The sequence below is a fragment of the Paenibacillus dakarensis genome, from assembly GCF_001373415.1.
In the GTDB taxonomy this organism is placed as follows: domain Bacteria; phylum Bacillota; class Bacilli; order Paenibacillales; family Paenibacillaceae; genus Paenibacillus_AQ; species Paenibacillus_AQ dakarensis.
Genome location: NZ_CDSE01000052.1, coordinates 1 through 56,139 on the forward strand (window position 1 = coordinate 1; position 56,139 = coordinate 56,139).

The 56,139-nt window shown below is 40.8% G+C and carries 69 protein-coding genes and 3 pseudogenes (1 of these 72 only partly in view); 59 read left to right on the plus strand and 13 right to left on the minus strand.

What is annotated here, in order from left to right:
• Positions 1-27 precede the first annotated feature (27 nt).
• Together BN1234_RS13915 and BN1234_RS13920 are read right to left on the minus strand one after the other, a co-directional pair.
• Positions 28-367 (minus strand): annotated as a pseudogene (locus BN1234_RS13915) (arsenate reductase/protein-tyrosine-phosphatase family protein).
• Positions 368-388: 21 nt separating this feature from the next.
• A complete protein-coding gene (locus BN1234_RS13920) occupies positions 389-1,684 on the minus strand; it encodes an arsenic transporter (protein WP_054957273.1) in 1,296 nt (431 codons plus the stop codon).
• 227 nt (positions 1,685-1,911) lie between these two features.
• Here BN1234_RS13920 and BN1234_RS13925 point away from each other — a divergent pair, with 227 nt between their 5' ends.
• Positions 1,912-2,598: a response regulator transcription factor gene (locus BN1234_RS13925; protein WP_054957274.1), complete on the plus strand. Its 687-nt coding sequence runs from the start codon at positions 1,912-1,914 to the stop codon at positions 2,596-2,598.
• Positions 2,599-2,659: 61 nt separating this feature from the next.
• Here the strand turns inward: BN1234_RS13925 and BN1234_RS13930 are convergent, their stop codons facing one another.
• Positions 2,660-4,099 (minus strand): bifunctional metallophosphatase/5'-nucleotidase, encoded by a 1,440-nt coding sequence (locus BN1234_RS13930; RefSeq protein ID WP_082423208.1) that lies wholly within the window; start codon positions 4,097-4,099, stop codon positions 2,660-2,662.
• A 186-nt stretch (positions 4,100-4,285) separates the two neighbouring features.
• Here BN1234_RS13930 and BN1234_RS13935 point away from each other — a divergent pair, with 186 nt between their 5' ends.
• The 4 genes from BN1234_RS13935 (at position 4,286) to trxA (ending at position 6,683) form a co-directional block, all read left to right on the plus strand.
• Complete coding sequence (locus tag BN1234_RS13935) at positions 4,286-5,011, plus strand: cytochrome c biogenesis CcdA family protein (RefSeq protein WP_082423209.1); 726 nt, start codon at positions 4,286-4,288, stop codon at positions 5,009-5,011.
• 14 nt (positions 5,012-5,025) lie between these two features.
• Positions 5,026-5,598 (plus strand): peroxiredoxin family protein, encoded by a 573-nt coding sequence (locus tag BN1234_RS13940; protein ID WP_054957275.1) that lies wholly within the window; start codon positions 5,026-5,028, stop codon positions 5,596-5,598.
• Positions 5,599-5,614: 16 nt separating this feature from the next.
• Entirely contained in the window at positions 5,615-6,265 is a 651-nt protein-coding gene (locus BN1234_RS13945) for a thioredoxin family protein (RefSeq protein WP_054957276.1), read from the plus strand.
• Positions 6,266-6,359: 94 nt separating this feature from the next.
• Positions 6,360-6,683 carry a thioredoxin gene (gene trxA / locus BN1234_RS13950; RefSeq protein ID WP_054957277.1) on the plus strand — a complete coding sequence of 108 codons (324 nt, stop codon included), beginning with the start codon at positions 6,360-6,362 and terminating at the stop codon, positions 6,681-6,683.
• Positions 6,684-6,768: 85 nt separating this feature from the next.
• Here the strand turns inward: trxA and BN1234_RS13955 are convergent, their stop codons facing one another.
• Both BN1234_RS13955 and BN1234_RS13960 read right to left on the minus strand, forming a co-directional pair.
• Positions 6,769-7,092, minus strand: coding sequence for a DUF2642 domain-containing protein (locus BN1234_RS13955; RefSeq protein WP_054957278.1), 324 nt, complete (start codon positions 7,090-7,092; stop codon positions 6,769-6,771).
• Positions 7,093-7,212: 120 nt separating this feature from the next.
• Positions 7,213-8,439: a chromate transporter gene (locus tag BN1234_RS13960; RefSeq protein ID WP_054957279.1), complete on the minus strand. Its 1,227-nt coding sequence runs from the start codon at positions 8,437-8,439 to the stop codon at positions 7,213-7,215.
• A gap of 189 nt (positions 8,440-8,628) precedes the next feature.
• On the opposite strand from BN1234_RS13960, the gene BN1234_RS13965 reads away from it, so the two are divergent.
• From BN1234_RS13965 to BN1234_RS13995, 7 genes are all read left to right on the plus strand, one after another.
• Positions 8,629-9,189 carry a hypothetical protein gene (locus tag BN1234_RS13965; RefSeq protein WP_054957280.1) on the plus strand — a complete coding sequence of 187 codons (561 nt, stop codon included), beginning with the start codon at positions 8,629-8,631 and terminating at the stop codon, positions 9,187-9,189.
• A gap of 124 nt (positions 9,190-9,313) precedes the next feature.
• Positions 9,314-10,750, plus strand: coding sequence for an erythromycin esterase family protein (locus BN1234_RS13970; protein WP_054957281.1), 1,437 nt, complete (start codon positions 9,314-9,316; stop codon positions 10,748-10,750).
• Positions 10,751-10,855: 105 nt separating this feature from the next.
• Entirely contained in the window at positions 10,856-12,103 is a 1,248-nt protein-coding gene (locus tag BN1234_RS13975) for a UTP--glucose-1-phosphate uridylyltransferase (protein WP_054957282.1), read from the plus strand.
• Positions 12,104-12,187: 84 nt separating this feature from the next.
• A complete protein-coding gene (locus BN1234_RS13980; RefSeq protein ID WP_245640176.1) occupies positions 12,188-12,391 on the plus strand; it encodes an NUDIX domain-containing protein in 204 nt (67 codons plus the stop codon).
• A 257-nt stretch (positions 12,392-12,648) separates the two neighbouring features.
• Positions 12,649-13,116, plus strand: coding sequence for an SRPBCC family protein (locus BN1234_RS13985; protein ID WP_054957283.1), 468 nt, complete (start codon positions 12,649-12,651; stop codon positions 13,114-13,116).
• Positions 13,117-13,416: 300 nt separating this feature from the next.
• Positions 13,417-14,172, plus strand: coding sequence for a gluzincin family metallopeptidase (locus tag BN1234_RS13990; protein ID WP_054957284.1), 756 nt, complete (start codon positions 13,417-13,419; stop codon positions 14,170-14,172).
• Positions 14,173-14,379: 207 nt separating this feature from the next.
• Complete coding sequence (locus tag BN1234_RS13995) at positions 14,380-14,835, plus strand: GNAT family N-acetyltransferase (RefSeq protein WP_054957285.1); 456 nt, start codon at positions 14,380-14,382, stop codon at positions 14,833-14,835.
• A 200-nt stretch (positions 14,836-15,035) separates the two neighbouring features.
• Here BN1234_RS13995 and BN1234_RS14000 read toward each other — a convergent pair whose 3' ends face one another.
• Positions 15,036-15,404: a hypothetical protein gene (locus BN1234_RS14000; protein ID WP_054957286.1), complete on the minus strand. Its 369-nt coding sequence runs from the start codon at positions 15,402-15,404 to the stop codon at positions 15,036-15,038.
• Between the two features lie 132 nt (positions 15,405-15,536).
• On the opposite strand from BN1234_RS14000, the gene BN1234_RS14005 reads away from it, so the two are divergent.
• The 5 genes from BN1234_RS14005 (at position 15,537) to BN1234_RS14010 (ending at position 17,149) form a co-directional block, all read left to right on the plus strand.
• Positions 15,537-16,316, plus strand: a complete 780-nt coding sequence (locus BN1234_RS14005) for a phosphotransferase (RefSeq protein WP_054957287.1) — start codon at positions 15,537-15,539, stop codon at positions 16,314-16,316.
• 76 nt (positions 16,317-16,392) lie between these two features.
• The gene (locus tag BN1234_RS22985) at positions 16,393-16,545 is read left to right on the plus strand and encodes a hypothetical protein (RefSeq protein ID WP_306455065.1); all 153 of its coding nucleotides are present in this window, start codon (positions 16,393-16,395) and stop codon (positions 16,543-16,545) included.
• The gene (locus BN1234_RS22990) at positions 16,503-16,775 is read left to right on the plus strand and encodes a class I SAM-dependent methyltransferase (protein WP_306455062.1); all 273 of its coding nucleotides are present in this window, start codon (positions 16,503-16,505) and stop codon (positions 16,773-16,775) included. Before BN1234_RS22985 ends, BN1234_RS22990 begins: the two co-directional genes overlap by 43 nt.
• Positions 16,739-16,891 (plus strand): hypothetical protein, encoded by a 153-nt coding sequence (locus BN1234_RS22525; protein WP_170308049.1) that lies wholly within the window; start codon positions 16,739-16,741, stop codon positions 16,889-16,891. The genes BN1234_RS22990 and BN1234_RS22525 overlap by 37 nt, the downstream gene beginning before the upstream one ends.
• A 75-nt stretch (positions 16,892-16,966) precedes the next feature.
• The gene (locus BN1234_RS14010; RefSeq protein WP_054957288.1) at positions 16,967-17,149 is read left to right on the plus strand and encodes a hypothetical protein; all 183 of its coding nucleotides are present in this window, start codon (positions 16,967-16,969) and stop codon (positions 17,147-17,149) included.
• A 107-nt stretch (positions 17,150-17,256) separates the two neighbouring features.
• On the opposite strand, the gene BN1234_RS14015 is transcribed toward BN1234_RS14010, so the two are convergent.
• The 3 genes from BN1234_RS14015 to BN1234_RS22915 form a co-directional block, all read right to left on the minus strand.
• On the minus strand, positions 17,257-18,273 hold the full coding sequence (locus BN1234_RS14015) for an aminoglycoside phosphotransferase family protein (RefSeq protein ID WP_054957289.1): 1,017 nt from the start codon (positions 18,271-18,273) through the stop codon (positions 17,257-17,259).
• Positions 18,270-18,440, minus strand: a complete 171-nt coding sequence (locus tag BN1234_RS22265; RefSeq protein ID WP_245640177.1) for a hypothetical protein — start codon at positions 18,438-18,440, stop codon at positions 18,270-18,272. The genes BN1234_RS14015 and BN1234_RS22265 overlap by 4 nt, the downstream gene beginning before the upstream one ends.
• Positions 18,441-19,303: 863 nt before the next feature.
• Positions 19,304-19,393: a putative holin-like toxin gene (locus tag BN1234_RS22915; RefSeq protein WP_370734011.1), complete on the minus strand. Its 90-nt coding sequence runs from the start codon at positions 19,391-19,393 to the stop codon at positions 19,304-19,306.
• Between the two features lie 357 nt (positions 19,394-19,750).
• On the opposite strand from BN1234_RS22915, the gene BN1234_RS14020 reads away from it, so the two are divergent.
• The 3 genes from BN1234_RS14020 to BN1234_RS14030 all read left to right on the plus strand — a co-directional run bounded on the left by BN1234_RS14020 (position 19,751) and on the right by BN1234_RS14030 (position 21,833).
• Positions 19,751-20,473: an HAD family hydrolase gene (locus BN1234_RS14020; protein WP_054957290.1), complete on the plus strand. Its 723-nt coding sequence runs from the start codon at positions 19,751-19,753 to the stop codon at positions 20,471-20,473.
• Positions 20,474-20,689: 216 nt separating this feature from the next.
• Positions 20,690-21,001 (plus strand): NUDIX hydrolase, encoded by a 312-nt coding sequence (locus BN1234_RS14025; RefSeq protein ID WP_054957291.1) that lies wholly within the window; start codon positions 20,690-20,692, stop codon positions 20,999-21,001.
• A gap of 370 nt (positions 21,002-21,371) precedes the next feature.
• Positions 21,372-21,833, plus strand: coding sequence for an arsenate reductase/protein-tyrosine-phosphatase family protein (locus tag BN1234_RS14030; protein WP_054957292.1), 462 nt, complete (start codon positions 21,372-21,374; stop codon positions 21,831-21,833).
• A gap of 143 nt (positions 21,834-21,976) precedes the next feature.
• Here BN1234_RS14030 and BN1234_RS14035 read toward each other — a convergent pair.
• Positions 21,977-22,969 (minus strand): annotated as a pseudogene (locus BN1234_RS14035) (IS110 family RNA-guided transposase); the annotation flags it as partial.
• A 15-nt stretch (positions 22,970-22,984) separates the two neighbouring features.
• Positions 22,985-23,191, minus strand: a complete 207-nt coding sequence (locus tag BN1234_RS22790) for a hypothetical protein (RefSeq protein WP_245640178.1) — start codon at positions 23,189-23,191, stop codon at positions 22,985-22,987.
• A 384-nt stretch (positions 23,192-23,575) separates the two neighbouring features.
• Between BN1234_RS22790 and BN1234_RS14040 the strand changes: the two genes are divergently transcribed.
• From BN1234_RS14040 to BN1234_RS14055, 4 genes are all read left to right on the plus strand, one after another.
• On the plus strand, positions 23,576-24,112 hold the full coding sequence (locus BN1234_RS14040; protein WP_245640179.1) for a GNAT family N-acetyltransferase: 537 nt from the start codon (positions 23,576-23,578) through the stop codon (positions 24,110-24,112).
• Positions 24,113-24,124: 12 nt separating this feature from the next.
• Entirely contained in the window at positions 24,125-24,763 is a 639-nt protein-coding gene (locus BN1234_RS22795) for a VOC family protein (protein WP_245640180.1), read from the plus strand.
• A gap of 306 nt (positions 24,764-25,069) precedes the next feature.
• Positions 25,070-25,321 carry a hypothetical protein gene (locus tag BN1234_RS14050; protein WP_245640181.1) on the plus strand — a complete coding sequence of 84 codons (252 nt, stop codon included), beginning with the start codon at positions 25,070-25,072 and terminating at the stop codon, positions 25,319-25,321.
• Complete coding sequence (locus BN1234_RS14055) at positions 25,305-25,574, plus strand: type II toxin-antitoxin system RelE family toxin (protein WP_054957294.1); 270 nt, start codon at positions 25,305-25,307, stop codon at positions 25,572-25,574. Before BN1234_RS14050 ends, BN1234_RS14055 begins: the two co-directional genes overlap by 17 nt.
• A gap of 432 nt (positions 25,575-26,006) precedes the next feature.
• Here BN1234_RS14055 and BN1234_RS22920 read toward each other — a convergent pair whose 3' ends face one another.
• Positions 26,007-26,090 (minus strand): putative holin-like toxin, encoded by an 84-nt coding sequence (locus BN1234_RS22920; RefSeq protein ID WP_220687457.1) that lies wholly within the window; start codon positions 26,088-26,090, stop codon positions 26,007-26,009.
• Between the two features lie 383 nt (positions 26,091-26,473).
• Here BN1234_RS22920 and BN1234_RS14060 point away from each other — a divergent pair, with 383 nt between their 5' ends.
• Together BN1234_RS14060 and comI are read left to right on the plus strand one after the other, a co-directional pair.
• Positions 26,474-26,932, plus strand: coding sequence for an NUDIX domain-containing protein (locus tag BN1234_RS14060; RefSeq protein WP_054957295.1), 459 nt, complete (start codon positions 26,474-26,476; stop codon positions 26,930-26,932).
• Between the two features lie 345 nt (positions 26,933-27,277).
• Positions 27,278-27,373: a competence inhibitor ComI gene (gene comI / locus BN1234_RS22805; protein WP_227011709.1), complete on the plus strand. Its 96-nt coding sequence runs from the start codon at positions 27,278-27,280 to the stop codon at positions 27,371-27,373.
• Between the two features lie 599 nt (positions 27,374-27,972).
• Here the strand turns inward: comI and BN1234_RS22925 are convergent.
• On the minus strand, positions 27,973-28,056 hold the full coding sequence (locus BN1234_RS22925) for a putative holin-like toxin (protein WP_220687457.1): 84 nt from the start codon (positions 28,054-28,056) through the stop codon (positions 27,973-27,975).
• A gap of 764 nt (positions 28,057-28,820) precedes the next feature.
• Here BN1234_RS22925 and BN1234_RS14065 point away from each other — a divergent pair.
• The 33 genes and pseudogenes from BN1234_RS14065 to BN1234_RS14220 all read left to right on the plus strand — a co-directional run.
• Positions 28,821-29,303 carry a hypothetical protein gene (locus tag BN1234_RS14065; protein ID WP_054957296.1) on the plus strand — a complete coding sequence of 161 codons (483 nt, stop codon included), beginning with the start codon at positions 28,821-28,823 and terminating at the stop codon, positions 29,301-29,303.
• Positions 29,304-29,563: 260 nt separating this feature from the next.
• On the plus strand, positions 29,564-29,665 hold the full coding sequence (locus tag BN1234_RS23090; RefSeq protein ID WP_370734026.1) for a hypothetical protein: 102 nt from the start codon (positions 29,564-29,566) through the stop codon (positions 29,663-29,665).
• 409 nt (positions 29,666-30,074) lie between these two features.
• The gene (locus tag BN1234_RS14070) at positions 30,075-30,734 is read left to right on the plus strand and encodes a 3'-5' exonuclease (RefSeq protein WP_054957297.1); all 660 of its coding nucleotides are present in this window, start codon (positions 30,075-30,077) and stop codon (positions 30,732-30,734) included.
• Positions 30,735-30,950: 216 nt separating this feature from the next.
• Positions 30,951-32,009 (plus strand): alpha/beta hydrolase, encoded by a 1,059-nt coding sequence (locus tag BN1234_RS14075; RefSeq protein ID WP_054957298.1) that lies wholly within the window; start codon positions 30,951-30,953, stop codon positions 32,007-32,009.
• Between the two features lie 426 nt (positions 32,010-32,435).
• A complete protein-coding gene (locus tag BN1234_RS14080) occupies positions 32,436-32,720 on the plus strand; it encodes a hypothetical protein (RefSeq protein WP_170308050.1) in 285 nt (94 codons plus the stop codon).
• 258 nt (positions 32,721-32,978) lie between these two features.
• Positions 32,979-33,281 (plus strand): hypothetical protein, encoded by a 303-nt coding sequence (locus BN1234_RS14085; RefSeq protein ID WP_054957300.1) that lies wholly within the window; start codon positions 32,979-32,981, stop codon positions 33,279-33,281.
• Positions 33,282-33,772: 491 nt separating this feature from the next.
• Positions 33,773-34,156 (plus strand): hypothetical protein, encoded by a 384-nt coding sequence (locus tag BN1234_RS14090; RefSeq protein WP_054957301.1) that lies wholly within the window; start codon positions 33,773-33,775, stop codon positions 34,154-34,156.
• 237 nt (positions 34,157-34,393) lie between these two features.
• Complete coding sequence (locus tag BN1234_RS14095) at positions 34,394-34,978, plus strand: HD domain-containing protein (RefSeq protein ID WP_054957302.1); 585 nt, start codon at positions 34,394-34,396, stop codon at positions 34,976-34,978.
• Between the two features lie 266 nt (positions 34,979-35,244).
• Positions 35,245-35,727 carry a DinB family protein gene (locus BN1234_RS14100; RefSeq protein WP_054957303.1) on the plus strand — a complete coding sequence of 161 codons (483 nt, stop codon included), beginning with the start codon at positions 35,245-35,247 and terminating at the stop codon, positions 35,725-35,727.
• Positions 35,728-36,059: 332 nt separating this feature from the next.
• The gene (locus tag BN1234_RS14105; protein ID WP_054957304.1) at positions 36,060-36,656 is read left to right on the plus strand and encodes a class I SAM-dependent DNA methyltransferase; all 597 of its coding nucleotides are present in this window, start codon (positions 36,060-36,062) and stop codon (positions 36,654-36,656) included.
• A 104-nt stretch (positions 36,657-36,760) separates the two neighbouring features.
• A complete protein-coding gene (locus BN1234_RS14110; RefSeq protein WP_054957305.1) occupies positions 36,761-37,186 on the plus strand; it encodes an NUDIX domain-containing protein in 426 nt (141 codons plus the stop codon).
• Between the two features lie 119 nt (positions 37,187-37,305).
• Positions 37,306-38,100: a class I SAM-dependent methyltransferase gene (locus tag BN1234_RS14115; RefSeq protein WP_054957306.1), complete on the plus strand. Its 795-nt coding sequence runs from the start codon at positions 37,306-37,308 to the stop codon at positions 38,098-38,100.
• Between the two features lie 175 nt (positions 38,101-38,275).
• Positions 38,276-38,839, plus strand: a complete 564-nt coding sequence (locus BN1234_RS14120) for a YdcF family protein (protein ID WP_054957362.1) — start codon at positions 38,276-38,278, stop codon at positions 38,837-38,839.
• A 91-nt stretch (positions 38,840-38,930) separates the two neighbouring features.
• Positions 38,931-39,533 carry a GNAT family N-acetyltransferase gene (locus BN1234_RS14125; RefSeq protein ID WP_054957307.1) on the plus strand — a complete coding sequence of 201 codons (603 nt, stop codon included), beginning with the start codon at positions 38,931-38,933 and terminating at the stop codon, positions 39,531-39,533.
• A gap of 97 nt (positions 39,534-39,630) precedes the next feature.
• Positions 39,631-40,155 (plus strand): 2'-5' RNA ligase family protein, encoded by a 525-nt coding sequence (locus BN1234_RS14130; protein WP_054957308.1) that lies wholly within the window; start codon positions 39,631-39,633, stop codon positions 40,153-40,155.
• A gap of 285 nt (positions 40,156-40,440) precedes the next feature.
• The gene (locus tag BN1234_RS14135) at positions 40,441-42,333 is read left to right on the plus strand and encodes a ligand-binding sensor domain-containing protein (protein WP_054957309.1); all 1,893 of its coding nucleotides are present in this window, start codon (positions 40,441-40,443) and stop codon (positions 42,331-42,333) included.
• Positions 42,334-42,363: 30 nt separating this feature from the next.
• Positions 42,364-44,274, plus strand: coding sequence for a hypothetical protein (locus BN1234_RS14140; RefSeq protein ID WP_054957310.1), 1,911 nt, complete (start codon positions 42,364-42,366; stop codon positions 44,272-44,274).
• A 72-nt stretch (positions 44,275-44,346) separates the two neighbouring features.
• A complete protein-coding gene (locus tag BN1234_RS14145; protein WP_054957311.1) occupies positions 44,347-45,291 on the plus strand; it encodes an ABC transporter permease in 945 nt (314 codons plus the stop codon).
• A gap of 1 nt (position 45,292) precedes the next feature.
• The gene (locus BN1234_RS14150) at positions 45,293-46,171 is read left to right on the plus strand and encodes a carbohydrate ABC transporter permease (RefSeq protein ID WP_054957312.1); all 879 of its coding nucleotides are present in this window, start codon (positions 45,293-45,295) and stop codon (positions 46,169-46,171) included.
• Between the two features lie 133 nt (positions 46,172-46,304).
• Positions 46,305-47,810 (plus strand): extracellular solute-binding protein, encoded by a 1,506-nt coding sequence (locus BN1234_RS14155; protein WP_054957313.1) that lies wholly within the window; start codon positions 46,305-46,307, stop codon positions 47,808-47,810.
• A gap of 100 nt (positions 47,811-47,910) precedes the next feature.
• Positions 47,911-50,253 (plus strand): helix-turn-helix domain-containing protein, encoded by a 2,343-nt coding sequence (locus BN1234_RS14160; protein WP_054957314.1) that lies wholly within the window; start codon positions 47,911-47,913, stop codon positions 50,251-50,253.
• A 190-nt stretch (positions 50,254-50,443) separates the two neighbouring features.
• Positions 50,444-50,839, plus strand: a complete 396-nt coding sequence (locus BN1234_RS14165; protein WP_054957315.1) for a VOC family protein — start codon at positions 50,444-50,446, stop codon at positions 50,837-50,839.
• A gap of 69 nt (positions 50,840-50,908) precedes the next feature.
• Entirely contained in the window at positions 50,909-51,481 is a 573-nt protein-coding gene (locus BN1234_RS14170; RefSeq protein WP_054957316.1) for a hypothetical protein, read from the plus strand.
• Positions 51,482-51,496: 15 nt separating this feature from the next.
• On the plus strand, positions 51,497-51,994 hold the full coding sequence (locus BN1234_RS22815; protein WP_245640182.1) for a DUF5662 family protein: 498 nt from the start codon (positions 51,497-51,499) through the stop codon (positions 51,992-51,994).
• 105 nt (positions 51,995-52,099) lie between these two features.
• Positions 52,100-52,537 (plus strand): NUDIX domain-containing protein, encoded by a 438-nt coding sequence (locus BN1234_RS14180; protein WP_054957317.1) that lies wholly within the window; start codon positions 52,100-52,102, stop codon positions 52,535-52,537.
• A 48-nt stretch (positions 52,538-52,585) separates the two neighbouring features.
• Positions 52,586-52,920: pseudogene (locus tag BN1234_RS14185) on the plus strand (NIPSNAP family protein).
• Between the two features lie 254 nt (positions 52,921-53,174).
• Positions 53,175-53,480: a hypothetical protein gene (locus BN1234_RS14190; RefSeq protein ID WP_054957318.1), complete on the plus strand. Its 306-nt coding sequence runs from the start codon at positions 53,175-53,177 to the stop codon at positions 53,478-53,480.
• A gap of 100 nt (positions 53,481-53,580) precedes the next feature.
• Complete coding sequence (locus BN1234_RS14195; RefSeq protein WP_054957319.1) at positions 53,581-53,937, plus strand: YciI family protein; 357 nt, start codon at positions 53,581-53,583, stop codon at positions 53,935-53,937.
• A gap of 225 nt (positions 53,938-54,162) precedes the next feature.
• Complete coding sequence (locus BN1234_RS23095) at positions 54,163-54,276, plus strand: NUDIX domain-containing protein (protein ID WP_156337220.1); 114 nt, start codon at positions 54,163-54,165, stop codon at positions 54,274-54,276.
• A 72-nt stretch (positions 54,277-54,348) separates the two neighbouring features.
• Positions 54,349-55,059, plus strand: a complete 711-nt coding sequence (gene thyX / locus BN1234_RS14205; protein ID WP_054957321.1) for an FAD-dependent thymidylate synthase — start codon at positions 54,349-54,351, stop codon at positions 55,057-55,059.
• Between the two features lie 121 nt (positions 55,060-55,180).
• Positions 55,181-55,726, plus strand: a complete 546-nt coding sequence (locus BN1234_RS14210) for a GNAT family N-acetyltransferase (RefSeq protein WP_054957322.1) — start codon at positions 55,181-55,183, stop codon at positions 55,724-55,726.
• Complete coding sequence (locus tag BN1234_RS14215; protein ID WP_054957323.1) at positions 55,716-56,000, plus strand: GNAT family N-acetyltransferase; 285 nt, start codon at positions 55,716-55,718, stop codon at positions 55,998-56,000. The genes BN1234_RS14210 and BN1234_RS14215 overlap by 11 nt, the downstream gene beginning before the upstream one ends.
• A protein-coding gene (locus tag BN1234_RS14220) for a hypothetical protein (protein WP_054957324.1) crosses the window boundary here: on the plus strand, positions 55,985-56,139 show its beginning. 475 nt of this gene lie beyond the right edge of the window; the window shows 155 of its 630 coding nt (coding positions 1-155); its start codon is at positions 55,985-55,987; its stop codon lies beyond the right edge, outside the window. Before BN1234_RS14215 ends, BN1234_RS14220 begins: the two co-directional genes overlap by 16 nt.

Consider the following 56,139-nt stretch of genomic DNA (forward strand, 5'->3'; position numbering starts at 1 on the left):
TGGACGGGTGGTTCTGATTTCTCTAGTTTATTCACCTGTTTCGGCAAACTTAACAATTCTATCCCTAATCTCATCCCGGACTCTCTGGAATACAGACCACTTTTCTTCATCCGATCCTTGAGCTTTGGCAGGATCATCAAATCCCCAGTGAACTCTCTTTACTGTCGGTGGAGTGATAGGGCATTTATCAGCAGCATCACTGCATAGTGTTACAACCAAAGCCGCGTTGTTAAGGATTTCAGGAGCAATAATGTTAGACACTGAATACATTCCAGCTGCTGCCAAAATACTTTTTGGCCCAGCCTTCAGCCATCTGACTGCGACATGAGTTGCCGGTGCATAGAAAGTAAATGATTTTCTTTTCCATGATGTATTGTCTCCTTTTATTCTATATAACGGTTAACCACAAGTAGAGCCCCAGCAAGGTAATAAACAGTGTTGGGATCGTGAGGATTATTCCTGTTTTAAAGTATGTTCCCCACGAAATCTTGACCCCTTTGGTGGAAAGCACATGAAGCCAGAGTAAGGTTGCCAGTGAGCCGATCGGTGTAATCTTGGGACCCAAATCGGAACCAATAACGTTAGCATAGATCAATGCTTCCCTGATCGATCCAGACGCCTGCACAGCATCGATGGCAAGAGCATCAATCATAACCGTAGGCAAATTATTCATGATCGATGAGAGCAGAGCCGCAATAAACCCCATTCCCATTGTCGCCGCAAATAACCCTTGGTCAGCAACAGCTTGTATAACTTGAGCGAGCAAATCTGTAAGTCCCGCATTTCTAAGACCATACACCACGACATACATGCCAATGGAGAAGAACACGATGGCCCATGGAGCTTCTTTGAGGACTACTTTGGTTGGAACAACATGACTGCGCTTTGCAAGTAATAGGAATATAAGAGCCGTAACACCCGCTATAAAGGATACAGGGATATGAAGAAACTCGCTGATAAAATATCCGATTAACAAAACAATTAAAACATACCAAGAGATACGGAACATAAGGGGATCCTTGATGGCATCAGCAGGCTCTTTCAAGCGAGCGGCTTCGAATCTCCGCGGAATACTTTTACGGAAAAATAGATAAAGCACCAAGATACTCGCGATAAGTGAAAATAAATTTGGTACCATCATCCGGCTGGCGTATTCCGCGAACCCGATTCCAAAGAAATCAGCGGATACGATATTAACCAGATTGCTTACGATAAGTGGAAGTGAGGTTGTATCTGCGATAAATCCACTTGCGATAATGAAAGGGAACACCTTTTTCTCGTCAAAATTAAGGGCCCTTACCATGGCCAATACAATCGGTGTCAATATGAGTGCTGCCCCGTCATTTGCAAAAACGGCAGCAACAACAGCACCCAAAACGCTGACGTATACAAACATGCGGATGCCGTTTTCACGTGAAGCCCGTGCCATATGTAAAGCAGCCCACTCAAAGAATCCGATCCGATCCAAGATTAGTGATATAATGATGATTGCAACGAAAGCTAATGTGGCATTCCAGACAATTTGGGTAACATCCCAAACGTCTTGCAAATTAACGACTCCGACTAGTAAAGCCAGAATAGCACCGCCACAGGCTGACCATCCGATGGATAAGTTTCTGGGCTGCCAGATGACCAGGGTTAAAGTAATCAAAAATATAATGCTTGCTAAAACAACAGTTAACATCTTGTCCTCCGTTTATTATAGAGTCTGTGTCATAGATGAATATCTTGAATCGCCATATAATTATATACTTATATAAACGAGATAGAAATAACTTACTTTCATTAACGTAATGGAAATTTCAATGTAGCGGGGCGGAGATGTACAATCCATTTGTTTTTTTTCTTTATAAGATCTTAATATTATTACGGTAATATATAGATTTAAGTCTGGCTCTAAGGGAGGAACAAGTGAAAGGAAAAACGGTGCTGGTCGTTGACAATGATACGGAAATACGAAAGTTAATAAAGCTTTATCTTGAGAAAGAGGGTTACGAGGTTTTTGAGGCAAAGGATGGAAGAGAGGGCATGGAGGTTTTTGAAAAGCTTGATCCTTGCTTTGTTATTACAGAATTACTCCTTCCTCAACTGAGCGGCGAAGAGTTTTGCGAGTGGATTCGATCCGATCAGAACAGCGATGTGCCGTTGATGATCATCACTGTAAAGGGCGGAGAGTCGGAACGTATTAACGGACTGCTGCTGGGAGCGGACGATTATGTCACGAAACCATTCAATCCCCAAGAAGTTGTTGTCCGGGTTGAAACGATTCTGAGAAGAACCGCCAACCGGTGCAGTAAAATCAGTTATAGAGGACTTACCTTGAAGCCAATTCGGGGAGAAGTCAAATATGACGGACAGATTATTCCGCTTACAAATCACGAATATAAGCTGCTGAACTTTTTCATGCGCCATCCGAATCAAATTTTGAACCGAAATCAAATTCTTCAAGAGCTTTATCCCCACGAAGAGAAACACGTGATTGACCGAACGGTAGACGTCCATGTCAGCAAGCTGCGTGAGAAGCTAAATGCTGTGGGAGCTGCATCCGATATGATTGAGACCATACGCGGAATGGGATATCGGTTCAATGGATTTTAACGATATGAATAAACACCAAAAAGGCAGGGGTGCTTAGACTCCCTGTCTATTTAGCATTGAATTATATAGATATGATGGAGGGTTTATCACTAACAATAATTTCACCTTTACTGGCAAAATACGATTTCAGAACCTCATGTGCATGGACACCCTGCATCTTTCTCCCGTTCGCGTGTTTCATAAATAACTGTTCACCTGCCCCGGCAACACGGTATATTCGATCATCTTGAAGAGCCTTTCCTTTTATCTCAATATGCTGAATGCGATGACCTGCCGGATTATAAGGCTTATAAGCCATCATGAGGTTCGAGGAACGCAGAATATAACCCCCCTTTTGTTGATAGGGGTCGGATGCGAATACTTGCTCGAGATTTCGTTCCAATACCGAGAGAAGAGTGGCTCCATCCATCTCCAGGATAAAAAGTTCAGGATTCGTCGGGATGATATTGTATAAATCGTTCATTGTGACGCCCCCTGGAAGTACGGGTGCTCCGTACCTCCATCCGTGGGAGAAGGAAACATCGGCATCCGTCTGGGCTAAATATGCGTCGGTAATGAGGCGGTCCATCGGCGCTTCCTGAAGTGTCATCCGATGCAGCGGAGTCCGGATGGTTCCAATCGACTCCGATAACGGATCTCGAAAAGGAAGTAGTGCTTCATCAATCATTGACTTTATTTCAGCATCTTCTTCGTATTGATCCGCATAAATAGGGATTAATTCATGAGTAAAATTGGTTATTTTTCCTTCCTCAACGGTTACGTCGAGCTTTCCGAGGAAAGAAGCGCTAGCGCCGGACTGTATGATAACACAGCCATTCTGGACAATCGGACGGTTAAGCCGATCATGGCTATGACCGCTCAGAATAATATCGATTCCTTCAATTTGAGAGGCCAGCTTCACATCCAGGGGTAATCCCATATGGCTAACGAGGATAATCAGATCCGCTCGTTCTTCTGCTTTTAACTTTTGAATCACCGCGGGCAGCTCCTCTACTCCTAAAGAAAACGATAAATGATCGGAAAACGATGGAGGCATGGTCTCTTGTACGTGAGGAGATGTTAGGCCGATAATGCCAACACGTAAGGAATCAATCTCTTTTATGATATAAGGATTGAATACATATTTGTTATTATCTTTGTTTTTCAGATTCAGAGCTAAGATCGGAAAGGTGAAGTGTTCTTGAAGCTGTAAGACAAGATCAGATCCATAGGCAAAATCCCAGTTTCCGGGTACGGCTGCATCTAACTCCATTGCATTCATAAGAGGAATGATGCTGCTGCCTTGTGTGAGTACAGCAGGGCCTGTTCCATGCAAAAAATCTCCTCCATCAAAGAACAACACATTGCGGTTGTTCTTTTTTATCTCCTTTACAACATGGGCGATACGAGCATAACCTCCGGCTTGACGATATTCAGGTTTCCCCGCTTTCCAAAAGAACTCCGCATGGGACTCGATGTATCCGTGCGTATCATTTTGCTGAACAATAGTTAATTGGGTCATCTCATCGCAACTCCTATCTATAACAATGTTCTTGGATGTACTAAATCGCAGGTAGGAAGACAAAGCTTATACCTTATATACCTCACTGGGTATATTATGACACGAAAAAAGCTAGCTTTATCAATTCTTAATAATTGATCGATAAGATGGATTAATCCTTCCTTTATTAAGAAAGAGGTGAAGTAAGTGGATTGGTTGTCTGTATTTATTGCTCTTGCCGCAGGTGCGTTATCGTTTCTCTCTCCCTGCGTGTTTCCGCTCATCCCGGCTTATGTATCCCATATAACAGGGTCCTCGATTCAAAACAACAAAATGGAAGTCGATCGAAGGCTTTTGTTAAAACGCTCTATCAGTTTTATAATCGGATTCAGTGTCGTTTTTATCGCGATGGGGGCTTCAGCCAGCATGGTCGGCCGGATTTTTGCAGAACACAGAGAGCTGGTTCAAAAGGTAAGCGGCTTTCTTATTATTCTTTTCGGAATGCAGATGATCGGATGGCTGCAGCTTCGTTGGTTTATGACGAGTAAGTCCTGGGATGCGGGAAAAGTTCGGCCAACGGGAGGTACAGTGCGTTCATTTTTAACGGGTATAGCCTTTGGTTCCGGATGGACACCCTGCGTTGGACTAGCTTTATCTTCGATCCTTCTAATGGCCGGTTCCTCAGAAACACTCGGGATAGGCATATTGATGTTGGCTATGTATTCCTTAGGTTTAGGCATCCCGTTCCTGTTCATATCGGTGTTGCTGACTTATTCAACCGGTATTATAAAGAGAATGAACAAGTATGTTCCTGTGCTTTCGAAAATCAACGGCTTTATATTCCTTGGACTAGGCTTGCTGCTGTTCACGGGACAACTTCAGAAGATCAGCGCATGGCTCGCCAAATACACACTATTTGATATCACATTATAAGAGGGGATAAGCAAATGAAGAAAAATATGTGGGCAATCCTCATTTTGATAGGGCTTGTTGCTTATGGGGTATATGATTACATAACCGCTTCTGCAAAAGAAACGAAAAAGGAACAAGCATCAGTCGCTTCAGTAACGGAGCCACCAAACGAAAATATACCGATCGGAGTCAAGAAAGGGCAGCGCGCACCGGATTTTACGTTGAACGACTTGAACGGGAACCCGATTCAATTATCGGATTATCGCGGAAAAATGGTCCTGCTTAACTTCTGGGCTTCATGGTGTCCGCCTTGCCGTGCGGAAATGCCGCATATGCAGGAGTTTTACGAAGATTACAAGAAGGATACGGTCGTTTTAGGAGTAAATATGACGTCAATCGAACATCGTGCTGAAGATATTAAGCCGTTTACCGAGGAATTCGGTTTAACTTTTCCCAATGTATTGGACATAGAGGGTGACGTCATGGAAGAGTATGTTGTAATCGCCTATCCGACCACCTATGTCATCGATGAACAAGGCGTTATACGGGAGATATATCCTGGAGCAATCAACTACGACATCATGAAAAAGACCAGAGAAGCATTTTAGAAAGAAGGAAATGTTAATGAAACGAACAATTCGTAAATTACTCCTGTTCACCGTGACGGCTTGCCCAACGGGAAGGTCCATGAACACCGTTCTTCATGAGGTCAATAGTCAGTTGAATAGAGTTGAATATGACCTGGTGTACATTGATGTACAGCATGAGATCGCGAATCAATATGGAATCACTCAAAATCCAACGACTCTATTCCTGGATGAGCGGGATTCTGAAGTATATCGCGTAGAGGGTTTTAAGGATACCCGGGATATAATCGATATCATTCACGGCGTTGAGTTGGGAGATTTAACAGGAACCAAAAACCTAACGAATACAAATACAACACAGGAGAAATATACGGTTTATCTGTTTAAGAGCGAAGAATCAGAACCTGTTCCGGTGGAAACCGAATATAACAATAAAACGGCAGTGGTCACACCGAGAATTACGGCGATTCGACTTCAGCTGGCAGCTGCTGAGGAGAGACTTAGCAATCCTTTTCCTCCAAAATCAGAGTTACTGGAAATTGATTTTGTTAACCATGCGGCAATGGTGAAAATTAGAATCCAACGTCCTGATGCAGTGATGGAAACCGGAAAAATGGAGCTTGCTTTGTTATATACACTGAGGCATTTCGGGATCCAGAGCGTTGATCTTCAGCTTATCTTCGATTGATGATGTTAAAATTGTCCATTGACAACAGCTTGAAATCTTCTATACTATATACCCATAGGGGTATATTAGAATGATAATTATAGGAGGAGAAATCATGACAACAATGAAAGTAACTGACAGTTCAATGGAACAGGTAGTTAAAAACAACAAGCTAGTTTTAGTCGACTTTTGGGCACCATGGTGTGGACCGTGCCGGATGATTGCACCGATTTTGGACAAATTATCGGAGAAGGTTGGAAATAAAGCGATTATTGCAAAGCTTAACGTTGATGAAAATCCGGTTAGTGCAACGAAATATCGAATCCAAGGTATCCCGACGTTAAAGCTGTTTCACAACGGAGTCGTAGTCGAGACCTTTGTCGGAGTTCAACCATCAGAACGGTTTGAAGCAGCCATTAATAAATATGCCGGCAACTGAGCTTAATCCATAATAAGGATCGCCTATTACAGGCTGTCTTTAATCAAAAGGCCAATCCGTTTTTGCGGATTGGCCTTTTTTATGTTTATTTTTCGTCTGCTGCTTCAAAATAAACGATTTCAGCTAAACGAATGTGATGCTTTTTTCCATGAACTGAAAGAGCTACGTGATCAATAAAGACATCATCCAGCGTGCCTACTAATTTGCCTACCGTTGTCGTAATCACAATCTCTAAGCCAATGTGTTGGGTCAAATGCTCAATGAATTTCGGTTCCACGGCTGTCGTATACATAATATTTTTGGGCAATACCAGAGGTTCTTTGCGCTGTTCGTAATTAAGCTGATAATAAGGCGGGACTGGGAATGAAGGATTTTGTTGTGGATAGCCGTGGTATACAAATCGATTCATGCACGGTACTCCTTTGTCATAAAATGAAAAACGTTTCTATAATATATGACAAATGCCTAAGTGGGTGTTTCAATATCAGCCATTTTTAATGTATTGTTGATTTGAATTCGTTATTTATTCTCAGGAAAGCACTGAGATCAACGCACCTCCGGCTGCCGATAATAACACGATCACCCAAGGGGGAAGCTTCCATAACATAAGCAAACCGAACGCAGCGATAGCAAGACTAAAGTCGTAAGGCGTATGGATTGCCTTTATCCATATCGGATTAAATAGGGAGGCGAGCAAAATACCAACAACGGCGGCGTTAATCCCTTTCAAGGCCGATTGAAAATTCGGACGTCGACGAATTGCATCCCAAAATGGTAAAGCACCTATAACCAACAGAAAAGACGGTAGAAACATCGCGATTAATGCGATCCATGCTCCGGTCCATCCGTTCATCACGGTTCCTATGTAAGCAGAGAAGGTAAACAAAGGTCCCGGCACTGCTTGAGCTGCACCGTATCCGGCAAGAAATTGGGAATCTGTTAACCAACCGGAAGGCACCACTTCAGCTTGAAGCATAGGAAGAACAACATGACCTCCGCCAAAGACAAGTGAACCAACGCGATAAAAGCTATCAAATACAGCCAGCCAGTGGGAAGCTGTCATCGTTCGCAATAGCGGTAATCCGATCAACAATCCGAAAAATATAACCCAGGCAACAACCGCTGTACGGCGGCTAATCGATATACCTATATGTGGAGTTTCCGGAATTTCAGATTTGGTTAAGAAAAATCGGCCAAATAGTCCAGCAGCAGCAATAAGTATCCATTGACTGTAAGCAAAAGGCCATAACAAGGTAATAATAGCAGTCAAAATGGCAATCGTTCCCCGAGTACGATCTGGTGCAAGACTTCGAGCCATCCCCCAAACCGCTTGTGCTACCACAGCGACAGCAACGATCATCAGCCCATGAAGCCATCCGGCATTGGTTACATCATAGTTATTCAATGCAAATGCGAAGACCATTAAAGCCAGAGCGGATGGCAATGTAAATCCGATCCAGGAAGCGATCCCGCCAAGAAGTCCGCCGCGCATGATACCAATAGAGATTCCAACTTGGCTGCTGGCAGGCCCCGGAAGGAACTGACACAAGGCGACCAGATCGGCATAGCTTTTTTCATCGAGCCATTTTCTGCGTTTAACATATTCATCACGAAAATAACCTAAATGTGCGATTGGGCCGCCAAATGATGTCAAACCAAGCTTTGTTGAGGCTGAAAGAATTTCGAGTATAGAGCCTTTTTGTTGTTGTTTGGTGTGTGATTGAGGAGGCGAATTGGCATCCCGTTGTTTCTCCATCTTTGATTCTCAACCTTTCTTCATGAATGTTTTGTACCGGGGTGAATTTTGCTTTTCATTATATCATTCTATTATCACGACGTATAATATCGGTGCTTTATCAAAATATATACCTCCATAGATTGCCATCATCGTCATTTTTAATTATACTCTAGCCACTATACAAATGAATTTGGGGTGGGTGTGGTAATGAAACAAACAATAATGCTCTTTGTTATTTCGTCATTTATTTTCAGTGCTCTAATCATTTTAGGAGCGTGGGGACCTTTTAATAATTTTATAGTCATTAATTTAGGTATATTATTTGGAACTTTTATAGGTCTCCTATTAACTTTGACAATTTTATTGATCCAGTCGACTTACTTGAAAAAAGCTGGATTAAATAAAGCGGGAATAAGTGTAGTTAACTCGATTGAATTTGAAGCAGCGGGAAATAAAGAAGAAGTATTTGCGTTCTGTTTAGAATCCATTCGTAGTATAAAAAAGAGTGAAATTGGGCTGATAAATAAGGATAAAGGTATTCTAACCGTAAATGTAGGAGCAAATTGGCGTACTTGGGGAGACCTAATACAATTTGATATCAAGGAAATAAGTGATCAAAAATGTAACGTTATCATTACAAGCAGACCTGCGATGAGTACAGCATTAATAGATTTTGGGAAGAACTTAGATAATATCATTAAGTTAATTAACGATCTCAAATTAAAAACAAAAATTAATGTAATACATAATCGCTGTAACATTACTTGATGACCAATTCAATCCATTAAACGATGACGGCGGATAATGAAGCCCGCAATGAAGCAAAGTCCTCTATGACCGCCTGAATAAAGTAGAAGCTTATTCACTAAGGAGAAGAGGGGGCGTTTTAGCTATGAAGCGATTTGTTTTCGTATGGATGACCGTTATATCGATAATACTTACTGCCTGTTCCAGTCAACCAAGTGATCTTAGTGATAAACTAGAGAAATATGCTGTACCCATTAATCAGTTGACGATACCCGATGGTGTTCAAATTATTGGTTTAGGCGAAGCCAGCCATAATAATTCTGAGTTTCAGTCTGTACGCCTTGATGTATTAAAGGTGCTTGTTGAAAAATATGGAGTTCGCACATTGGTATTGGAAGAGGAATTTGCTAATTCTGAATTAATGAATCGTTATCTTTCTGGAGAGGACATAGAACTGCAGGATGTGTGGCAGAGCTGGTTTCCTTTTTACCGTACAGAAGAGATGGCTGCGTTATTCAATTGGATGCGCGAATATAATCGTTCTGTATCTAGTGAAGAACAGCTGCAATATTGGGGTATGGATGTTCAGCAACCAAGCATGATATTATACTTTCTTGATAAGTACTTGCAAGAAACGGATCGTGATCTATACAAAGAGCTCAACAACCTAAGAATTACTCATAACCAGAGGATTCAACTAAACAAACAATTAATGGGCATTTCTACTCCAGGTAGATATCAAGCAATGAATGAAAAGGATTATATGAAATTTCAAAAAAAATGGAGTCTGAAGTTACAAAACGATATTCGAAAAATTGAAACATTGATGGACAAAATGAATTCTGATGCTGATCACCTTATTTCCATGTCCAGCAAACAATCGTATGAGATTGCTATTCAGAATGCCCGGTCTATATATTCCATTTATTCGTCGATAAATGATTCGTTGCAACAAGATTATAGTGAAGGTCATGGTTTCCTATTCAGTAGTTCAAACTCGAATAATCGCGATGCAGCAATGAAGGAAAAAGTAGATTGGATATTAAATCAAGCAAACGGACCAATCCTGGTGGTAGGGCATAATGGTCATATCTCTAAAAAAATGAAACAAGGGGACTATATTGCCCAATCTGCATTAAGCAGTGGGATTAGTATAGATGGTGATAAGTTGGAGACGGTATATTTAGGAGAACTTTTGAAAGAAAACTACGGTGATGCTTATTATACAATTGGAACATCCTTTAATGAGGGTGCACTAGCATCATTTTCAATGATATTAATGGATGAAAATCCGCCTACCTTTATAGGACGTAGCGATAATATATTACTGAATTCATTCATGAAGTTGCCAGAGGATGCTTATTTTCTGGATTTTGATCGTTCGAAGCAAGATAAGAAATTAAAGCAGCTGCTCACAAAAGAGGAATTGAAGATGCCTTATTTTGGAAGTCTTGATGGTATTGATTTAAATGATCCAAAAAATCGAAACATGGATGATTATCAATTAGCGATCACATTAGATGATACCTATGATGCTTTGATTAATTTTCGGAAAGCCAACTTATTTACACCTTATAGGTGATTATTTAAGGATTATTGAGATTTAGTTCATTGGAAGAAAAGTTTCAATCATCCTACAGACGTAGAAAAAATAATAATAAAACATGAAGGGAGTGAACTACAATCAATGAATGGTTACTTTGCAAAGGTTGAACAATTACTTGAAAAATACAATCAAAAGCATGTTTTAGACTTTTTTATTGGACTCAATCATGTTGAAAAAAACCGTTTAGCTGAACAAATACTTAGCATTGATTTTGAGGAGCTAGCTTCAGTTTTTAATAAAGCAAAGGAGCATCAATTTAATCATTCATCTGTCGAACCTTTGGAATATCAGAGACTAAATGACTTAACTAATGAACAGAGAGAAATGTACATAACCGAGGGCTGGAGATTACTTCGAAATGGTGAAGTGGGTGTTATTGTTGTTGCTGGGGGACATGGAACCAGATTAGGGCATGACGGACCAAAAGGCACAATGGATATCGGATTGCCATCGGGCAAATCGTTATTTCACTTACAAGCAGAGCGGCTGCTAAAACTCTCTAACAGGGCTGGAAAGTATATACCCTGGTATATCATGACAAGCCCGGAGAATCATGATGCTACAATCAAATTCTTTCAAACACACCATTTTTTCGGTTATCCAGAAGAAAGCTGCATATTCTTTCAACAAAAAACGATGCCTGCGATCAATTTAGAGGGAAAGTTACTCTTTTCTTCTCATTCGGAAATTCATTTTGTACCCAGTGGAAATGGTGAATGTTTCTCTTCTCTTTATCAGTCAGGAGCGCTTGAAGATATGAAACGCAGGGGGATTTCCTGGCTTTTTTATTACAATGTTGATAATGCGATTATTAAAATAGCAGACCCATTATTCGTTGGTTATTCTGCTTGCTGCAACCATCCAATAGCTACAAAAGTCGTTGAAAAACGTGATCCGGATGAAAAGGTTGGGGCTCTGTACTTAAGCAATGGGCGTCCAACCGTTATCGAGTACAATGAAATTCCAAAGTCTTTATTAGAAAAAAGAGATCGCCACGGCAAATTGTTTTTTAATCTCGCTTATATTTCCATCAATATGTTTAGATATGATTTCATTGAAAGCTGTGTCCATAACAAGATTCCATACCACCTTGCCCTGAAAAAGATTAGTCATGTTGATTCTAATGGGAATACGATAAGCCCAAGCGAACCCAATGCATTCAAGTTGGAGAAATTCATTTTTGACTATTTCCCTTTTGCAGAGCAAATGTCTGTTTTAATGGTCGAGCGGGAAGATGAATTTGCTCCAGTGAAGAATAGGGAGGGACAGGACAGTCCTCTTACTGCTAGAAACCAGATTTTAAAGCTCCATGAAAATGGGGGCGTATGAAATGATATAGTTCAAAAACTAATAAAAAGCTTCAAGGTAAGTTTTTAGCAATAAATCACTACACTGATATAATTCATTAAGCTTATGAAACGAATTGACGTCGCATATTCTTTGATTACAGATAAGGATAAAACAAAAATCCTTATGGTGAAGAATCATAAAAACGGAACTTGGTCATTATCAGGCGGAGGCGTAGAAGAAAACGAGACTTTAGATGCGGCAGCAATCCGCGAAGGAAAAGAAGAAACAGGATTTGATATCAAAGTCCACGGTGTAGTGGCTATTTAACATGGAACAGTTTTGATTACGCAAGTTTATAGATTAAAAACAAGATAGATAGAAGAAAAAAATATCAGAAAAACCAAAGCTAAATCTATTTTAGTTTTTCTTTGCAGGCATTGACTTCACCTAACAACAAAATAACGCTTATCGATATTCGCTCCTCGATCCGGCTGGAGTTAGAAGTGCGTTCGAAGAGGTATTTATAGGAAATCTCAGCAAAACCCATGTAAAAAATCAATTAACTTCACGAAAGGAAGTATAACATGACATTCTTAAACCAAGAACCGATTGTAAGATCTGAAATGCTTATTAGAAAACCTGTTGAAGAAGTATTTGAAGCCTTTATAAACCCAGAGATCACCACAAAATTTTGGTTCACTAAAAGTAGTGATAGGTTAGAAACTGGAAAGCATATTCTTTGGGAATGGGAGATGTATGGAGTTTCAGATAAAATCTATGTGAAAGATATTGAGAAAAATAAACGGATTCTTGTTGAATCGTCGGATGGAACTAATATTGAATGGTTCTTCACCCCAAGAAATAATAATGAGACATTTGTTTCTATTGAAAACTACGGATTTGTAGGAAATACCGATGAGATCCTATACCAATGTATTGACTCAATGGGAGGATATACAATAGTTCTGTGTGGACTAAAAGCTTTTTTAGAACATAAAATCGTACTTAATCTAATCATGGATAAAGCTCCTGATGCCCAAGTTAATAAATAGTATGAAGTATAGCTTTAACGGTTTTTACTTCCCATAACAATGTGTTCAAACATCATCAGGCAAGCCGCCTCGATCATTAGGAGATAAATCGGGAAGTTGCATCAGGCGACACATCCCCACCACTTACTGGCCAGATTTCACTAAGGAGTTACTATTATTAGCCATTGAAGAGTATCAAAAAAGAAAGATGAATCAGTAATGGAATTTGAGCAATACGGTGCCTCTCGGGTTCGTGAATGCCTGAACGTTATAGGAATTCAGTGCAAAACTAAATGCATTAATCTATGAGGGAGATAAAGTATGAAAAAGAGCATCGTAATTATACTAGTGGTTATGCTCATAAGTTCCTGTACATTTCAAACAAATACTAACCTAATGGATCTAGTTCTTGTTAAAGAAACAAAGCTCGTTACCATTTACGTAAAAAAAACAGACCAGGATATAAATGAGATGGTTGATAATATTTCAAGTGAATTCGAAAACCAATCTAAAGGACTTAATGACATGTTTCAAGTCTCTCCCCCACAAAAGGCAACTATTCATATTTATACAGATAAAGAGCAATTTCGTCAGATGATTGGTCGAGATACCGAAGGGACTTACGATGTTAGTGATAATATAATTAAGGTCTATACACCAAGCGACTTAAGTAGAATTGATGTGCGAAATGAATACACATTTCAAATTATCCATGAATATGTTCATGCGATTATTCAACAACTTAATAAAGAGGTAGGGAATATAAAGTGGTTGGACGAAGGAACGGCATACTATGCCTCAAAACAATTGGAGACCGAAATAAAGAACAAAAAATATGTTAATATATCAGTCCCTGATTTAAGTGATATATTAAATAGTCAAGCATATTTTGATGAGGCTGGTGGTCAAGCGTATTATTTCTCTGGTCTAATAGTACAATTCATCTATGAGAAGTATGGAGAAGCCAAATTCAACAAAATAATCAGAGAACCAGAAAAAATGGAAACCATATTGAACAGGTCTATAGAAGATTTATATATTGAATGGAAAAACTATGTAAATTACTTGTATGAATGATTTGATATTAGTATTTCAATGAAGGTGCTGTCCTCAGATAACACAGTTTTTACGCAGCAACTACACCTTACTCACTTTGATGCTTTTGTCAGAGTAGTAGACTCAGTGACAGCTTGCTGCGTAAGTTTATGAAAGAAAAAAATGTATAAAAGAACTAATTATAAGATATCCGCACAATATTATATATTTTAAAGGTGGAGGACAGGGATGCTGGAAGTTTTAGCTGTGTCGTATGAAGATAAAACAGTCTTACATAATTTGATTCAATTATATAGATATGATTCGAGTGAGTATGATGAGCATGTTCTAAATAAATATGGATTATATCAATATAAATATCTTGACCATCAGTGGACGGATGAATATAGACATCCATTTTTTATTTTTAAAGATAATGAATTAGCTGGCTTTGCTCTTATTATAGTTGGAGTACCGAAGGAGTTTGTTAAACTAAGTGGTTCTCAAGAAACAAATGTTGTGAGTGATTTTTTTGTTTTACGAAAATACAGAGGACAAGGTGTAGGAAAGCAAGCAGCATTTCATATATTTGATATGTATCCAAGCGCTTGGGAGATAAGACAAACCCAAAAAAATCAACCAGCGAATCAATTTTGGAATAAAGTCATAAATGAATATACAAATGGAAGGTATAAGGAAGAATAAGTAAATGAAGGATGGGATGGTCCTGTGCAATGTTTTCAAAATTATAAAAACGACGAAAAGTAAGTTTAGCTTTAACTTCCATAAGCTCATCTCTATTCAGAGAGACTGCCGGCCGTAAATTAATCTGTTGAGCCAAAAAAAAGACTCAGGGCTCAGAATAGCAACCCTGGGTCTTTTTTGAGTCAAAATTCATTGTAGCGCTATTGTCTTACAATAAGAATGTCTTGGGGCGGTCTTCCTGTGCTTTGAATTTGAGAAATTTCCGAGTTAGTAAGATTGCGTCCTACCAAAATAAACGAAGATGTGACGTTATCGAAATTGCCCAAGTTAGCTACATTTTGACTGCCACGGAACACCCGGAAGGATCCCTGAAAGTTAATTCTCGAAAACAGTACAAGTGTTACTTGATTACTTTGCACAACATTTCTGAGTCGGAAGCTTGAAAGTGCATTGTTAAACCGAAACGCTCCAAGATCACGAACTGCAACCCCTCCACGTCTGAAGAGGATCCTGCGACCAGAAAAATTGGTATCAGACCAAAGTGCAAGACGTACATCACTGTTTGCCATTTATATCACTCCTTTTCTAAGGTTGATATAGTATATTGCGATTATTAAAGAATGGTATAGACAAATAGAGCAGGATGATAGTTTGATTTCTAAAATAGTTATCCGAAGCAATTGCAGGAAAGGATGCGAATAATGAATATACAGGATGTTCCAGTTGAAATAACTGATCAAATTGGAAGAGTCCAGAACATTACGTTTCCTAGGCAAGGTCATACTTCAATCGTGGCTATACTGGAAACGTCAAATAAAAAGTACATAATCAAGAAGACGGAGAACGATCTCTACAATGAGTGGCTTTCAGAAGAATACAAAGCACTTCAATATCTCTTCCGTACGGGACTACCCGTTCCGGAAGCATATTCATTTCATGTCGATAATAAATCAAGATGGCTGTTAATGGATTACATTGAGGGAATCAGTTTAAGAGAATTTCTTTCGAATGAGCCTGATTTAAAGGATGAAGAAAAAGCTATTTCTAACTTTGGCCTTTGTTTAAAGAAATTACATGAATGCTCTTGTCCAATTGAATTGCAGAAGCATGATACTCCTTGGTTAGATAGAATGCTTAGTAAAGCCGAATATAATTTAACTCACTATGAAGTAGATGGATCCGAAAAATTACTTAAACGATTGAAAGAGGAAAGACCCAAACCAATAGACAATACTTTAATTCATGGGGATTTTACAATAGATAATGTACTAGTTAATGAATGTAGTGTAGTTGGAGTTATTGATTGGTCAGGAGCTGCGTATGGTGATCCAAGATATGATGTAGCATTAGCAATTAGGCCGAAACATAATGCTTTTGATAATGAGAGAGATAAAGAAATTTTCTTTAACGCATATGGAAGGTTAAGAGTTACGGAAGAAGAATATCGCTATTTCGAAGACGGAATATATAACTTTTTTTAGTATTTTTCGGGTTACGTTGCTGAACAGAATCGTCTTCAGATAATCCTAAATAAAAAAAATAAGTGAGGTCTTCTCGATGGAGAAATTGATTTCTTACTACAGTTCCTTTGACGAATGGGGCCGTTTGGATCGTGAACCACTAGAGTTTAAAGTGAATTTTCATCACATCATAAAGAACCTGGGCTCGTGGATATTGCAAAACAGAAAGCAAGCGAACAGCAATTACTAAATCAATTTAATGGTTTTTTCACAGCTGATGCCAGAGATTTAAGCCAGTTCCCGGACAACCAATTTGATGCAGCACTTATGTTAGGACCGCTATATCATCTTCAAACAGAGGCAGATCGAAATAAGGCAGCATCTGAAAAGATACGGGTACAAAAGGAGAAGGGACCACGATCGATACGGTGCAGCTCAGTCCGATGGCACAGCAAACATTCTATGTTGAAGCCTTTATAGCGAATCAGTATAAAGACAACTCGCCGGAAAAAATTCACGAGATTCCTGTTTCTGCCGAGACACTTCCGTATTCTTTTACCATTGGAAAAAATGCATATACATTTACGATCGAATAGGTTAAACGGAAACCGGACCAGACCAAGCTTTATTTCACCTTCGAGGGGCCGAGCATTCTTCAGCTGCAGCATCTCATGCTTAAGGACAAGAGTGGTGAAACGATTCCGGCAGATCATTATATTCCTCAGAAGGCGAAGGATGGCCGTTTCTATTTGACCTATCCGGCTGTAGGTACAAATGAGGAGTTGTTGATCTTAACCCGAGCAGATCTGGAGTGGGAAAGAAATAGTGTGATGTTTGAGATTCCGGTGAAATAATACAAGTCTGCATTAAGAGTATTCGCCGGAGATGATTGAGTAAGAATAAAGAAAGAAACTCCGAAATCCCGTTGCATTCAAGGGTTTTCGGAGTTTCTTTTTGTGAGTCAGCCCTTCACCGAGCTGATATTCATTTCATATATTTTTTGGAGCGTAAGGACATGATTTCTCTTCTGGTCGTCATCCTCGGTATGGAGATACCACTCTACAAGCCTGTAGCCGAATCCAAGAAGAATCATCTCGTATACACAATGATCGGCGATAGGGGATACATCCGCATACTCCGAAAAGCCTTTATAATACGCGGGGACACATCGCTGGTAGTATTCGACCATGTGATCGATATCCGCTTCATCCGCAATCAGGCTTGCGAGATCCTCGCCAAGGTAACCCCATCCAGATGTATCCCAGTCGATGAGTGCGATTTTCCCGTCGGCATAGATTAAATTGGTCACCCAGAAGTCCCGGTGGCATAACACGAGGGGCAATTTTTCGATGCGGACGAGTATCTTGTCAGCGTGTTCATCGAAGTTGATGAGCATTTTCCGTACGTGCAGCGGCAATTCACATCCCTCCGAGCGTATATAGTCGTAGACGACCGGCCTTGACCGGTAATGCAGATACGTTTTCTTCATGAGATCTGAAGGACTGAGGTTGGTCAAGCTATGAAGCACAGCGGGCTTCTCCGCATATAACTTGCCTTGATAGCGTCCTAACTCCAACGCAGCCTGTTCATACATGTCACCGGTCAAGTCTAAACCGGATACGCCATCGATATATTCCAGCCACAGCTGAAATTCATTTTCTTCGGCATTCATCTCGGCGAGATAACATGTCGGCCAGCGGAAGGTATCCGAGAACGTTGCTCCCAAGTCAGACGCATAGAGATCATATTCCCTGCGCCATGAACCCGGATCGCCGTACCGCTCCCATTTCTTCTGAATTTTCAGCACGATACGGTATTGCAATTTGTCGTTACCCAACGTTTCAGCTATCCCCGTCACCAGGTACACATTCCCCACAGTTCCGCCCTTTAACGGCGCAGTTTGGCAGTCGGCAGTGATGATATCCTTCTTGAACAGCTGGCTTAAGGCATAGATCAGCGCTTCGGGTTTAATTTTCATTTTTCCATTCTCCATTCTTCTTTCGTTTGCTTGCTCCACATAGCGATTATTTTGTTTAGAGCACTCTTGTCTAGGAGATAGTTTGTTGTATCCTGTACGTACTTGTTCTCATGCTGCTGGGCAGCATAATACCTCCACTTGTGAACATTGGTTTTCAAATCCATCATGTTTTTTGTTAGCTCCTTTGTTTTTTCGACGCAAAAATGCCACGGACAAGCAGCCTCTTAAGAAGCTGCTGTCGCGCGGCATTAGGACGCAAAAAAAGATACGACCTTACTCGTATCCTGCAAACAGCAATATTCACGAAAGGTTACTTTGAGTGGCATAGCAAAAAACACGGGCGTTCTCCCGCTTTTTTTTCGCGTATGCCTAATATTCAATTTTAAGTCCAAACCACCATATAAGTAGTAGCCATTAAAACACATCTCCTTTCGTGTCAGGAACTTGCTTATTACTAAGCTTTCTATACAATAACCTGAATTGGTAAAATATTCAACGTGTAGTATCTTTGGGTGATGATATCGTAAATTTGAAGAAAGCATAGAGCGTGGTGACTTAGATGAATCCATACGCAATAACATTGAAAAATACTGTGTACTATATTGAACAATTGAGCATGGAGGTAATCGAGATCCCCAAAGACAGTATTTATTTTGTAGGTGATGATTGGCCCCGCAGAAATGACAGCAGAATGTTCGGCCCGTCACTATCTATTTAACTTTATATCATTGCTCTTATTAAGATTATATGAAGGATAGCTACAGAATTTCGCGAATACTTTTCATATGGGATTATTTACGAAGTTCGTGAATACAACAACGTTAGGTGAAATTACTGCGATAAAAGAATAACGACCGAAAATGAAAATTGAACAAAGAATATCTATAAAATCGTAATAAAATGGGTTATACTGAGGTAAGAATAAGTAAGGAGCCGTGCTGGAACACGACTCCTAAGCACAATAACTGCATAAAGAGCAGTCGGCCGCTAAGTGGTGGTCGAAATAGACCGTTACCTTAGGGAGGGCGGTCTATTTCTTTTTCATGTAGGTAAGAAGCGCCAAAATGAACATGCCAAACATGAGCATTAAGGTAATAGCATCTTTAACCTCCATGGGCATCACCTCCCTTCCGGGAGACTAGCCGACCGTCCTTCAAACCGTATATTGTACCAGAAAATTATAACATAATAGGATTGAATAAAGACAAAAAATACAATAAGAAACTAAATAAAAGAACAAATGAATTTAAAATAAAATACTATGTTTGAGGGAATTCGATGAAGGCATTAACATCACCTAACATTGCATCTACGCTGCGGGGCTTTGCCCCTTGGTTGTCAGAGGTTATATAACATAGAAGGATATTCAGACAACACACGACCCGGCCTAAGATAAGAGCTATCTAAGGCCGGGTCGCGTCATAGATGCGGAAACGTTAGCTGAAATTGGTGCGAAGATATAAAAGTAGGTGTTTCAGTGAAGAGAAAAATACTATTTTGGGATTTCGATGGAACCCTTGGTTATCGAAAAACGGGAATGTGGGGGGCATCAATGCTTCAAGCATTGATAGAGTATGACCCAAATACAAAGTTAACAGCTCCAGATTTTCGACAATTTCTTATGAGTGGATTTCCATGGCATCACCCTGAAAAATCGTATACTTATATTAATTCAGCTGAGGCGTGGTGGGAACCTATTCAGAGAAAGTTTGTTGAAGGTTTTGTACATTATGGAGTACCCTATGTTGACGCTGAACGGTTAGCAGTCAATACAAAAACGTTATTTCTTGATAAGAGTTATTGGGCATTGTTTGATGATACATTAGACACATTAGATGAGTTGAAAAATCTTGGGTGGAAACATGTTATCGTATCAAATCATGTTCCTGAACTCGGTGAAATAATTGAATACCTAGGATTAAAACATAAAATCATTGATTTTGTAAATTCAGCATTAGTAGGTTATGAGAAACCGAACCCCAGTATATTTCAACATGCACTTAGTCGATCAGGGAACCCCAAACATGTTTGGATGATTGGCGATAACTTCGATGCGGATGTGCTTGGTGCCGAAAGGATCGGAATCAGAAGCATTTTAGTCCGAAACACAGATAGCAGAGCAAAGTATAGCTGTAAAAAACTGAAAGATGTGATAAGCATTGTTGAGAGCGAACTCAAAGAAGGCACCAACAACAGCTAACACCGCATTCACGCATCGGTCCGCTGCCGCGTCCCTCGGTCGCCCGAGGCATTTCGGAGAAGTGAGTCAGGCGACAACCCTGCGAACCTAACCGCGACGCGGCCGCCCCGTTGGGGCTTAAGGTTCTCGGGTTCGTGAATGCAAATACGTTATATGAAATCGTCGTAAACCATAAATTATAGAAATTTCAGTTAATCCAGAGAGGGTGAAAATTAATTGAATACCACGTCTCATAATCTGGCAGCAGGTGTTGTTATATTGAATATACGAAATGAAATTTTACTTGTGAGAGATAAATATGGATGGAGTTTGCCGAAAGGAACTACAGAAATCGGAGAAACAATAAAGGAAACTGCAATTCGTGAACTAAAAGAAGAAACAGGACTTCAAGTTAATTTAAAAGGAGTAGCTTACATCATTGAATATCGATCAGCACAATACGGGCAATACTTACAATTCTATTATTCAGGTAAAGTCAACGAAGAAGAACTAATAATGGAAGATCCAGAACAGGATATATACGAATAAAGTTCATTTCAAAAGACCAGATAAGAAATTATATAAAGTTCATCCCATGGGTATATTCTTTAGAAGAATGGTTTCAAGATTCTTCCTTCAAGTATCATTTGTATGATCTTGATGAAGTTGGGTTTTATATCGAATAAAAAAGATAATAAACATTTGGGAGAGTAACTCAAGGAGATGACGACTTCATATAACACCCTATTCTCGTTGCGGACCATATGGCCCTTGATCTGCCAGAAGTATTTTCAGGAAGAGAATTCAGGCAGAGACATCCATTCCCCTAAGATAGCTCTTATCTTAGGGGAATGGATGTCGCGAATACAAGAACGTTATACGAAAGAACGAAGCTTACTAATAAAAGGAGGGTTATTCGATGAAGATTTTGTTCTTGTGCACAGATAATTTTACTCGGAGTATAATTGCCGAATTTAGTTTTAAAGATTATTTAAAAAAGAATCAAATAACCGATGTACAAGTAGCATCCGCAGGGATAAGAGCCAATAGCGATGTGAGCAGATATTCTGATCTCCATTTTCGCATAATGAATAATTTAAATATTGATACATCTGAATTTAAGAGAACTCAATTTGGTGAAGAGTCATTTAGGGATTATGACATAATTATTGGTATGAGTGATCTACATAAGGAATTTATTATGAATGAATATGGGAAAGAGATTTATCTCTTCAATGAAGTATATAAAGGACAAAATACACCTGTTAATATTGGGGCCCCAGATAGTGAAGATTTTGAAGAGAAGATGAAGCAGTTAATTAAATACTTTATTGGTACAATTCCAGAAGTGATTGCAAATTTAAAAAATCAAGGTGCGTGAATGTAGCTCAAGGGTTCCTTCGTCTAAACCAGCTAATCAAAGTCAAGCCTACCTTCTAAAATACATAGACAGTCAAAAATCAAACATACTCAAATAAACCTGCTCGATAGGAAGGAATTAATGGAAGTTAATTTCCAATTTCATTAGTAATCAGCAAAAAAAGCTCTACCAGAGTTCCACATGCCAAAAATAATGCGCAAAAGCTTATGAGAAGCAGCGACAATTGCGACTTTTGCCGGTTTGCCTTCGTTTCGTTTTTGCTGATAGAATTGAAAGAGAGTCGAGTTTCTAGGGCCATGAACCTGCTTGGAAATGGCTGCTACGGTAGCCTGATAAAGAGCCGTTCGAAGGTACGAAGAGCCTCGTTTCGATATTCGATTCTTCTTGGATTTAAAGGTTCCCGATTCGTGAACAGCTGAGTCTAGCCCTGCAAAAGCTGTTAGTTTCTTCACGGAAGGGAACCTCTTTATGTCTCCGATTTCAGCTATGAGCATGGACGCTGTTAAGGGGCCAACACCAGGAATAGTACGAAGAAGATGGTAGGTTTCCATCGATTCGGCTAGTGTTTGCATGGACTGTAAAAGGTCATTCATGCAATCCTGATACGTTTTAAGAAGGTGAATATACTGTTTAAGAACCACCTTTTGAGCTTCAATACCATGAAGATCTGGCAGGCTGTGCCTGGCGATTTCGAGCAGCTGCTGCAACTTTGTTTCGTTCCATACTTGGCCTCGACGGTTGCAAAGCAGCAGTTTCAAAACCTCTTCAGGATCTGCAGCTAGAAGCTCGGCAGGAGTAGGGAAACGAGATAACAACTCCAAGGAAGTGCGATTGCAGACTTTTTGAAAGGCTTTATCGTAACCCGGAAAAAGGAGATCGAGAACAGCACGGAAATGAAGCTGCGTCTCGCCATATAAGGCCGTCCAATGCTGATATTGTCGACAGATAACGCGGAGTTGCTGAACCGTCTCATTCAGCTGTACTTGAGGCTGAGGGTCTTGTAAGTAAAAAACTTGAGCAATACGTATCGCATCGATGGGATCGGTTTTCACCTTCCGTACGGCCTTCTGCCTAAGCTGGTGAGTTAACAACAACGGGTTCAAAAGAATGACAGAATAACCTTGGGAAGAAAAGAAGGAAGCAAGAGGTTTCTAATAATTCCCAGTGGCTTCGAGAACCACCTTTGGTTCTCGACCGGAGGCGGACCTCAACTCCTCCAGAATGGTCAGGAGCCGCTGGAGATCTTCTGCTGAATGGTAAAACGGAAACGGTTTATACATACAGTCTTGGTAGGAAAGAAAAGCAGCAGCAACACTTTTGCCTTTAGCGACATCAATACTTAGAACAGGCTGATTCATATAACCTCCTTAAATTTCACTGGAATCGGCACTCTCGTTCTCCACAGGTTGGCACGGTGATACGGGTTCAGGACCCAACCAGCTGAATCGGGGTATGAACAAAAGGCGAGGGCATATAACACTTTATGCGACGGGATCTATGTCCCAACAAAGCATACGTTATTGGGCCCAGTGTTTTCTCCAGTATAAAGAAAAAAGTTCATCCCCGAACCAGTCGGGTATGAACTGAGAATACCAACACCGCATTCACGCCGCGGGTCGCTGAAGCGCCCCTTGGTCCGCACCGAGGATTCTCGAGGAAGTTAAGTCAGGCGGACAACCCTGCACTGCCTAACCGCGTCGCGGCCGTTCCCTTCGGTCACTTAAGGCAGTGAGGGTTCGTGAATGCAACAACGTTATGTGAAATTATTGCAAAAACTGTTTAAAAACCAAAAAGCCAAGAAAGAGGTCGTTGTCATGTCTATCTGGATCAATGGAGATTATTTTATAAGTACTGATAAGTCATTAATAGAAAGGGAGAAAGTCCATCGTTTTTTATCAAACGACTCATATTGGGCAGTGAACATTCCTTTTAAAGCTGTAAATACATCGATTGAGAATTCTTTGTGTTTTGGTATCTATGCACTTAAGAACAATGAATTAGTTGGTTTCGCGCGCGTAATATCTGATTTTGTAAGGTTTGCTTATTTGGCCGATGTATTTGTACTTCCAGAGTATCGGGGTCTAGGATTATCAAAATGGTTGGTTAAGACAATAATAACTTATCCAGAATTTGATGGTGTTCGTTTTTGTTTAGTTACGAAAGATGCACATACGCTATATGAACAGTATGGAGGATTTAAATTACTTGAAGACAATAAATCTTGGATGATAATAAACTCTGATCTAGAAAAAACAATAAAGAAATTTTCTGAAAGCTAATTCAAGAAGGCGATGACTTCACATAACAACATATTCACACATCGGGCATTCGCCCTCGGTCCGGCAGGAGATAGAAGTGTATTCGGGGAAGTATTTTCAGCAGCGGAGAAGATGATTCAGCCGGACACATCCGCACCGACTAAGCGCATCGCGCCCGGCGACATTCGTCGCCTTAAGTCGGTGGGACGTCGTGAATACAATAACTTTATAAGAAATTGGCGCAAAACCTGTAAAACCGTAAATATCAATTCGTATGGAGGAAGAGTTATGATAAGTCCAATTCAAAACAAGTTTGGAACAGTCTTTGTTCATGTCACTGATCTTGAAAGGTCGGTCAAATGGTATAGTAAACTACTAAACAAAAAAGTACCTACTGAAAACCATTCAGGACCTGTCTACACATTTAATATGGGTGATTCACTTCCAGGATTGACTTTGGATAACCATTGTTGGGATGAGGTTTACGAATTTCAACCATCTAATCACCCCTTGTTTAACTTGTATACCAAAGATATTCATGAAGCATACCGATTTGTGAAAGAAGAGTTAAAAGCAGAGAATACAACAGAAATTGAAGAATTTCCTGACTTAGCTGATTTTTGTTTTAGTGATCCGGATGGGAATATTATTATGGCCTGTATGTGTAAGTAGTATTAAGGAAGAGCATTTGAAGGTAACTCTCGAGAAAGGCGACAACATCTTATAACATTGTGTTCACGCATCGTTGGACAAGTCCCCTCGGTCCCAGAAGGTAAATCGAAGAAGCGATTGCCGGGACACACCTGCACCACCCAACCGCATCGCGGCCAGTCACTTCGTTCCTTTAGGGTGGTGAGTCGTCGTGAACACGGAAACGTTATAAGAAATTGGCGTATTAGCGAATATATGAAGGCTAATGCATTGATGTAGTGAAAAAGCTATGTCTGGAGCATCCTTATATATTGGGGTATAATAAAAATGATTAAAAAAAAGGGGGTACAGTTGATGAGTGTCCCAAATGATGAATTGGAAAACATATTAGGTAATTTAAATGAGAAAAATAAGGCTGTCGCAAAGAGCTTTTTATCATGGTTACTTGAAAAACAGCTTGATGAAGACGATGACTGTTTGACACCTGAAGATATTCAGGCCATAGAACAGGGACGGATTGAATTTCAAAATGGTCAGACTAAATCCTTGGAGGACCTAAAACGTGAACTTGAAATATAAAGTCACATTTTCAAGTGAAGCTGAAAAGAACCTGAGGAAAATAGACCGAATTACCGCAAGAAGAATCTTTATATCCCTTGAAGAATTATCTAATGACCCATTTAACAATCCAAATACAAAGAAAATGAAGGGTAAAGAAGGGATAATCTATAGATTACGGGTGGGAAATTATCGAATAATCTATGAGGTTCTTAATAATGAATTAATCATCTTTGTAGTTCGCATAGGATCTAGAGGAGACATATATAAATGACAGCAGGGCCCTAGCAATAAAGTTAGGGCTCTTTTTATTTAAAGAAGATTATGTGAGATGTTCAAGAAGCCGCCAACATCTTATAACATAACATTTCTGCTTCGTCGCTGACGCTCCTTGGTCGCCAAGAAGTATGTCAGAGAAGTAGAATCTGGCGACACATCCAATCGGCTAAGTCTAACGACCCGGCACTTTGTGCCTTAAGCCGCTTGGACGTCAGAAATGCGAGAACGTTAAGTGAAATTACTGCAGGATAAAACGGGGGAACAAAAGAAAAAATTACCTATAAAATCGTTATAAAATAAGTTATACTGAGGTAAGAATAAGTAAGGAGCCGTGCGCGAACACGACTCCAAAGTACAACAGCTGCATAAAGAGCAGTCGGCCACGTAAGATGGGTCGGAAATAGACCGTTATCCTAGGCAGGGCGGTCTATTTCTTTTTCATGTAGGTGAGCAATGCCAGAATGAACATGCCGAACATGAACATTAAGGAAAGTGCATCTTTGACCTCCATGGGCATCACCTCCCTTCTGGGAGATTAGCCGACCGCCCTTATAGCCGTATATTGTACTAGAAAATTATAACATATAAGACATAATGAAATACCATAGAATATTATAAATAACTAGAATGCATTAAAGACTAAAAAACATTATATATCTATAAAACTTACGTGAGAATGTAAATACGGTGAAGGCAGTAACAACGCTAAACAATGCATCTATGCTGCGGGGCATTCGCCCCTTGGTTGTCAGAGGTTATATACATAGAAGAATATTCAGACGACACACGACCCGACCTAAGATAAGAGCTATCTAAGGCCGGGTCGCGTCATAGATGCGGGAACGTTATATGAAACTAGCGTAGTGAGCAAAAATAGCAGAGAGGTTAATCAAGATGAGAATACTAGTAACTGGTGGCGCAATCATTCGAGACGATCAGGGTAGGATGTTGCTACAGCGAAGATCTGACTATGGTGACTGGGGATTACCTGGTGGTGGAATGAATGCAGGTGAGTCGATTGAAGAGACGATGGTTCGAGAGGTTCATGAGGAAACTGGTTTAGTGGTCACAGATTGTGAACTCTATACTGTATACAGCGGTTCACGGATGAAATATAGGTATCCAGATGGAAATGAAGTTGTATTTGTAATGTTTATATTCAATGCAAAAGCAGATATAGCAGGAAGAATCGCTGAAGACAATAAAACACTTCGATATACAGATAAAGAACAAGAGTCATTACAGTTGGAGTTTAAATCGATAGAAGAAATTAATATTGAAGAAATAAGTACTGTACAAAGGCCTCTGATTGAAGACTTAAAGAAACATATAAAATCTATATTAAGAACCTAATGTAGGATGCGTCAACGAAGTCGCTAGCATCATATAACACAGTATCCACGTTTCGGGCCGGACGGTCTTTGCTTCGCAAAGAAGAAGTAGGCAGAGAAGCGGATTCAGCTCACAACCCTGCGAGGCTAAGTCCGTCGGACTCGGCGCTTTCGCGCCTTAAGCCTCTCGGGTTCGTAGATACAGGAACGTTAGCTGAAAGGGCCGCCAATTGTATTAAAACCATATTTAGAATCAAAAATCCAAAATCATAATAAGAACGCTTGTACGCAGAAGTATATAAAGGTAAAATATAACTACAATTGAATCTTGGGTGGTCATGGTTTCCCTTCGAAAGGAGGTGAAGCCATGGAAGTGAAAGATGCACTAACGATTATGTTCCTATTTGGCTCATTCATTCTTGCACTTTTAACTTACATTAATAATAACAACAAGAGAAAGTAAAAACCCACCCTAAGGTTGACCGCCGAAGGTGGGTTTCCGATCGTAATTGACTAAGAAGGGATTACCCATCCAAGCCAATTGTATGGACCAAGTGTTAGCGCACTTGGTCTTTATTAAATATATAATACCATACTTAAAAAGATGTATCAAAGAACTAATTGAGTTCGAAAACATTGTTGAACAGGCATATAGACTGTTATTGAAAGCTATTCGAAGATGGCACCCCCATCAGATAACATCGTATCTACGCTTCGGACCATTCGGTCCTTGGTTCGCGAGAAGTGGTAGGCAGAGGAGTTGATTCAGCTCACAACCCTGCGAGGCTAAGTCCGTTGGACCCGGCGCAACCGCGCCTTAAGCCTCTCGGGTTCGTAGATACATCAACGTTAAGTGAAATTACTACAGACAACATTACAGACCTTATATAAATAAAAAATAATCAATAATACCTATAAAAGCGTTATAAATTGAGTTATACTGAGGTAAGAATAAGTAAGGAGCCGTGCTGGAACACGTCTCCTTAGCACAATTACTGCATAAAGAGCAGTCGGCCACAGGAGTTAGGTCGAGAAATAGACCGTTACCTTAGCGAGGGCGGTCTATTTCTTTTTCATGTAGGTGAGCAATGCCAGAATGAACATGCCGAACATGAACATTAAGGAAAGTGCATCTTTGACCTCCATGGGCATCACCTCCCTTCTGGGAGATTAGCCGACCGCCCTTATAGCCGTATATTGTACTAGAAAATTATAACATATAAGACATAATGAAATACCATAAAATATTATAAATAACTAGAATGCATTAAAGACTAAAAAACATTATATATCTATAAAACTTACGTGAGAATGTAAATACAGTGAAGGCAGTAACATCAGTTAACAATGCATCTATGCTGCGGTGCATTCGCCCCTTGGTTGTCAGAGGTTATATACATAGAAGAATATTCAGACGACACACGACCCGGCCTAAGATAAGAGCTATCTAAGGCCGGGTCGCGTCATAGATGCGGAAACGTTAACTGAAATCGACAGATAGAGGATAAAAAATGAAAAATCCGATATCAATAAAGCAACTCACAAAACATGAAGAAGCATCTTTATTGGATATTGAATTTTCAAAAAGATATCCGTGGTATTCATCGAAGGACTATTTCTATAAGTGACTGGAAGAAAATAAACAAGGCAATAGAGTTACTTTACTGGCTTATTATGAAGGAACATTAGCAGGCTGTTGCCACTTATTGTTTACTTCAGAATATCCAAATTTCAAAAGAAATAATATACCCGAGATAAATGACTTAAATGTATTTCCGGAGTTCAGTAAAAATGGGAATCGCAAGCAAAATGTTTGATGAGTTTGAAAGAATAGCTTTAAAGAGATCAAGATATATTGGTTTAGCAGTATAGGAAAGATTGGCAATGAATAATTTCTATGAGGTGTCTCTATGGAGAATTCTTTAAAAGATCTTGCAGATAAGACATTAAAATACTTATGCGTAGGTTCATATATTGAGGGGATTAATTTCTATGGACTTAAGATATTATTTGGTGAAAATGAAGTAAATAAGGCCCGAATAGATGGACAAATATATTTAAATATTGAAGGGAAGTTTGCAGTGCTTCCATCCCTGCCAGAATTTTTTCCAACAGTAGAAACTTTACCTGAGTTGGATTGGATAGAGAGTTCAAAGATAATTTGTGAACTTAGAATGAAGAAAGTAGTAGATCTATGGTTATCGATTGATGTACCGAATCTGATTATTGTATTTGAATCCGGCGAAGTTCTTTACGTAAACGGACATAATGATAAATACGAAAGCTGGCAATTAGGGGTATGGGGCAATACAAATAAAGATGAAATATGGGAAATCGTTTGTTGTCCTGGGGATGATATTGCAATATGGGCACCGGATGATTTTGTTGGCTAAATCAATGATGACCTATCCTTCATATAACATAGTATCTACGCAGCGGTCCGTTCGGACCTTGGTCTGCAAGATGTGGTTCAAGGGAGTGAATACAGCAGACAACCCTGCACTGGCTAAGTCCATCGGACCCGGCGCTGTGCGCCTTAAGCCAGTGAGGGTTAATTCATTCGAATTCAAGAATTATACTACAAAATAAAATTAATTATAGGGGGACTAAAATGAGGGTCCGATTAACTGATTATGACAAAAATTGGGTTCGTATGTTTCAAGATGAGGCGACTTTTCTAAAGACTATTTTTTCGAATGATATTATACGATTCGAACATTTTGGAAGCACATCAGTTATTGGAATGAAGATATAGTAATTTTAAGGAAGAATTATCCCAACGTTTTGAAAACACAAGTGAATATAGCCCTGCTAAAAAGGCATTCGTAAGAGAAATGGAACAGATTGCACTATCTTGGTTTGTTGAAACTCAAGGGATTACTCAAAACGATACACAATTAGATGCAAATGATTGATCCCTTTATAAAATTAATAGAAGTGTTAGTAGTTCGGGGAAGGCATTTACATCCGATAAGAATGCCTTCACGCATCGCCAGCCTGGTGGATGCTCGGTCGCCGAGAGACTTTTCGGGGAAGCGGATTCAGGCGACAACCCTGTGAACCTAACCGCGTCGCGGCGGCCTCCCTCGTTGGGAGCTTAAGGTTCTCGGGTTCGTGAATGTGGGAACGTTAGCTGAAATTACTGGTTAAAGGATGATATTTCAATGAAAATAGTAAATATCTCGGAAAATGAGTATAGTTTGACTGATATTAATATCAAGGACATACATAGACAGAAGTATTGCGTGTTCGATTTAGAAGCAACTGGACCCAATGAAGATGAGGACAATATAACTCAAATTGGAGCTATTCTAATAGATAGTTTAGGAAGAATTGAAAAGACATTTGATACGTTAATAAGACCTTTAAAACCTATACCTGATATAATTGAACGCTTAACAGGGATTAGCAATAGGGATACAGAAAAAGCCCCGATGTTATCAGAAATTTATGAGGATGTTAGTCATTTTTGTCAAGATGCAATACTGGTTACTCAAGCGGGTTACGAATATGATTGGCCCCTCTTAGTAAATGAATGCAGAAGAAATGCTCTCCCTATGTTGACCAATCAATTGCTCGATACTAAAGCATTATTTACGTACTTACATCCTGAGATAAATGACATTATTTCAACTAACTTTCTGATTAAACATTATACTATTGAGGATTCGGACATTAGGCGTCATAGTGCAATAGGGGATTGCGAATTGATTCGAAGAATATTTCTAGAACTATTAAAAGAGTATAGAATTAATGAAATTGATGAAATAAATATCGAGAAACCAATAATAATAAAGAAAGTTAAACTGCAAAAGATATTATAGTATTTCATAAAGGTCTTTAACTTCGGCTAACATAATATTCACGCTGCGGTTCGACTCGCATCGTCCCTCGGTCCGCCCGAGGCAGTTCGAGGAGGATGGATCAGACGGACAATCCTGCGAGGCTAACTGCGAAAGCGCAGCCGGCGACGTTGTCGGGTTCGTGAATACGGGAACGTTATCTGAACGTGACGAAAATATATAATAAGGATGAAAGCAATGACTGTTGGTAGAAAGGTCTTTGTATTTAAAGATATATCTCGTATCGATCCAATAAGTAAAGAGTCCAGAGAAGTCCTCACTAGTATATATTATCCTTCTGTACCCAATGGAAATAAGCCGAAGTACACTACTTTATTTGAACCTTGTACACCTTTGGCCGTTGATATGCTCAGTAGTATGGGAGTAAATAAAGAATATATTAGTAATGTTGTTACTGGAATATATAATAATGCAAATATTAATATTACTGCTAGGAACTGTCCCATTATTGTTATAGCCCCTGCATTTGGTGTAGTTAGAGATATGTACTCCTTTTGTGTGGAACACTTAGTAAGTTGCGGTTATGTTGTTATTACAATGGGTGCTACTCATGAATCTATATTTTCAATTTTTCCAGATTATCGCTTTATTCAGCAATCGAAAGAGATATCCGAAATTGATAGTTTAGATATAAATTATTGGAAACAATTAATGGAACTGAGAATTGAAGATATTAGGTGTATTTTAAGCAATATAGAAGAAATCTTGAATTCTGATAAGGATCTTATAGCAATAGTTGATGTCAGTAATATAGGAATAATTGGTCATTCATTAGGTGGAGCTGCTGCGTATGAAGTACTAAAAAGAGAAAAGAAAGTTAATGCTAGTGTTCTATTAGATCCCAGTTTTCATTTAATAACGGCAAATATAGAAGAAAGAGTATCAGTTCCATTATTGGTATTTCGACAAGAGAAATGCTCGTTCGATGAATTAGAAAACGAATTCTCTCCGGAGTTGCTAACTTTGTTTTTAAGTGGTTATAAAGCTCTATATAATTCCAGTGATATAAATAGCTTATACATTAAACTACAAGGCGCTCATCATATGACATTTAGCGATATTCCGATACATTACAAGGAAGATGGTATTAAGCTAAAGCATTCTATTCTTAATAAGTATATTTCTGCTTTCTTTGATGAGTATTTAAAAAAGAAAGATTATAAATTTCATGAATTGATGAAAGATAATTCTAGTAATGGAATTGATGAAATAAATGGTAATGGACAAGTTATTTGAGGGGGATTCGCGATGACGTCACCATCAGATAACCATAATAATTCGCACTGCGTGCCATACGGCCCTTGATCCGCCAGAAGTATTTTCAAGGAGGTAATTCGCAGGCAGATACATTCATTCCCCTAAGATAAGAGCTATCTAAGAGGAATGAACGTCGCGAATACAAAAACGTTATATGAAAGTAATGAACTATTATTTAAAGACGAAAGGACTCATAAATCATGAATTGTTTAGGCTACAATCTTGCTAATCAATTAGTAGAAACCAATGTGGTTTTTGAAGATAATTTAAATAATTGTATTATCAATCTGTTGTGTGGTTCTATTATTTAAGTTATATGGTAATCAATCCCAGGAGAGAGGGATTCAAAGTGCAGTTGATGCCACATTTAAGCAACAGCTGGGTACTGTACTCGGAAGCTTCAATATGCGGGTAGATGACTATACATACAGGTCAATGATTTCGAGTGTATATAATGTTGCTGCAATGTCTGAACTCACTTCATATGAGAAAATAAATGATGAATTAGACATTAGCTTATACAATCTTTATATTTCACTAAGAGAAGAGAAATCAAAAGATAAGGTACTAGAACGGATAGAAGAATTACACGATATCTTTTTTATTATGGTTCAAGATCCAACAAGTAAAGAAGCAACAAATAAATTGATTAAAATTGCAGATGAAACATTCTTTAAAGTAAAAGATTAAGGAAGAATGTTGATCATTCGAGGAAGGTGCATCCTTCATATAACAATAAATTCCCGCATTGGTCCAACAAGTTGTCCCTCGGTCGCCAGGAAGTGAAGTCGGAGAAGTGGATTCAGGCAACACATCCGCACCACCTAACCGCTTCGCGTCCGCTCCCGTTGGTCGCTTAAGTCGGTGGGACGTCGTGAATAGAAAACGTTATATGAAATCGGGACTAAGCAATACAATAAAACATGTTCCTTTGGGGGGTTATACACATTGAAGATGTTTGGATTAGCGTTTATCATTTTAGGGATCTTTTTAATAAGCTTAAGTGGCTTAGAAAAAGTACTTATTTACACTGCTTTATTTGAAAGAGCTCCAGATATGGAAATACTAAAGAATATAACTCCAAACTATATATGGAATATAGCAAACAATACTCTTATTCTTGGAATAATATTCTTCATTTCTGGCTCTATAATGATAACAAAGAATCACATTACAAATCACTTTAAAAGAGTAAAGGGAAGTTGTGAACAAGAAGAAGAAGCCACAAAACCCGTGAATATGAACGATTAGAATGAATTTCGAATAAGGTATCTACTTCATATAACACAATGTTCACGCATCGGGCCATTCGGCCCTCGGTCCGGCAGGAGTTAGATGAGGGCTCGGAGAAGTAATTGCCAGCAGCAGGGAAGTGGAATCAGCCCGAACACATCCGCACCGACTAACCGCATCGCGCCCGGCGACTTCGTCGCCTTAAGTCGGTGGGACGTCGTGAACACATTGACGTTAGATGAAATCTCGGCGTAAACCAATAAGAATCGATATAATTAGGAAATATCAGGGTTATATGAAACCATTTGTATTTTTGTTTTGATAAACAATACATTCACTCTTTAGGTAGCTTAGTTGACGGATATCAGAGGCAAGGAAGATATCGTAGTAACACAACCTATTACTAACCCGAGGTGGTTCACTTCTTCTAGAAGATCTGCATGGTCTCAACCTTGGCTTTATGTTACAGGCTTCATTAATAGGAATCAAAAAAAGAGGGTGGTTAGAATATGTTTGTATTGGAATCTGCATTAATATTTTCTACATTAATTGGGGTTGTGATTATATTCCAACTAATGTTAGCAGCGGGAATGCCTTGGGGAAGTTATGCAATGGGGGGGAAGTTTCCCGGTAAATATCCACCAGCAATGCGTGTAGCTTCTATAATTCAGGCTATTATTCTAACATTGATTGCCTTTATTGTACTAAGTAAAGCAGAACTAATATTTACTGGATGGAATTCTTTCACAAAAACAGCTATCTGGTTTGTTGTTTGTTTTTCGATGGCCGCAACAATACTGAACTTTATTACAAGGAGTGTATGGGAAAGGAGAATTTGGGGACCTGTATCTTTGTTAATGCTAATAACAAGTATTATGGTAGCAATTGGATAACCAATGTTTGCAGGTGTACTCTAAGAAGTCCCCTGACATCTTCTAACAATGCGTTAGAGCATTCGGGCATACACCCCTCGGTCCCGGAAGAAAAGTCGGAGAAGCAGCTGCCTGGACACATTCACATCACCCAACCGCATCGCAACCAGTCACTTCGTTCCTTTAGGGTGATAGGATGTTGTGAACACGTAAACGTTAGACGAAATTACTGCAAAATCAAAATGGGGGTTACATTGAATGGAGAACTTAGAAAAACAGATTAATTTTTTAATAGAAATTGATAAGTTAAAGAACATCGAAAGAAAGACTAAAATAATTAGTGGTTCAAGATTAGAGAATGATGCTGAGCATTCTTGGCATCTAGCAATGATGGCTATCATTTTACATAAGGAATCTAATCATGACATTGATTTATACAAAGTCATAAAGATGTTATTGGTTCATGATTTAGTAGAAATAGATGCAGGTGACACATTTGCTTACGATACGAATGGTCAAATTGATAAGTATGAACGTGAAAACTTAGCAGCTAAAAGACTGTTCGGATTATTGCCAGTGGAACAGGGAAATGAACTAATGGAACTATGGATTGAATTTGAGAATAAGGAGACCAATGAGGCAAAGTTCGCTGCTTCGTTGGACAGATTACAGCCATTAATTCATAACCATTTAAATCAAGGTGATACGTGGAAAAAGTACAATATAACAAGCGATCAGGTAATAAACCGGAATAGAGAAATATCTAATGGTTCTGAATCTTTATGGGAATTTGCGAAACAAATAATTGATAGGTCAATTGATCAAGGCATATTAAGTAGGTAAGTAATCGAAGATGGTAGTAATAGCGTATAACAACGATTTCAAACTATAGGCGGCTATCGCGCCCTTTGGTCCGTCTGAGGATTTTTGAGGAAGCGGAATCAGGCGGACAACTCTGCACCACCTAACTGCATCGCAACCGGAAACATCCGCACCGACTAAGCGCATCGCGCCCGGTCACTTCGTGACCTTAAGTCGATAGGACGTCGTGAACACAAAAACGTTAGCTGAAACATTAGAAGGAAAGCTTATAAAATGGAGGTATCTCCATGCAAGTATTGTTTCAATATAATTGGATGGTAAGAGAACAATGGTATCAATGGTGTGAAGATATTACGTGTGACAAGTTGCTGCAACACCGGACAGGTGGGGTTGGTAGCATTTTGCAAACGTTATTTCATATTATCGATGTTGAATGGAGCTGGATCCGATTACTCCAAGGGAAGTCAGACTTCCAAGAAAGTTTTGAGGATTATAAGACTTTAGAGAAAATAATAAGTTTAGATAATACACTTCGAACAGAAGTAGAGGAATTTGTTGAAGCTTGGAACGAAAGTATGGAAAAACGCCCTTTTTTTGATCCCCAGCCTGATGGAAGTATCGCTATAGACACATGGGGTGAAGTTATGCGTCATATAATTGCACATCAAATCCACCACATTGGGCAATTATCCGTCTGGGCGAGAGAAGTTGGCAAGAAGCCTGTATCGGCAAACGTTATTGGTAAAGGTCTAATAAGACCAGAATCTTAAGAAGAACATATAAATATTTCAAGGAAGGCACTAACATCATATAATACTATATTCACGCTGCGGGGCATTCGCCCCTTGGCTATAAGACGCAACCTCATAGACGTTAACTCTGACAACACACGACCCGGCCTAAGATGCTATCTAAGGTCGGGTCGCGTCATAGATGCGGGAACGTTATGCGTAATTGCCCAAAACCTAAGAGAAAGAAGAGATTAAGATGTATGAATTATCATCGAAGCACTACGATGTTATTTATAGTTTTAAAAACTACAAACAAGAGTCTGATCTAATTCGAAATTACATTTAAGAATCAGAGCACTTCATACATAACGATGTTAGATGTAGCTTGTGGCACGGGACAACATGCCTTTTTTTTAAAGAACGATTATAGGATAGATGGAATTGATTTAAACTCAAAGTTTGTTGAAATCGCTAAATCGAAAAACCCTGAGGGCGATTATTACACGGCTGATATGACACATTTTCAATTGGGAAAGAAGTATGATGTAATCACATGTCTTTTCAGTTCCATTGGATATGTAAAGACCTTGGAGAGAGTAGTGAAGACATTTGAGAATTTTAAAGATCATTTAAATGATGATGGAATTATATTGGTTGAGCCTTGGTTTACTCCAGAGATTTGGAGTGAAGGCAGAACGGACACACTAACAACAGAGCACAATGAAGTAAAGATGTGTAGGATGTCATATACAGCAAAGCAAGATCGGATATCAATATTAAGATTTGATTACTTGTTTGGAAGCAAGAACGGTATTGAATACTTTTCAGAAGAACATGTAATGGGGCTATTTAGAACAGATGAATTAATTGAAGCATTTAAAGACGTTGGATTTGATGTTCAATATGATGAACAAGGAATAAGCGGAAGAGGGATGTATGTAGCTCGAAGAAGGAAAAACCTCGGATAACATCGCATTCACGATTCGGAGCCTTGCGGTTCTCTCTCGGGATCGCAGCTACAAAGACGTTAAGCGAAAACCTGGATGAAAGTTAAAAATAGGTGATTTCAAGGATGAATAGAGTAAGAGCATTTTCTGCGATTTTAAAGAATGGGAAAATTGTAATGGTAAAGGTTGATGAAATAGAAAAAAGTTTTTGGACTCTTCCTGGTGGAGGAGTTGAGATAGGGGAAACGCGAGAACAAGCAGCAATTCGTGAGGCAATGGAAGAAGTCAACTTAGAAATAAAAGTTGTTAGATTCTTGTTTGCACAAGAATATGCTGCAGGAATTGAATATTGTTATTTGGCAGTCCCGGTTGATTTTAATAAAAGCGATATAAAACTTGGATATGATCCTGAACTAAAAGAGCATGAACAGGTACTGAAGCAAGCAGAATGGATTGAAATTAATAATGTAAAAGACGATTTGCATGTTTCGAAAGTAATAGAATCATTGAATGATAATGAAAAAATGTTGTTTAATATCAAGATAAGATAAAGGCATAAGGCATTTTACAAGTATTTTACAGAGGTAATGGATGTCTCATAACACCAAGTTCGCGTATCGAGGGACGTTATGCGAAAGACAGAAGCTATTTATTAACTGGGGGGATATACATGGAGGAAGTTATTCGTTTTTACGATCTTGTTGATGAGGAACTACGTTTTCAAAGAAATTCTAGAAGAATTGAATTTCTAACTAGCATAAATGCGTTAGAAGAAGTGATACAAAATTCATCGAGGATACTTGAATTAGGTGCGGGAACAGGAGCATATTCATTCTATTATGCCAATAATGGGCACACAGTTACAGCACTGGATCTAACACCAAGTAATATAGACAAGATAAATGAAAAAAAGTCTGAATATAAGAATATTAGTTTGAAGGCAATTGTGGGAGAAGCCACGGATTTAAGTCGATTTGAGTCAGGGGCTTTTAATACAGTTTTATGTTTTGGACCTTATTATCATATCATTGACGATGTTGCGAGACTTAAATTAATTGAAGAGTCATTAAGAGTATTATCTTCTGGTGGAATATTAGCAATAGCTTATATTAATAAGCATTCGGTGGTTCCGATGCTTATAAAGAAAATGCCTGAATTCATTAATGAAGGAACAATTAGTAAAGTAATAGACATCGGAAATTTAAAGGCAAGGGACCCAGAATCATTCTGGACAGATTCACATTATACAACACCCATAGAAGTTGAAAAATTCATGAAACAATTTGATGTTTCAATAGTAGATCATCTAGGGACAGACGGATTAAGTCACACTCTTAGTAATGAGGTAGATGAGCTATCTGAACAGAAGTTTGAGATTTATAAAAACTATCATTTTAAGACTTGCAGAGAGAGAAGTATCCTTGGGATTAGCACGCATGGGTTAATCATTTGTAGGAAGAATTAAGGATGAAGAGGCTATCACAGAATGTCCTTCGCATAACATAGTATCTACGCTGCAGGCTGCGCCCGGGTCGTATGATGAGGTAGGCAGAGAAGTGAATTCATGTGACAACCTGCTATGCGCAGGTTCGTGATTGAAAGATGCAATCAATATGAAAATAATAGAGAGGATGAGCGACTTGCCATATCCTTTTGACTGTATTACCGAGTTTATGTTTTTTGAAACATCAATTGAACCATCTGATGTAATTTTAATCCCTGGTGGCAGTCATCCTCAACTAATGGAGAGAGCTGCAGAATTATACCATCAGGGTTTGGCTCCTTATATCCTTCCATCGGGTGGGCCAACTCCAAATGTCTCCTCTACTGAATGGGAGTTTCTTCGAGATGTAGGATTAAGTTTGGGTGTACCAGAAAGTTCAATTTTACGTGAAGATAAAGCAACAAATACATTTGAGAATGCAAGATATTCTTGGAAGTCGCTTCAACAACAGAGAATTAACCCAAGGAAAGCAATATTAGTTTGTAAATCTTATTTTGCTAGACGAGCTTTACTTACATATCATGTTGAATTTCCTAGTGAGGTTGAATTTTATGTAAGTCCGGTAACAGACAAGACTAATACTACAAGAGATAACTGGTATTTGGATGAGCAAAAAATAAATTACGTTATGAATGAACTGACGAAGGTAGGACAATATTTCAGACACCATATTCCAAATTGGGTAAACAGTAAACTATAGTGAAAGCATTTCAAGAAGGCACCAGCAACTCATTTCGTAGGTAACAATTTTATGTGAAAGCTTGGCAAACCTGAAATGAAGGAGAAGGTATATGCAGATAGATGATATTTTTTCTGATCTTCTTACATTAGAAACTGAAAGAACGATACTAAGAAAGCTTAGAAGAGAAGACGAACAAGACATATTTCTATATGGATCCGATGATGATGTGTCGATGTATACGGCATGGCCTACGCATAAAACAATTGAAGATACCCGGACATATTTATCGAAGGTACTTAACAAATACAACAATAAGGCAGTAGCTCCCTGGGGAATTGAGGATAAAAATACGGGCCGGTTAATCGGGACTGCAGGATTCATGGCTTGGAATCTATCACATTCCAAAGCGGAAATAGGATATGCACTTTCAAGAGACTATTGGAACCAAGGTTACATGACCGAAGTAATAAAAAAAATCATTTCCTTTGGATTTAATACGATGAAATTAATTAGAATTGAAGCGAACTGTCTCCCCTTAAACCTCGGTTCAGCTAGAGTAATGGAGAAGGTGGGAATGACATATGAAGGGACATTAAGAAAAAGCATTTTTGTTAAAGGGACATATGAAGACCTAAAACTATACTCAATAATTATTGATGATGTAAGCGAAATAGGCCTTAACACAGACAACACACGACCCAGCCCAAGATAAAAGCATCTAGGGCTGGGTCGTTTCGCGGAGACAAGAACATTAAAAGAAAATTTGAGAAACCCTAAGGAAATGAAAAATTCTAATTGGAGGGATTTCTGTGGAGTATTATTTCGGAATTGTTCCGTCGATGGATATCTATGAACCAATTTTATCTTTAAGAGAAGAATATAATTACCGAGGATCGTCTGAACCTCACATAACGGTTAAGGCTTCATGTGGATTGTCTGAAGATATGGGATGGTTACCATTATGTCAAAAGATAATATCAAATTTCGGAAAAATTTCAATATCAGTCGGTTCCCCTAATTACTTTGGTGATAAAGATATATTGTATTTAGAAGCTCATTCTAACGAGTTAAATGAACTTCATAGAAAACTTGTACATGTATTTAATCCTGATGAACAACAAATAAAGAAGTGTTTTGAATTAGATTTATATAAACCCCATATAACAATAGCAAGAAAGTCTAACCTTGGTGAGGAAGTTATTGAGGAAATGAAATATAAGACCGGGAATTATTTTGAAACGACCAAAACCTTTGTAGCAGAAAGTGTAAAGTTGTTTTATAGGGAAAGCAGAGAAGACAAATATAAAGAAAAAATTGAAATTAATTTTAATTAAGCGGATTCAATTTAGCGCATCCAAGGTCGCCATTCCCTGAAACTGAGGGGAATGGCGCCTTTTTTATTCCCGCTATGCTCCCTGTAATCATTTCATTTGATTATATCTTTCCTTCCGGCACCAGGCTTACACTCCAATTATATAAACTATTTATTCGCTCCCCTGTGCAACTGCTGTAACGGCAGCACAGGGAACTAAAGCGCAGACTGCTGCAGCAAGAGCCGGATAGCTTCTGAGCGAAGAGAGAGAGAAGGGATTAACATAGCTGTTGAAAATCTAGGAACCATGATTCATGCCCGTTTTGGACAAGGGGCTGCCTTCCGATTCGATGGGAAGCGTCACCGGATTTGCTTCGTCAGCAACGGCACTCCCGCAATTGTGCATGAATACGATTTGACCAGTGGAGAGCTGTTGTTTCAAAGTCCTTTGCCGCCGACGGACTCTGTCTGGGCCATAAGTGCAACAGAAAACGAAGATGTGTATCTTAGCGGAACCAGGGACGGCATCCTCTACCGCTACTCCTCGGATGGACTGAAGTCCGTTGGTGTGAACCCCTCCAATGCTTTTGTCTGGGAGCTTTTTTATGACCAAGGGCGAATCTATGGAGGGACCTATCCTCATTCCAAGCTGTTCGAATATAACACCGTTTCCGGTGAATTCCGTGATTTTGGGCCTATTAAAGAAGGCCAGGATTACTGCAGGGGAATTGTTGCAGATGATCGGTACCTTTATGCCGGTACAGGGAGCATCAAGCACCTTATCCGGATTGACAGGGTCACTGGCGAGCGTGAAGAGATACACCTGGAGGGATTAAGCGGCACCCAAGGGTTTATTGATAAGCTGTGGATCCGGGATGACTATTTGTTCGTCTCCTGTACTTATACGGAGGTTCATGTCTTCCGCCGTGATTCTCTTATCCATGTAGGCTCCTTCCCATGCGACAACCTGTTATCCAAGCCCCACGCCAGCCATCCTGGAAAAGTGTTCTACAAGAACGGCAGCAGGCTGTGCTACTGGGACATTGCCCAGGAAACATCGATGGAAACGGCCTTGGATAGCCTGCCTTTTGGCAGATGCAAGGCGATGGCATGGGTGAAGACGGACGAGGTTGAAGAATTCTCTGCCAAGCTTGCTCTGGCGACTGTTAATGCGGAGCTGGCCATACTGGACCTGTCCGACCTGTCTGACCTGTCAGCGGAGACCCGTATGCTGCCGGTCGAACCGCAGCCGTTGCGTATTGCCTGTCTGGAGACCGGTGAGGACGGCAAGCTTTATATCGGCGGCATCTACCGGGGCTTCTCCCTGTACAATCCGGCCACCGATGAGATCGAGCAGTCCATCGGACTGTTCCCCCAGACGGAAGGCATTACCTTCCTCGATGGCGAGGCTTATTTCGGAACCTATACCCATGCTCATATGTACCGCTATAATCCGGAGCACCCGATGAATTACGGCATGACCCCGGAGCATAATCCCGGGCATATCGGGCGAATCGGCTACAAACAGGACCGGCCCTTCGCGATGACCTCTGGCGGCGGCTATGTCTTTGCCGGGACGGTGCCGGATTACGGCATCCGCGGCGGTGCGCTCTCCGTATACGATCCTGCTGCCGGAACGTGGGATGTATACCCGGATATCGTCAAGGATCAGAGCATATTAGGTCTTGCTTACAAGGAGGGCCTGATCTTTGGAGGCACCTCGATTTGGGGAGGGCTGGGCGTTGAGCCAGCCGAAGAGCCAGCCCGCATGTTCGTCTGGGATGTCGCAACACGTACCAAGATTACGGAGTTCGTGCCGGATATTCCGGATATGGACGCGGTTCCCTCTTTGATCGGGGGACTGTTCGCAGGCCCTGACGGTCTCATCTGGGGGGCGGTATACGGCACCATCTTTGCAATGGATCCCTCAACACTCCGCGTGGTGAAGAGCCGTGTAATCGTTCCGACAGATCCTTCGAAGAGCTCATGGAAAATGGTTTTCTTGCGCTGGGGCCCGGACGGCTTGCTGTATACCACGCTCGGGAATCGGCTGATTGCCGTTCATCCGGAGACGCTTGATTACGTGCAGCTGGTGGATAATCCGATCAACGATCTGACGATCGATCAGGCCGGAAGGCTGTATTACGGAGTAGGACAAGAGTTGTTTCGTCTTGTTCCACCGAAGAACCTTTTTTCATAAAGTTAACAACTTCAGAAAGCAGGGATCAGGATGACAACCGTGCAAAATCTCGGAACCATGGTGCATGCCGGCTTTGGACAGGGAGCTGCTATCCGGTTTGATGGAAATCGGCACCGGGTTTGCTTCGTAAACAACGGGTATCCTGCAGTCGTGTATGAATTTGATCTGGTGACGGGGGAACGGCTGTTTCAAAGCCCTCTCCCGTCGGCGGATTGCGTCTGGGGAATCTGTTCAACAGAATCCGGAGATGTCTATCTCAGCGGGACAGGCGACGGGGTGCTGTACCGTTTAAACTCAGACGGTCTCTTCTCATTAGGCACAAACCCCGCCGATCCTTGGGTGTTTCAGCTCTATGCCGAGCAAGACAGTATCTTCGGAGGAACATACCCAAACTCCAAGCTGTTCGAGTATGATACCCTATCACAAACCTTCCGTGATTATGGCTGCGTTATGCCGGGAGAGGATTACATACGAGGCCTGACGGCTGATGAACGATGGATTTATGCGGGGATCGGAAGCACCAAGCATGTGATCCGGATCGACCGGGTTACTGGCAAGCGAACGGAGCTTCAGTTGGATGGAATCAGTGGGTCGAAGGGCTTTGTGGACCGGTTATGGGTCAAGGAGGACTGCCTGTTTGTCTCTTGTGATTTTGTGAATGTCCATGTTTTTCATCTGGATTCTCTCGAACGCATCGGTTCCTTCGCCAGCGACAATATGTTGACCGGACCCATCACCCATTATCCCGGGCTTCTCTTCTTCAAGCAGGGCACCAAGCTGTGCAGTTGGGATATGGCAAATGCCCGCTTATGCGAGACAGGCATCGATGGTCTGCCGCCTGGCAGGTGCAAGGCTCTGGAATGGCTGACGCCAAACCAAGGCTCGGAGAAAGCGCCGCATCTTGCCCTGGTGACGGTAAATGCTGAAACAGCCATTATCGATCTGTCAAACAAGCAGGTTACAACACAACGGCTTGCAGTAGAGCCTCAGCCACTTCAAATTACCTGTCTCGAAACAGGACCCGAAGGCAAGCTGTATCTCGGAGGTTATCAGCGGGGGTTCTCCATCTACGATCCTCATACGGACAAGCATGAGCTCGAGATCGGCCTGTTTCCCCAGATTGAAGGGCTTACCTTCCTGGATGGCGTGGCGTACTTCGGTACCTACACTCACGCGAATATGTTCCGTTACGATCCTGGCCAGCCGCTGGATTTCGGATGGAAGCCTGAGCATAATCCCGGCTGTCTCGGAAGCCTCGGGCATTCTCAAGACAGGCCATTCGCTATGACCACAGGCGGCGGACTTGTCTTCGCCGGATGCATTCCCGATTACGGGATTCGGGGCGGGGCACTTGGTGTGCATGACCCTTCCACCAATGAATGGAAGGTTTATCCCGATATCGTCCAGGAGCAGAGCATCCTGGGACTCGCTTATCAGGACGGCTTGCTGTACGGAGGCACGACGGTTTGGGGCGGTCTCGGCACACCTCCAGTGGAAGGTCCAGCCAAAATGTTCATATGGGATGTGGCTTCAGCGAGGAAAGTCTCAGAATTCATTCCTGAAATTCCTTCACTTGATCGGCCCCCTCTTATGATCGGAGGTCTGACCGTTGGTCCGGATGGGTGGATCTGGGGCGCGATTGACGGCACCATCTTTGCTATGGAACCTGAGACCTGCAGGGTTGTGAAGAGTAAATTGATACTGCCTTCCGAATACAAGTACAGCAAATGCCGACCGATTTATTTGAAATGGGGCCAAGACGGCCTCCTGTATACGACACTTGGCCGGCGCTTAACCGTTATCCATCCGGATACCCTGGAGCATGTTTTCCTAAACGATGAGATTGTGGGCAATATGACGCTTGATCAGACCGGACGCGTGTATTACGACGCCGGAAAAGAGCTGTACCGCCTGGTTCCGCCGAGTAATCTTTTGAAATGATTATTTAATTCTCCATGTATTTCGTCTTAAGATGAGACCATTGATACATCGAGATGAAAGGAGCTTCAACTTATGAGTATGCAGCCGTCTCTGTCGAAGGCTGTGCCAGCCAAGCGTATTTTGCGAAAGAGGTCTTGGCAAGATTGGGACCTTTATGTCATGCTGGTACCTGGCATTATTTTCTTTTTGCTATTCCGTTACTTACCAATGTGGGGGATCATTATTTCCTTCCAGGATTACAATCCGTTTGCAGGAATCTGGAAGAGTGCCTGGGTGGGCTTGGAGCATTTCAGAACCCTCCTGAATTACGATGGGTTTTGGCAGCTGTTCCGCAACTCCATTGTGCTCAGTCTGTTAAATCTTGTGTTCTACTTCCCGATGCCGATCATTATCGCCTTGATGCTGAATGAAGTCCGCAAGAAGGTTTTCAAGAATACCATCCAATCGATTATCTACATGCCTCACTTCATTTCCTGGGTAGTCGTGGCAGGTATCACCGTACTGCTGTTCGGCACCCAGGATGGTATCGTAAATGATTTCATCGTTATGTCCGGAAGCGAGCCGGTCAATTTCCTGACCAGCAGCGACTGGTTCCGAACGATGATCGTATCCCAGAGCATATGGAAGGAAGCAGGATGGGGCACGATTATCTTTCTTGCAGCCCTGTCAGGGGTAGATCCGCAGCTCTATGAAGCTTCCATCGTCGACGGAGCGGGCAGATGGCGCCAATTGTGGCATATTACTCTGCCTTCAATCCGAAGCACCATTCTTATTTTGCTGATCCTGCGAGTCGGCAGCATTCTGGATAACGGGTTCGAGCAGATCCTTCTGATGCTGAGTCCCACCACCTACAATGTCGGGGATGTCTTTGAAACCTATGTATACCGTGAAGGTCTGGTAGGCGGTAAATTCAGCTATACCACAGCGGTCGGCCTGTTTAAATCCGTCATTGGACTAGTCATGGTTATGTTGGCCAACCATCTGACCAAACGCTTTGGTGAGGAAGGAGTCTACTAGAATGAAACGATTTCGCACCCCAGGAAACTTGATATTTGACGGCGTTAATACTTTAATGCTGATATTTTTCGCATCGCTTACGCTGTTTCCGTTTCTCTATGTATTGGCTGTTTCCCTTTCTCCTCTTGAGCAGGTAATGAGGGGAGGGCTGATTCTCTGGCCGGAGAACTTTACCTTTGACTCGTACAAAATGATTTTTTCTAATACCCACTTTACGACATCACTGTGGGTTACCATTGCCATCACCGTTGTCGGAACAATCACCAATCTGGTGTTAACCGTCTCGATGGCCTATCCGCTGTCCAAGAAACGGCTGAAGGGCAGGAGCGTTATTCTGTTTCTTGTTCTGTTCACCATGCTGTTCTCCGGAGGGATGATTCCGAGCTTCCTCGTTATGAAATGGTTGGGACTGCTGAATTCCTTCTGGTCGGTGATCATTCCAGGTGCGATCAATGCCTTTAACCTGATCATTCTGAAAAACTTCTTCCAGAGCATTCCTGACGCCCTTGAGGAGTCGGGCCGCATTGACGGCGCAAGCAATACGGGGGTGTTGTTAAAGATTATTTTGCCTCTGTCCATGCCAGCCATGGCTACTTTCACTTTGTTCTACGCTGTAGGGCACTGGAATCAGTTCTTCCAGTCCGTCATGTACGTTAACAATTCCAGCCTCTGGCCTATTCAGGTAATCCTGCGTCAAATGATCATCGAAGGCTCTGTAGAGGAATACCAGGCGGCAATTGCCAACGGCAGTTTGGAAATCATGCCGACAACGATCAAAATGGCGGCCATCATCGTCGCCACCGTTCCGATTCTGTGTGTCTATCCTTTTCTGCAAAAGCATTTCGCCAAGGGTGTTATGCTGGGCTCGGTAAAAGGTTAACTCTCTTCGCTCAGTCAAAGGCGTGTCCGCCTTTGACTGATGCTTGGAAAGTTCTTTCCTCGGGAGGTTAGACCGCAAGGGCGGGTATCGGTTGTCAGCTGATCATATAAACAAAACTTTAGGAGGGTTACAAATGAAAGGAACATGGAAGAAAATGCTGTCCGGTACCATGATTGCAGCCATGCTGGTTTCCGTGCTATCGGGATGCGGTGGTCAATCAAAAGCTGGAGATAGCACCCCAGCCAAGGACGGCGCTAAACCAGCAGAGAAATTTAAAATCAGTATGATGTATCCGCTTACAGGGGATGCTCCGAAGAAAAGTGAAGCCTGGAAATGGATGGAGGACAAATTCGGTGTTGAGCTTGATTTGCAGGCTGTTCCCGCTAATGGTTATACAGAGAAAATCAGGCTGACCGTTGCTTCCGGCGATCTTCCGGACCTGATGGTATGGACCGCTTACCCGGATCCGGAGCTGAGAAAGTATGTAGAACAGGGAGCCTTCAAGGAATTGACGGATGTGATTGGCAATTACAGCAACATCATGGAAACCCCGGAGCAAGCGTTTGAGAATGTGAAGATCAACAAGAAGATCTACTCCATCCCGCGCCCGCGTCCGCTTCAAGGTAACGCTGTCTTCATCCGCAAGGACTGGCTGGATAATCTGGGGCTGCCGATTCCAAAAACGACAGAGGAGTATGCGGATACCGCCATTAAATTCACAACCATGGATCCCGACCAGAATGGCAAGCCAGATACCTTTGGTATTGCTGTCGCTGAGGGCTTGAGCTTCCTGGAACAGCTGTGGATGGCTTTTGATACAGGTAATGTATGGAGGGAAATGGAAGATGGTACCCTTCAGCACTGGGATACTACCCCGGGCCGTAAGGAAGCCCTCGGCTGGCTGGCAGATCTGTACAAAAAGGGCGCACTTGACAAGGACTTTCCTGTCATCAAGTTCACTCAGGTTAACGAGAAGTTCGTTGCAGGCAAAATGGGCATGGTAATAGGCACCGGGCCAACAGCTTATGGTCAGGTCGTAGCCGACATAAAGAAACTAAATCCCAAGGCTGAAGTGATCATGATTGATCCTCCAGTCGGACCAACCGGAAAATTCGGCACACCTCAAGCTGCGGGTTTCTATGGCCAATGGGTCATTAACTCAAAGGTATCCGACGAGAAGCTGGCTAAGATCATGGAAGTACTGGATTGGCAGGCAACCCAGGAAGCACTGGACTACAAACGTAAAGGCATTGAAGGCGTCCACTACAAGATGGAGAACGGAGAAATCGTTCTGACGGATAAATACAAGGAGGATGGCGTCATTAACCTGGTTGCCCACAACAAATACAATCCGTATTACACCACTCCGGGAGCGCCTAAAGAAGTAACTCAAGCTCAATTGGATCAATGGAAGAATATTGAAACCTTTGGTATTCCGAACCCGGCTGTTGCGGCTTTGACACCGACCATGGAGTCAAAGAGTGCCGATCTTGACAAATACAGTCTGGAAACATTTGTTAAAATCGTAACTGGTGAACAACCTCTGGACACATTTGATACGTTTGTGGAAGAATGGAAGAAGAGAGGCGGAGAACAAATTACCAAGGAAGTTAACGAATGGTATAAAGAACAAAAGTAATATAAGCGAATAGGAAAATGTTGCCAATTAAGGAGGGACTTATCGTCCCTCCATTTGGCGTGTTACCGGAGCTAATGACTATCCAAGGAAGTGAACCATCATGAAATCATTTTCTCTAAGACGTAATTATAAATGGAGGCTGGTGCTTGCTGCCTGCTTATTATCTATCATTCCAATTCTCATCATTGGTTTCGCTTCTTATACCATCGCGATAAACAGCCTAGAGCAGGAGGTCGGGAGAGCTAAAAAGGAGACGATCAAGCAGGTTCAGCAGCGGATCGATGATAAGCTGGTATCCTTGAACAAAAATATTTTGCAGCATCTCTTTAATACTTCCTTGGATAAATTTTTGAATCTTGACACGCCTCATTCGAATTACAATTTGTTCCAGGAGACATTTGCCATTCTGAATAGTTTGGAGGTTCTCGTGGATAATGTGGATGCAGCACAGCTCTATATGCCTAAACACCGTCTCCTGCTGTCAGCCGACCAGGGCCTTCTCACGGCGGAGCAGATCGAGCCAGAACTGCTGAAAAGACTGGAAGGGAACAATCCTCCCTACTTCTGGTTCGAGAATACGCCGGAGCCAGGCAGCCCAATCACCCGGGGCAGTGCCCAGAACATTACCTATGTCAGGGAGGTTCCAATTAAGGGAGAGACACCTCTCGGCTATATTATCGTCAAGCTGAATGACCGGGCTTTCTTTCAGGTATACAGTGAGATGGACGCAGGAAATGACAGTGAGCTTCTGATTCTCACGCCTACGGGAAACATTTTCTCGGATTGGAACAAAAGCCTACTGCAGGATGACCTCTCTTCCTACAAATTTCTGAAGGAAATCCGCGATAGCAGTCTCAAGGAGAATGGTTACACGAAGGATATCGACGGTGAGGATATGCTGATTACCTATTGGGAATCTTCATATAACAATTGGAAATATGTATCCGTAGTGCCGGTCAAGGAACTGACTCCGCTGTTTGATCGAATCAAGATGCTAACCCTGCTCCTTTGCCTGACTCTGATCGCCGGATGCCTGATTGCGGCATTGATGCTGTCGAAGCATTTTTACCAATTAATCAACAATATTCTTGATCTCATCCGGGGTAAGCCGATTCGTCTTCCGCAGACAAGCGGCAAGGAGGATGAATTTGGGTTTATCAAGCATTACATGGAAACTCTCCATACCCTGAACGATTCCCTTAAGGACGAGGTCGATGAATCAAAGCCTGCGCTTGCAGCTAGCTTTATCCAGCAAGTGCTGACCGAGCCGATTCGCGAAGCCGAGCTTCGAGAGAAGTTTGCCTATTACGACCTTCCGAATCAAAGTCCCTTCTATACAGTAATGTGTATGGAGCTGGATATTAGACGAGACTTAAGCGAACAGGATTTCAATCTGTTTGTGTATGCTGTAAAGAACATTGCCGAGGAAGTACTCGGAACGGTCTTCGGAGGATCCGTCGTCAAGGTACGTGCAGATCAAATCGTGCTGCTCATCAACCATCCGGATGGAGGAACTGCCTCCAGCCGCAATGCAGAAGCCTTCCGTCTCGCGGAGGAAATTTGCTCTATAGTCAAAGATCTGTTGAAGATAAAAATAACTGTAGGTGTAGGCCGGTGCTATGAAGGTCTCAGAGATATCCGCCGTTCTTTCAAGGAGGCTACAGACGCTCTGCAATACCGGCTTGTCGTAGGAAGCGGAAATGTCATCTATGTCGGTCAGGTGGAGCCGGAAACAGAGCGTCCGCCATTCGGATATCCCTCCGATGCGGAGCAGCAAATCATGCTTCATGTCAAAATCGGCAATGACCAGCAGGCTATGGAGTGGCTCGACAAGTTCGCCATAATACTGAAGCAGACGGAGGGCATCTCCTCAGAGCATGTGCGCATGGCGTTTATGCAACTTGTATCCCGGGCGCTTCGTGAACTGTATGAGCTTGATCCTGATGGCGGCCCGCGCTTGTTCTCGTATAACCTTTACGAGCAGGTGAATAAAATGACCACGATGTCACAGATGATCGACTGGCTGAAGGAAGAGGTGTTTCCTGCCATATCAGGTCATATGAAGCTGCGTCGGAACGATAACAATCACAAGACTATTGAAACCGTACTGGCTTATATCGAAGAGCATTATAGTGAGGATCTGTCCCAGCCGATGATGGCGGAGCTGGCCGGTATGCCTCCGTCCCATTTCAGCCAAATCTTCAAGGATGAAGTAGGGCTTACCTTCAGTGACTATCTGATCGCCCACCGGATGAAGAAAGCGAAGGAATTGCTCCTGGAAACCGATATGAAGGTTGCGGAAATTGCAGAAAGGCTGCGGTATAACAATTCCCAGAACTTTATCCGGGTATTTAAACGCATTAACGGGGTTACACCGGGTGAGTTCAGGGTCTCTAACCGAGTCTCTGATTCATCCGATAAAGCAAACGAGAATGAACCGTAAGACTATCTTGACTGTCTGCAAAAACAATATAGCCACCTCCATAGTATGGGGGTGGCTATATTAGTGTACAGCATAGACGCTGAGATGTGTGGGTACAACTCTTCGCCTCATTATCAAAGCTAATAGTGCCATAAGAATGATTGTACGCAAATGTGAAAAAAGGTAAAATATAACTGCAAGGAGGTGTATTATGGAGAATGGAAGGATTCTAGGAATAGCATACAATGTTATTCCTGTCACAAATATCGAAAGTTCCGCGAAATGGTTTAATAAACATTTTGGATTTAATATCCGGAATCAAAGGGAAGGCTACTTAAGTTTGTTTAGAGAAAATCGGCCGATAATTGATTTAATCCAAAGCGATAATGACACAAGGGCAGTATTTGAAATTAATCATAAAAAAAGATGGGTTATCACTTTTTTTACAGATGATATTGAATCATTACATACGTATCTGAAATCAGAAGATGTGAAAGTCGGTAATATTAGTGATGAAGGCCGGTTTGGAAAATTCTTCGTTCTAGAAGATCCAGACGGTAATTTATTTGATGTTTGGGAACATCATGATTGTGAATTAATTTATTAATTTCTTGATATTCGAGGAAGCGAAATCAGGTGGATATATCAGCGGGGACTTAACTTAAGGAGAATTAATATGGACTTCTTAAAAAAATCATGGAAAGAAAAACGAACAAAGTTCGAAATAGAACTATTACATAAAGCTCAAGGAATGTCTGAGTCAAATCCACCATCTCCATGGCTCAAAGAAGTCATAGTACCTGCTTCCGGATGTCTAGCGTGTGGATGGGATCAGAATGAAAACTTAGTACTTATTAGTAGTTCTGGTTATAGCATAACGGAAGTGAGCTCAGGAACAAGGATTCATAGAGATAGGGATTCGAAACTAACCGATAAAAGCATTAGAAACAACAATTTATCCTTTCATTCACCTTATAATGGTGAAGTGATTGATATCTTTGGATTTGAAGCAGGAGACGGAATTCATACTACGAATGACGGATGGTTTATTCAAGTTATTTATCCTTGGTGGCCCAGGGCTTCAGTTATAATTGAAAATCTATATAAATTAAACTATCAATATCTTAATGATGCAACAATGATTGAATTAAAGCGATTAGATGGAGATCTAAAATGTGGCTTCGCTCCTTCAGGTAAAAGCCTGGTTATTTTAGGATCAGGAGGCGCATTGATTTATTCAAGATTATAAAGTGAATGATCGAAATTGAATTACGATTTTTTTAGCCAAAAGGAGGTTGTCACAATATTCCTGGTATATTGGCGGTATTTACTTTATGTTCTAGATCATAAACTTAACGTACTGATCGAATGTTGGAAAGAAGGATTGTATCTTCAAGGAATTATGCATGATATGTCTAAGTTTTCATTGCAGGAATTTATACCATACGCTCTTAAGTTTTATTCAAATCAGAAGAATGAGAATGTCGAATTAAGATGGAAGAAAGCTTGGCTGCACCATCAAAATCATAATAAACATCATTGGGAATATTGGATCGTTAATAGAAACACAAGGGAAGCATTGCCAATGCCGAAGAAGTACATCATTGAGATGGTATGTGACTGGAGGTCATTTTCAAGAAAGTGGGGACGTAAGGTTAAAGAACCCAGTTTAGTCATAAGAATGTTGGAGTCAGATAGTGTGATATTACATCCACAGACCAGAAAAGAGCTTGAGGTTTACTTAAAACATACTAATATTTGAAAGCTGGCTGCGCTGCGCCGCTGACACTCCTTGGTCAGCCCGAGTTTTTCCAAGGAAGGGGAATTAACATGTTAATATAGGAGTTATTGAAAGAGGTGGAACCGAGTGTTGAAAGCTATTAACGAATTTCCAACAGACAAAAAAATAGCAGGAGTTCATAGTATACCAATTACTGAGGATGGCTCGGTAATTTTTGTCTGGGATATTAACGAAAAAACCTTAACAACAGTAGGCGGAAGACTAGAAGTAAATGAAGATATAGATACAGCTCTTGACCGTGAAACAGTCGAAGAAGCGGGTCTTATACTAGATACATATAGAATTCCGATAGCCTCTTGGTATTGGGAGAATACAGATACGTATACCGTGTTTGTAATTGCACGCATTAAGAAGTACGTACCGCTGCCAGCTGGTTTTGAGACATCAGGGAGGGTAGTAATGAATTTTGAAACAGCAAAACAACTAATAACCAGATTGGAAGGAAGTAGTAGTCATAGAATGGAACTGCTAAGCCTTGCCGAAGAAAAAATTAAAGGAATATAAGGCCCATAACGAAGAGAACTTATTCAATTAGAGAGGATGTAGGCGTATATGTTTTATAGGAGAAAGTTCTATATTATAAAAACAGAATTTGTTGATATATTTAATAAACACTTTAATGAGACAAACTTACCCAATCAATTGAAGCATGGGGCTAGATTAGTGGGAAGATGGATGGTTCCTCATACAGATACGACTACTGAAATATTCGCTATTTGGGAATATGACAGCTATGAAAGTTATCAAGAAATAGAAAAAAATGTCCGAAGCGACAGTGAACACGTAAAAAAGATAAACGCTTGGTATGAACAAATGGTGGCAGAGAGTACGTGTATAAAGAATTCCTGATAAAAGTTAAAAATGAAGAGTTAATTTCAACGATATAAGCATAAAGACATATGAATGAATAACTTGAATGGAATAATCGCCAAGAGAAACAGATGTGAGGAGAACGGGTTACCAAGAGGTTATTGTAACCGATTCTATCAGATAACAACGAATATACGCTTCGAACTCTCCATTTGTATATCTTGAACTAACGTGTCGAATAAACCCTTGATTTAATTCTAAAACAAAAAGTATACTGTATGTGGAAAATAGATACATAGCAGTAATATTTACTCAAGGAAGGATGGGCGTAATGATTTTTTGGCGAGGATGGGGAATTATCGGTATCCTATTCCCTATACTAATAGCGGGTCTACTTGCTGCATTAGGGTTTACTGATGAAAATTCACATTGGTATTACTTCATCGGTCTAACCTTATCGGCTATACCTGTGTGGTTTATTGGTAAGCGTTTGAATAAAGATAAAGATGAAATTTATACAAATGAAAAAACAGGAGAACGGTTCAAGTTAGGAAATCGCCACACATTATTTTTTATACCCCTACAATACTATGCAATTGTTTATCCGATTTTAGGAATCGTTCCTTTTTTCGCATAAATATAAAAAAACACACGTTAATTTTGCTTGCCAAAGATAACGTGTTTTTTTATAGAATGGTCATGATTAAAAATGATTTCTCAAAATAAGGAGGATAATTATGTTATTTATGATCATTGTCAAAGCCTCAAAGAATTCGGAAGAAGGAAATCTCCCGGACGCAGATCTCAGGGAAGCTATGACGAAGTATAATGAGGAATTAGTTAAGGCAGGCGTGCGTATCATGGCTAAAGGACTTCATCCAAGTTCAAATGGGCTTCGAATTTCGTATCCGAAACCAGGTGAGGAGCCAGTGGTTACGGATGGTCCATTTACGGAACCAGGAGATTTGGTTGCCGGGTTCATTCTGATTGATGTGAAATCGAGAGAAGAAGCTATCGAGTGGGCCATGCGAATGCCCGATCCGCAAGGACATGGGGAAGGTGAGATTGAATTGCGTCAGGTATTCGAGCTATAACCCGTATATAACCGCAGAATGAATTACTCTGATTCTATGAATGAGTAACTACATAATCTGTAAGTAAGGGATCAAATCCTTAGAGATGAACTCAAGTCAGTTGGATTGAATGTCAGAATTGACCCAAGACTTGATGTGTTTGATTTGGAGGAAGCTGATCGTTTACGGAAAGAAGATGTGAAAGTATCGGGTCTGCTACCTGATCCTGATATCTATAAAGGTCGTATGATTTGGGAACTCTCCGGAGGTAAGAGAGCACAAGGAGAGAACATAATTCAAACGGCTATTAGGGAGTTATATGAAGAAACAGGATCTGCAATATTTGAACAGAAAAATTAAAAAGTGTAAAGTGCGATCTATATACATTACCGGAGTATAAAAATCACCTGCAAAATAAAGGGAGAATCAGTCATGTTAATTCAACAAGTACTAGATAAAGGTTATGTTCGGTTAGTAGATCATATGGGATCTGATCTAACCGTTGTCAATGCAGCCCGTGTTTCTTATGCCAAAGAATCTACTGAACTTAGCGAAAAAGACATTAGGCTTATTAAGTTTTTAGCCAGGGAAGGTCATACTTCACCATTCAGGCACGCGATTTTGCAATTTGAGATATATGCACCTCTAATGGTAGCTCGCCAGTGGTGGAAGTATGTGGTGGGGTCGGCGCATTTTGAAGGGACAGGAGATAGTTTAGATGCTTGGAATGAATCCAGTCGTAGATACATAACAGAAGAACCGACATTCTATACTCCAGCCGGAGATCAGTGGCGAAGTCAACCCGAAAACTCCAAACAGGGAAGTGGAGAACCTATATCCTGGGAGCTCGGAAACAAATATACGAATGAATTGATGGAGTACATTGAGCAAGGGATACATAAATATGAACAAGCACTCGTTGACGGTATATGTGCCGAACAAGCAAGGTTATTCTTACCAGCGTATGGGATGTACGTTCGCTGGTTTTGGACGGCTTCACTGCAATCCGTTTGTCATTTTTTGAATCAGCGTTTAGAACACGACGCTCAAAAAGAAATACAGGAATATGCCAAAGCTATATTGGAACTGAGTAAACCGATGTTTGGAATATCGCTAGATGAGCTGCTTAGAAAGGATTTTTAGCTTTTCATAGAAGTCAGCATAAGCCCCGGCCTAAGATAAGAGCAATCTAAGGCCGGGGCTTGTCATAGATAGAGGAACGTTAGATGAAATCAATACAACCATGAAATGGAGCGATTTCATAATGCAAATTGAGACCTCAAGATTAATTATTCGTGAATTCATTAAAGAGGATTGGATTGATGTACATAAGTATGCATCCGATCCTAAAGTAACTGAATATATGCTTTGGGGACCCAATAATGAAGAAGAGACTAAATCATATGTGAGTCAACAGCTTGATAAGCAACAATCAATTAATCGAACTGATTTTGAAATTGCTGTGGTTTTGAAAGAAACAAATCAATTAATAGGAGGTTGTGGAATTTATCTTGCAGAGAAAAATGCTGAGATGGGCTACTGCTTTAATTCAGAATATTGGGGGAAAGGTTATGCAAGCGAAGCATCAAGAGCGCTACTGAAGCTAGCTTTTGAAACCTTCAATATACATAGAGTCTATGCAACCTGTCGTCCAGAGAATATAGGATCTGCAAAGGTCTTAAGGAAAGTTGGAATGAAAATGGAAGGCCACTTAAGGGAGCATATATGGGCAAAAAGTAAATATCATGACTCCTATTTATTTTCTATTTTAGAAAGTGAATATCTGGGGGAAGAACTACATGGCTTCTGAAAACCATTCAAACTGTATCTTAAATATTGAATGTGAGGATATTATCCTTCGGGAATATCAACTAGAAGATTTAGATGAATTACATGAACTCACATGGCAGCCAGAGATTTATGAATTTCTTCCTGGTTGGAATGTTGAGAAGGAAATGCGCCATAACTGGCTAATGAATTATGAGATACCTGAAAACAATCAATTTTTACAGCGTGTTAATGACGGACTTAAGGTTGAGGATCTAAGACTGTTGAAAAGGAGAATGAGATGGGATCAAGAATAATGCATTATTGTGTAACTACACGTCTTGCAAAAGAGTTAAATATTGATGATGAACAATTCTTCTTAGGTGGCATTGCACCTGATGTAAATAAAAACATGAATACCCCCAAAACCATTTCTCATTTCGTAAAGACAGACAA

Excerpts from the sequence above, each read along its gene's own strand:
- BN1234_RS13920 (WP_054957273.1), bottom strand. The coding sequence starts at position 1,684 with ATGTTAACTGTTGTTTTAGCAAGCATTATATTTTTGATTACTTTAACC.
- BN1234_RS13930 (WP_082423208.1), bottom strand. The coding sequence starts at position 4,099 with ATGACCCAATTAACTATTGTTCAGCAAAATGATACGCACGGATACATC.
- BN1234_RS13940 (WP_054957275.1), top strand. The coding sequence starts at position 5,026 with ATGAAGAAAAATATGTGGGCAATCCTCATTTTGATAGGGCTTGTTGCT.
- BN1234_RS13945 (WP_054957276.1), top strand. The coding sequence starts at position 5,615 with ATGAAACGAACAATTCGTAAATTACTCCTGTTCACCGTGACGGCTTGC.
- trxA (WP_054957277.1), top strand. The coding sequence starts at position 6,360 with ATGACAACAATGAAAGTAACTGACAGTTCAATGGAACAGGTAGTTAAA.
- BN1234_RS13955 (WP_054957278.1), bottom strand. The coding sequence starts at position 7,092 with ATGAATCGATTTGTATACCACGGCTATCCACAACAAAATCCTTCATTC.
- BN1234_RS13960 (WP_054957279.1), bottom strand. The coding sequence starts at position 8,439 with ATGGAGAAACAACGGGATGCCAATTCGCCTCCTCAATCACACACCAAA.
- BN1234_RS13965 (WP_054957280.1), top strand. The coding sequence starts at position 8,629 with ATGAAACAAACAATAATGCTCTTTGTTATTTCGTCATTTATTTTCAGT.
- BN1234_RS13970 (WP_054957281.1), top strand. The coding sequence starts at position 9,314 with ATGAAGCGATTTGTTTTCGTATGGATGACCGTTATATCGATAATACTT.
- BN1234_RS13975 (WP_054957282.1), top strand. The coding sequence starts at position 10,856 with ATGAATGGTTACTTTGCAAAGGTTGAACAATTACTTGAAAAATACAAT.
- BN1234_RS13980 (WP_245640176.1), top strand. The coding sequence starts at position 12,188 with ATGAAACGAATTGACGTCGCATATTCTTTGATTACAGATAAGGATAAA.
- BN1234_RS13985 (WP_054957283.1), top strand. The coding sequence starts at position 12,649 with ATGACATTCTTAAACCAAGAACCGATTGTAAGATCTGAAATGCTTATT.
- BN1234_RS13990 (WP_054957284.1), top strand. The coding sequence starts at position 13,417 with ATGAAAAAGAGCATCGTAATTATACTAGTGGTTATGCTCATAAGTTCC.
- BN1234_RS13995 (WP_054957285.1), top strand. The coding sequence starts at position 14,380 with ATGCTGGAAGTTTTAGCTGTGTCGTATGAAGATAAAACAGTCTTACAT.
- BN1234_RS14000 (WP_054957286.1), bottom strand. The coding sequence starts at position 15,404 with ATGGCAAACAGTGATGTACGTCTTGCACTTTGGTCTGATACCAATTTT.
- BN1234_RS14005 (WP_054957287.1), top strand. The coding sequence starts at position 15,537 with ATGAATATACAGGATGTTCCAGTTGAAATAACTGATCAAATTGGAAGA.
- BN1234_RS22985 (WP_306455065.1), top strand. The coding sequence starts at position 16,393 with ATGGAGAAATTGATTTCTTACTACAGTTCCTTTGACGAATGGGGCCGT.
- BN1234_RS22525 (WP_170308049.1), top strand. The coding sequence starts at position 16,739 with ATGGCACAGCAAACATTCTATGTTGAAGCCTTTATAGCGAATCAGTAT.
- BN1234_RS14010 (WP_054957288.1), top strand. The coding sequence starts at position 16,967 with ATGCTTAAGGACAAGAGTGGTGAAACGATTCCGGCAGATCATTATATT.
- BN1234_RS14015 (WP_054957289.1), bottom strand. The coding sequence starts at position 18,273 with ATGAAAATTAAACCCGAAGCGCTGATCTATGCCTTAAGCCAGCTGTTC.
- BN1234_RS22265 (WP_245640177.1), bottom strand. The coding sequence starts at position 18,440 with ATGATGGATTTGAAAACCAATGTTCACAAGTGGAGGTATTATGCTGCC.
- BN1234_RS22915 (WP_370734011.1), bottom strand. The coding sequence starts at position 19,393 with ATGCCCATGGAGGTTAAAGATGCTATTACCTTAATGCTCATGTTTGGC.
- BN1234_RS14030 (WP_054957292.1), top strand. The coding sequence starts at position 21,372 with ATGAAGATTTTGTTCTTGTGCACAGATAATTTTACTCGGAGTATAATT.
- BN1234_RS22790 (WP_245640178.1), bottom strand. The coding sequence starts at position 23,191 with ATGAATCAGCCTGTTCTAAGTATTGATGTCGCTAAAGGCAAAAGTGTT.
- BN1234_RS14040 (WP_245640179.1), top strand. The coding sequence starts at position 23,576 with ATGCAACAACGTTATGTGAAATTATTGCAAAAACTGTTTAAAAACCAA.
- BN1234_RS22795 (WP_245640180.1), top strand. The coding sequence starts at position 24,125 with ATGACTTCACATAACAACATATTCACACATCGGGCATTCGCCCTCGGT.
- BN1234_RS14050 (WP_245640181.1), top strand. The coding sequence starts at position 25,070 with ATGATTAAAAAAAAGGGGGTACAGTTGATGAGTGTCCCAAATGATGAA.
- BN1234_RS22920 (WP_220687457.1), bottom strand. The coding sequence starts at position 26,090 with ATGGAGGTCAAAGATGCACTTTCCTTAATGTTCATGTTCGGCATGTTC.
- BN1234_RS14060 (WP_054957295.1), top strand. The coding sequence starts at position 26,474 with ATGAGAATACTAGTAACTGGTGGCGCAATCATTCGAGACGATCAGGGT.
- comI (WP_227011709.1), top strand. The coding sequence starts at position 27,278 with ATGGAAGTGAAAGATGCACTAACGATTATGTTCCTATTTGGCTCATTC.
- BN1234_RS22925 (WP_220687457.1), bottom strand. The coding sequence starts at position 28,056 with ATGGAGGTCAAAGATGCACTTTCCTTAATGTTCATGTTCGGCATGTTC.
- BN1234_RS14065 (WP_054957296.1), top strand. The coding sequence starts at position 28,821 with ATGGAGAATTCTTTAAAAGATCTTGCAGATAAGACATTAAAATACTTA.
- BN1234_RS23090 (WP_370734026.1), top strand. The coding sequence starts at position 29,564 with ATGTTTCAAGATGAGGCGACTTTTCTAAAGACTATTTTTTCGAATGAT.
- BN1234_RS14070 (WP_054957297.1), top strand. The coding sequence starts at position 30,075 with ATGAAAATAGTAAATATCTCGGAAAATGAGTATAGTTTGACTGATATT.
- BN1234_RS14075 (WP_054957298.1), top strand. The coding sequence starts at position 30,951 with ATGACTGTTGGTAGAAAGGTCTTTGTATTTAAAGATATATCTCGTATC.
- BN1234_RS14080 (WP_170308050.1), top strand. The coding sequence starts at position 32,436 with ATGCGGGTAGATGACTATACATACAGGTCAATGATTTCGAGTGTATAT.
- BN1234_RS14090 (WP_054957301.1), top strand. The coding sequence starts at position 33,773 with ATGTTTGTATTGGAATCTGCATTAATATTTTCTACATTAATTGGGGTT.
- BN1234_RS14095 (WP_054957302.1), top strand. The coding sequence starts at position 34,394 with ATGGAGAACTTAGAAAAACAGATTAATTTTTTAATAGAAATTGATAAG.
- BN1234_RS14100 (WP_054957303.1), top strand. The coding sequence starts at position 35,245 with ATGCAAGTATTGTTTCAATATAATTGGATGGTAAGAGAACAATGGTAT.
- BN1234_RS14105 (WP_054957304.1), top strand. The coding sequence starts at position 36,060 with ATGTTAGATGTAGCTTGTGGCACGGGACAACATGCCTTTTTTTTAAAG.
- BN1234_RS14110 (WP_054957305.1), top strand. The coding sequence starts at position 36,761 with ATGAATAGAGTAAGAGCATTTTCTGCGATTTTAAAGAATGGGAAAATT.
- BN1234_RS14115 (WP_054957306.1), top strand. The coding sequence starts at position 37,306 with ATGGAGGAAGTTATTCGTTTTTACGATCTTGTTGATGAGGAACTACGT.
- BN1234_RS14125 (WP_054957307.1), top strand. The coding sequence starts at position 38,931 with ATGCAGATAGATGATATTTTTTCTGATCTTCTTACATTAGAAACTGAA.
- BN1234_RS14135 (WP_054957309.1), top strand. The coding sequence starts at position 40,441 with ATGATTCATGCCCGTTTTGGACAAGGGGCTGCCTTCCGATTCGATGGG.
- BN1234_RS14140 (WP_054957310.1), top strand. The coding sequence starts at position 42,364 with ATGACAACCGTGCAAAATCTCGGAACCATGGTGCATGCCGGCTTTGGA.
- BN1234_RS14145 (WP_054957311.1), top strand. The coding sequence starts at position 44,347 with ATGAGTATGCAGCCGTCTCTGTCGAAGGCTGTGCCAGCCAAGCGTATT.
- BN1234_RS14150 (WP_054957312.1), top strand. The coding sequence starts at position 45,293 with ATGAAACGATTTCGCACCCCAGGAAACTTGATATTTGACGGCGTTAAT.
- BN1234_RS14155 (WP_054957313.1), top strand. The coding sequence starts at position 46,305 with ATGAAAGGAACATGGAAGAAAATGCTGTCCGGTACCATGATTGCAGCC.
- BN1234_RS14160 (WP_054957314.1), top strand. The coding sequence starts at position 47,911 with ATGAAATCATTTTCTCTAAGACGTAATTATAAATGGAGGCTGGTGCTT.
- BN1234_RS14165 (WP_054957315.1), top strand. The coding sequence starts at position 50,444 with ATGGAGAATGGAAGGATTCTAGGAATAGCATACAATGTTATTCCTGTC.
- BN1234_RS14170 (WP_054957316.1), top strand. The coding sequence starts at position 50,909 with ATGGACTTCTTAAAAAAATCATGGAAAGAAAAACGAACAAAGTTCGAA.
- BN1234_RS14190 (WP_054957318.1), top strand. The coding sequence starts at position 53,175 with ATGATTTTTTGGCGAGGATGGGGAATTATCGGTATCCTATTCCCTATA.
- BN1234_RS14195 (WP_054957319.1), top strand. The coding sequence starts at position 53,581 with ATGTTATTTATGATCATTGTCAAAGCCTCAAAGAATTCGGAAGAAGGA.
- BN1234_RS23095 (WP_156337220.1), top strand. The coding sequence starts at position 54,163 with ATGATTTGGGAACTCTCCGGAGGTAAGAGAGCACAAGGAGAGAACATA.
- thyX (WP_054957321.1), top strand. The coding sequence starts at position 54,349 with ATGTTAATTCAACAAGTACTAGATAAAGGTTATGTTCGGTTAGTAGAT.
- BN1234_RS14210 (WP_054957322.1), top strand. The coding sequence starts at position 55,181 with ATGCAAATTGAGACCTCAAGATTAATTATTCGTGAATTCATTAAAGAG.
- BN1234_RS14215 (WP_054957323.1), top strand. The coding sequence starts at position 55,716 with ATGGCTTCTGAAAACCATTCAAACTGTATCTTAAATATTGAATGTGAG.